Source organism: Halanaerobium salsuginis (genome assembly GCF_900114545.1).
Lineage (GTDB): Bacteria > Bacillota > Halanaerobiia > Halanaerobiales > Halanaerobiaceae > Halanaerobium > Halanaerobium salsuginis.
On sequence record NZ_FOTI01000018.1, the window covers coordinates 1 to 56,143 of the forward strand.

Consider the following 56,143-nt stretch of genomic DNA (forward strand, 5'->3'; position numbering starts at 1 on the left):
TCATTGCTAAGTATTTAAGAGTAATTCAAAAAAACAAAGAGATAACATGATTCAAACGGTGCTATTTAGATTTCACAACATTTGTCAAAGAACCAATATTAAAAAATATTTTTTTTGAGGAATTTATATTAAAGGGGAGTTAAGCTAATGAAAAAAAATAATAATTATAATATTGATCGGCAAAAATCTTTCTGGGGATTAATTTTTGTTATTCCTTCTTTGCTTTTTTTTGCTATTTTTAGTTTTTATCCTATTTTAAATGCTATTTATATGAGTCTATTTAAAAAGAATTTACTGTCACTTAGAGCACCACAATTTGTTGGCCTTAAAAACTATTTATATTTATTTTCTTCGCGCCAATTTTTGCAGTCAGTTAAAAACAGTGCTATTTTTTCAATTAGTACATTTTTACTACTAGTTTTATTTAGCTTATTTTTTGCAGTTTTAATTTCTAACCTCAGCAAATTTCAAAAGTTTTTTCAGATGGTTTTTTATTCACCAGCTGTCTTATCTTCTGTAGTAGCAGCATTAATCTGGCTTTTTATCTTTGATCCTCGTGGTTTAGCTAATCAGGGTCTTAACTTTTTAGCCAGTACCAGAGGAGTTGATTATAAATGGCTTGCTTCAACTAATATGCTCAGGCTAGCTACAATACTTGTTTATTTCTGGAAATATGTTGGCTATTTTACTATTATTTTTATTGCTGGTATTGGTAGTATACCATCATCTTTATACGAAGCTTCTAAAATAGATGGAGCAACTCCGGTTCAGGAGTTTTTCTATATTACTTTACCACTTTTAAAACCAACCACACTTTTAGTTTCGATTATGGCTATGGTACGCTGTCTTAAAACTTTTAGCACCCAGTATCTCTTTACCACAGCTGGGGCACCTTCTAGACCAATTAATGTCATAACTTTAAATATTTATAATACTGCTATTCAGGATCACCGGATTGGCCTGGCAAGTGCGATGAGTATTTTGTTATTTATAGTGCTAATCTTTTTAGCCTGGGTACAGCTTAAAATATCAAAAAGTGATGAAGTAAGTTATCAATAATAGATGAGGTGTTAACAATGAAATCAAATAATCAAATATTGAGTATTAAAAGCAATAGTTTAGCTGAATTTTCCATCTGGAAACTTTTAATCTGGCTGATTTTAGTAATCTTTGCAGCCTTAATTATAGTACCCTTAATTTTTATGTTTACTGCTTCGATTATGCCAGCAACTGAAATTTTAAAAATGCCTTATCCCTGGTTTACTGGCAAAATTCACTGGCAAAATTATTGGAATGGAATTAAAGGCCCATATAATAGTTTTATTTATTTAAGAAATATTCTTAATTCACTTATAGTGGCTAGTTCGGTTACTTTTACTACAGTTATTTTATCAGCAATTACAGGTTATTCGTTGGCCAAATTTGATTTTAAAGGTAAAAATCTTGTCTTTATTTCAATTATGGCCACAATGATGGTTCCTTTTGAGGCAATTATGGTACCGCTTTATATGGTTGCTTTAAATTTAGGGATTAATGATAGCTATGCCGGTTTAATCTTACCATTTTTAACAAATGCTTTTGGAATTTTTATGATGCGGCAATATCTGTTAACTTTCCCTGATAATATGCTCGATTCAGCCAGAATTGATGGCGCAGGAGAACTAAAAATATTCTGGCAGATTGTGCTGCCAAATTGTAAACCTGTTATAGCAACTCTAGCAGTTTTGACTTTCAGAACTCAGTGGGATAATTTGCTCTGGCCGTTGATGGTTATTCAAAGTGAAGAAATGAAAACTATTCCTCTTTATATAACTAGATTTTTAGCAGAAACCAATACAGATGAAGGCATTATGATGGCAATTGCTGCTACAGCAAGTATTCCAATTTTTATTTTATTTTTCTCTATGTCTAAATATTTTATTAACTCCGGTGTACATTCAGGTTCAAAAAGCTAAAACTTTGTTAAAAGTAATTTTTAAAATTAAAGCAATTAATATATCTCTTAAATTTAAAATTTAATGGAGGGGAAGAATAAATTGATTAAATTTGGAACTGGGGGCTGGCGGGCCATAATAGCCGAGGATTTTACTTTTTATAATGTAAAATTATTAGGCTCAGCCATAGCAGCTTATATTAAAGAAAATAATTATCAAAAAAAAGTAGTAGTTGGTCATGATTACCGTTTTCTTTCAGGAAGATTTTCGCGGGCATTAGCAGAAAGTTTGGTTGAATCAGGTCTCAAAGTATTATTTATGGAAGAGGCAGCTCCAACTCCAATGGTTATGCTGGCAGTAGCAGAAAATAATTTAAATATAGGTGCAGCTGTAACTGCTTCTCACAATTCAGCAGAATATAATGGAGTCAAAATTTTTGTTGAAGGAGGCAGAGATGCTCCCCAAGAAGTTACTGATCGGCTGGAAGAATTATGCTTAGACCTAGAACCAATTAATTATCAAAGAGGTTCCTTTTTCGAGCTGATAGAAGAATCTGCAATTAGCTATTATAATAATAAAAATAATTATCTTGACTCTATATTTTCTCTGGTAGATCAAAAATTGATTAGGGAAAAACATTTTAAGATCCTCTTTAATCCCATGTATGGAGTTGCTAAAGACATTATGCTAATGTGTTTAGCTTCTTTGCGCTGTTATGTTGATACAATTAATGATTATCGGGATACGATGTTTGGCTTAAATATGCCAGCTCCAGATAAAGAACTGCTGGGGGATATGAAGTTTCAAATGAGACGGGGAAATTATGATTTTGGTCTTGCTACAGATGGTGATTCTGACAGAATGGCTTTAATTGATCGGGCAGGAAACTTTATTGATCCCAATAATTTACTTAAGTTACTATATTATTATTTAAAAGAGTACCGGCAGGAAAAAGGCGGTATTGTGCGCAACTTAACGACTACCCATATCCTGGATAGGATGGCTGCTCATTATGGAGAAATTTACCGGGAAGTTCCAGTTGGTTTTAAACATATATCTCAAGCTATGGAAACAGATGACCTTCTATTAGGTGGAGAAAGTAGTGGTGGCCTAAAAATAAGAGGTCATATTAATGGAAAAGATGGTATTTTAGCTGCTGTTTTAGCTGTTGAAATGATTGCTAAAACAGGTAAGACTATTCAAGAAATATTGGCCGAGATTGAGGCTAAGTTTGGTTATTTATATTTTTATAAAATAAATTTTAGCTATAATCAAACTGATAAAGCAAGATTAATTAAACTTCTTTTTGTAGATAAAATTCAATTTGATTTTGCAGCAGTTAAGAATTTATCTGGGAAAAAAATAAATAAAATTTCTTATCAAGATGGTCTTAAATATTATTTTACTGATCAAACCTGGCTGTCAATTCGTTTTTCCGGGACTGAACCTTTACTCAGAATTTACCTAGAAATGAAAACTGAAAGGGAAGCAAAACTTGTGGTAGATTTTATAAAAAAACAGCTCAAAATTTAAATTAAATAAATTTTTTGATCATTAATTTTAAACTAGACTCCCATCATTGTGATGGGAGTTTAGCTTTTTTTATCAGTTAAAATATTGATAATAAAAATAATTTTGCAAAAATTTATTGACAAAAAATTATGATAAGTATATAATAAATGATATTAGAAAAAACGTTTTTGTTGAGGTGGTAAAATTATGAAAAAGAGAGTTACAATTAAAGATATTGCTAAAAAAGCTGACGTGTCAATTAGTACAGTTCATTTTGCCTTAAATAATAAGCCGGGTGTAAGTGAAGCAACCAGAGCCCGAATAAAAAAAATCGCAGCTGAATGTGGTTATCGTCCTAACTTGATTGCTTCTTCTTTGAAAAGACAAACTATTCGTGTAGCAGCGGCCTTTCCGATCCCAACTGAAGATAACCGATTCTATTTCACTAGAATCTGGGAAGGAGTTCGGAAATATATGCAAAAAATGAGTGATTTTAATGTAGAACTATGTGAAATAAAGTATTATGATGACCCCAAAACTCAAGCTGATAGAATAAATAATTTGCTAGAGAAAAATAAAATCGATGGTCTTTTAACAGTTGGACATATGGTTAATTATGGTGCAATGTCAATTGAAAAATTTATTAAAAAAGAAATACCAGTTGTATTAATTAATACTGATTTACCAGAAAGTAATCGCCTCTGTTGTATTCAGCCTGATTACAAAATTATTGGACGTACTCTGGCAGAATTAGTTACTGATCAAATTTCTGCTCAACAAAAAATATTACTTTGTGCTGGTGATAAAAAAATTCCTGCACATTATTTAATTACCCAGGGGTTTGACAGCTATATTGCTGAGAAAGATCTGCAGACTCCTGTCCTGAAAGTTTACGATACTGAACAAAAGGAGGTGCTGTATCAGGAAATTTTGAGTAAAATTGCCAGCTCTGATGTAGCGGCATGTTGTTCTGTTAGTGCACGTAATAGTGTTCTCTTAGGAAAAGCAATTATTGCAACTAAAAGAAAAGGACAGATAACAGCAGTAGGTAGTGATTTATTTGAAGAAAATTTTCAATATTTACGCGAAGGTGTCTTTACACAGCTGCTTTACAAAAAACCTTACTTACAAGCTTATCTGGCAGCTAAGTATTTGCTGGAGTACATTATGCAAAATTCTGTGCCCCCCAGAGATACTATTTATGTTAATAGTGAAGTTGTTTTTCAAAGCAGTATGGCAATGTACGAAGAAGAAACCTATAAACTGTTACTGTAATAAAAAGGGGAGGAATTATTTAAATGAAAAAAATTATTTCTTTAGTATTAATCAGTTTAATCTTTGTTGGCTTATGTTCAGTCGCTGTTTTTGCTCAGGATAAACCTGAATATACTTTTCGTTATGCAGAATTAAATCCTAAAGGCCATATTATGAGTGAAGCGGGTGAATATTTTGCCCAACAGGTTGCTGAAATGTCTAATGGAAGAATTCAAATTAAGGTTTTTCCAGCTGGACAATTGGGAGATGAAAAAACTGTTTACCAGACCCTGCAGATGGGTGGAGTAGTTGACATGGCTCGTGGTAATACAAACTCTTTAGGAGATTTTGGTGCCAAGAAACTTACTTTATTTGGTTTACCCTTTATTTTCCGTGATCGTGAACATCTCTGGAATGTATTAAATAGTGAAATTGGTAACGAATTTTTAAGTGAACCTCAAGAAATTGGTACTGGTATGGTAGGACTTTTCTATCTTGATGAAGGCAGCCGTCACTTTTTTACTAAAGAAGATATAGTTATTAACAGTGTTGAAGATTTCAATGGTCTTAAATTACGGGTACCAACTACAGAGTTAATGACTGAAACTGTTAGTGCACTTGGGGTGCAATCAACTCCAATTAGTTTTTCAGAACTATATTCTGCTCTACAGACTGGTGTAGTTGATGGAGCTGAACAGCCTTTCTCAGGTTATTATTCAAACAAATTTTACGAAGTAGCTCCTAATTATATTTTGACTGGTCATACTTATAGTCCTTCGATTGTTTTAATGAGTGAAGCTTCCTGGGACAAATTAGATCAAGAAGACCAGGTTTTAATTATGGCAGCAGGTAAAGCAACTGAAAAATGGAATCGGAAAAACATTGAACAGCTTGACCAGGAATTACTTGAAAAAATTAAGGCAGCTGGAGTTAATGTTGTAGAAGTACCAGATAAAACTCCCTATATTGAAGCTACTAAAGATGTTGTAATGAAATATATTGCAGGATATGAAGATTATTATAATGCTATCCTGGCAAAATAATATTTAAGTAAGTAATTTTTAGCAGTAGGGACAGTTTAGCTTAATTCCCTACTGCTAATTAAAAATTTTAATAATGGGGGGATAATATGAAATGGGTTACGAAATTTTTTGATGGAGTCTATTTCTTTTTTATGACATCATGTAAATTAGCTTTTATAGCTATGGTAATCATTACTAGTTATGTTGTATTTAATCGTTTTGTAATTAAAAACAGTTTAGTCTGGGGAGAGCCAGTAGTATTAATGTGTATGGTCTACATGTCATTAGTTAGTGCTGCACTTGCAATTCGAAATGATACTCATATCAGAATGTCAGTGATTGATTTTATTGCACCCGAAAAAGTTCTTGCCATAATGAGTGCAGTTGCCCATATTTTTATTTTTGCTTTTGGTTTATTTATGATTGTGTATGGCTGGCAGTTTTCTTTGTTGGCAGGACGAAATATTATCACTGGCGTAGGAATTAGATCAATGTGGCTTTATTTGACCTGTCCATTTGCCGGCATAGCAATTTGCTTAATGGAAATTGAGCGCTGTATAAACTTTTTTGATCGTCTGCATAGAGGAGTTAAACTACATAAGATTACAGTAGCAGATGAAGCAGAAATGCTGGTCGAAGATGCTGAAAAACAAAATGCTGGAATGGAGGAAAAGTAATTATGGATCCCAACACAATCGCAATAATAATTTTAATAGGTTCTTTTTTTATAATGCTTGTTTGTAGATTCCCTATCGCATTTGCTATTGGTATCTCCAGTCTTTTTACTACAATGTATTTAGGTTTACCATTAATGCAGATTGCACAACTGATGGTAAAAGGAGTTAACGTTTTTACTCTAATGGCAGTTCCCTTTTTTATTATAGCAGGAGAATTAATGGGAGCAGGAGGTATTTCCAATCGACTAATTAATTTGGCTAATGCTTTAGTTGGCTGGCTGCGGGGTGGGCTTGCTATGGTTAATATTGTTGCTTCCATGTTTTTTGGAGGTATTTCTGGGTCTTCAACTGCAGATACTGCCTCACTTGGTACTATCCTTATTCCAATGATGAGAGGGCAGGGTTATGATGATGAATTTTCAACTAATGTTACTATGGCTAGTTCAGTTCAGGGGTTGTTAATTCCCCCAAGCCACAATATGGTTATGTATGCTATGGTAGCAGGAAGTGTATCAGTGGGGAGATTATTTTTAGCTGGTATAGTTCCTGGTATAATTCTTGGTATTGCTTTAATGATCTATAGTTATTATATTTCTGTAAAACGAAATTACCCCAAAGGAGATCCTTTTAATCTTAAAAATGTTTTTACAACTTTACTTGATTCTATCTGGGGATTAATAACTGTTTTAATTGTAGTTTTTGGAGTAATTAGTGGAGTATTTACTGCAACAGAATCAGCGGCTATAGCTGTGGTCTGGGCCATTTTTGTTGGTTTTTTTATTTATAAGGAATTGACTATCAAAAAGATGTGGAAAGTTATTGAACGTTCACTTGGTACGTTGGCTATTGTTATGATTTTAATTTCTACTTCACAAGTTTTTGGGTGGCTATTAACTTATCTAGAAATGCCTAAATTAGTCGCAGGAGCTATCACTAGTTTAACAGATAATCGCTATATAATTATGTTTATTTTGAACATAACAATGCTGTTATTAGGTACAATTATGGATATGTCAGCTATTATTCTGGTTACTACACCTATTTTGCTACCAATTGCTATGAACATTGGTCTGGATCCTGTTCATTTTGGTACAATTATGATTCTAAATCTAGGCATTGGTTTAATAACACCTCCTGTAGGAGGAACACTCTTTGTTGGTTCAGCAGTTTCGGGAGTGCCAATTGGCAATTTAATTAAAACATTACTACCTTTTTTTGTTGTAATGATTATAGTTTTGATTATGATTACTTATTTCCCGGCAGTTGTAATGACAATTCCTAATTTAGTTATGCCAGTAATGGGAAGGTAAAGGAGGGTAATTTAGTGAATTCTAGTTTGAATACGGATACAGCTCCTTTATATTTATCTTATCCAGCCCTTGCTGAGCCAGCTGGATTTATAGTGATTTGTCCAGGAGGTGGTTATGAATTTTTATCACCCCGGGAGAGTACCCCAGTAGCAGAAGCTTTTTGGGCAGCTGGCTGGCAGCCTTTTGTGCTGCAGTATACAACCGGCCAGCAGCTTGGCAATAAACCGCTGCTCGAACTGGCAGCTGCAGTGAGACAAATTAGAAAGCAGGCCCAGTTAGCCGGGCAGTCAGATAAGCCTATTTTTGTCTGTGGATTTTCAGCAGGTGGTCATGTTGCTGCAAGTCTTGGTGTACATTGGAATGATTTAAAGCTTTTCTCAGCTGAGGCTGAGTTAGATTTACATAAACCAACTGGATTAATTCTCTGTTACCCAGTCATCTCAGCTGGCAAATATGCTCATCAGGCAAGTATAGCAGCTCTAGCTGGACAAGAAGATACGAGTTATTTTTCCTTAGAGAATTACATAAATACTGCTACACCGCCAACTTTTTTATGGCATACTATGACAGACGAAACAGTGCCTGTTCAGAATACTATGCTGTTTGCATCTGGTCTGATAAAATTTAATATCCCGACTGAAGTGCATATTTATCCAGCTGGACCTCATGGTTTGTCTTTAGCCACTGAAGCTGTAGCTGAACCAGAAAAAGGTAGATTTGCTGATCCACATGTTGCTGGCTGGTTTAGAGAATGTCTAGAATGGCTAGCTAATTTTAAAATAAAGGAGTAATGATAATGGCAGAATGGAAAAATGAAACCGAAATGTTTAGCCTGATGAAAGCAAAGCTTTATACCCCAGTAGTAGGTGATATTTTAGATGCTATGGGCTATACTCATCAATTTATGCCGCCCTATATTCGCCCTTTAAAAGATGAAATGAAACTGGCTGGTAAAGCCTGTCCAGTTTTAGAACATGATGTTTTTGGAGTGCAGGAAAAACCATTTGGGCTTTTGACAGAAGCACTTGATCAATTAGAAAAAAATGAAATATATGTTGCAACAGGTGCTCACAACAGTGCTCTCTGGGGAGAAATCTTAACGGCAACTGCTAAAAGTAGAGGCAGTGTTGGCGCGGTAGTAGATGGCTGGCATCGTGATACTCCCCAGGTTCTGAGCCAGAACTGGCCTGTTTTTAGTCAAGGCTGTTGGGCCCAGGATTCCAGTATTAGAACTAATGTAGTTGACTTTAGATGTCCGATTGAAATTGGTCAGGTTACAATTGAAAATGGGGATATTATCTTTGGTGATATAGATGGAGTTTTAGTAATTCCCGGACAAGTTGCAGAGGAAGTGATCGAAAAGGCACTCGCTAAAGCAGCTGGTGAGAAAGTTGTTCGAAAGGCAATTGAAGCTGGAATGAGTGCTACTGCTGCTTTCGAAAAATATGGTATTTTATAAGAAGGGAGATACTGCAGGATGAAGCAACAGGTCGCATTTCAGATTGATCAAAATGATAATGTAGCTACTGCTTTAATGGAGCTAACAGCAGCTTCTGTTAAGCTGAGAGGAGATGCTAAACAAAAGTATATTTTAGCTAGCGAAAATATTCCGCAAGGGCATAAAATTGCTTTAAAAGATATTAAGTCAGGTCAGCAGATTATTAAATATGGGATAGTTATTGGCCAGGCTACTCAAGATATTAAGCAAGGTCAGTGGGTTCATCTGCACTGTATGGCCAGTCTATATGATGAACGTTCTAGTCAGCTTGATGTTAAAACAGGAGTACCTCAGGATATTAAATATGAATAAAAGGGGGGAACAAAAATGCAGTGGCAGGGATTTTTACGTAAAGATGATAAACTTGGAATTAGGAATCGTGTTCTGGTTATTTATACAGTCGAATGTTCGGCTTTCGTAGCTCGGGAAATTACTCGTCTTAGTGCCAGTCTTGATGTTGAGTGTATTGGCTTTGCTGGCTGTACTGATAATGAATATGCAGTTAGATTATTAATTTCATTAATTCGTCATCCTAATATAGGGGGAGTACTTGTAGTTGGGCTGGGTTGTGAATATATTCAACCAGAATGGCTGGCTAATATTGCAGCTGAAGCTGGTAAAGAAAATGCCTGGCTTTTTATTCAACAAGAAGGTGGTACTGCTGCAACTATTAAGCGGGGAACTGTTCTAGTAAAAGATATGCTGGCTGAGTTACAGCAGACCAGACGTGCCTCCATGCAGTTAGCTGATTTAGTAATTGGTGCTGAGTGTGGTGGTAGTGATTATACAAGTGGACTGGCAGGTAATGTTGTTGTCGGTAGATTTTTTGATAATTTAGTTGAAGCTGGTGGAACAGCTATTTTTGAAGAAATTGTTGAAGCAATTGGGTTACTTAATTTACTTAAAGAACGTGCTCTCAATCCAGAAGTTGAAGCTAAATTAGTTTATACATATCAGAAAGCACTTGCTTACTGTAAATCAGTTAGGCAGTATTCAGTGAGTCCAGGCAATTTTGCAGGTGGGCTTAGCACAATTGAGGAAAAAAGTATGGGAGCTTTTATTAAAAGTGGTACAAAAGCAATCAAAGGTGTCTTAAAAGTAGCTGAAAAACCACCTGAAGCAGGTCTCTGGCTGCTTGATTCTACTCCTGATCCTCACTGGATGCAGTTTGGAATCACTAACCCTAATGATAGTGAAGGCTTAATCGACTTAATTTCAGCTGGCTGTCATCTGGTATTTTTAGTTACTGGAAGAGGGAGTGTAGTTGGTAGTGCAGTTGCTCCCTGTTTAAAAATAACAGGAAATAGTGATACTTATCAAAAATTGATTGATGACATGGATTTCAATGCAGGTAAAGTTTTAACAGGAGAGTGTACTTTGGCTGAATCAGCAGCAGAACTAAGCAAAATGGTAGCTGCTGTTGCTGCAGGCAGCTTAACTAAAAGTGAAGAACTGGGCCATAAAGAATATTTTATTCCTTATAAGTATCAGGAAAAAACTCTTACTTTACCACCAAAATGTAAATTATAATAAAATTAAATCAGGAGGTTTTAAAATGTCAATTAATTCTACAGATTTTAAAATAAATGATGCTTATTCCCTGCAGGGAAAAACTGCTATTGTTACTGGAGGATCAACAGGTTTAGGACTTGCTATTACTAGATGTTTGGTTAGTGCAGGAGCTAAAGTAGTTGTAGTCAGCTTTGAAACTGAAGCCCAGGCTGAATCTAGTCTGGCCGAATTTGGCAGTCAGGCTGTTTTTTATCAATTTGATATTACTAAAACAGATCAGGCTGGACAATTAGTAAATAAAATAATTGCTGAACAGGGTCAAATTAGTATTTTGATTAATAATGCTGGCAATCACTGCAAAAAATTTATCTGGGATATGTCAGTAGCAGATTATAGTCGAGTTCTAGAAGTACATTTAATAGGTGCATTTGCATTAACTAAAGCTCTAGTACCACATTTGAAAACATTCCGGGAAGGTAGTATTGTTTTTATGGCAAGTATGACAAGCTATATTGGTCAGCCGCAAGTAAGCGGTTATTCGACAGCTAAAGCAGGTTATCTTGGTTTAGTCCATACTTTAACTGCTGAGCTAGCCGAATTTGGAATACGAGTCAATGCAATTGCACCGGGCTGGATTGATACTCCAATGTTTCGGCAGGCAACAGATAATGATTCAGAACGGCTTGCAAAAATTATGGGAAGAATACCTGCCAAAAAAGTTGGGAATCCAATGGATGTTGGCATGTGTGCTGCTTTTCTATGCAGTGAGGCAGCAAGCTATATCAATGGAGCCTGTATTCCAGTTGATGGCGGCGCCCTGATTGGATTTTAGGGTGGTCAGATGAATAATAAATTTTCGGAAGATCTCTACTTGACCAATCAAACTGGGCAGCAGCTTTATCACAAGATTGCTAAAAAAATGCCAATTATTGATTATCACTGTCATTTACAGCCCCGGGAAATTTGGGAGAATAAAAGATTTTCAGATTTAGGAGAGATGTGGTTGGCAGGTGATCACTATAAATGGCGTGCCATGCGTACTTTTGGGATTGCTGAAAAATATATAACTGGTTCAGCAAGCTATTACGAAAAATATCTGGCTTTCGCTAAAATAATGCCGCAGTTAATTGGCAATCCGCTTTATATTTGGTCTGCTTTAGAATTGAAAAGATTCTTTGGAATTGAAGAACCATTATCAGCAGAAAATGCTGATCAAATATATTTTGAAACTAAAAAAATTATCAAGCAGCAAAATTTGACTCCCCGACGCTGTATGGAGCTGTCAAATGTAGAGTTGGTCAGTACTACAGAAGATCCAATTGATTCATTAGAATATCATCAAAAGCTAAAACAGGATCATTCCTGTCAGATTAAAGTATTATCTGCTTTTCGACCTGATCAGGCAATGTTTTGTGAGTCTTCTAATTTTGCTAACTATATTATGCAGCTTGCTAAAGCCGCTGCTACAGATATTACTGATTTTAAAAGTTTACTGCTAGCTTTAGAAAAGAGATTAAAATATTTTAAAAAAATTGGAACTACTATCAGTGATAATGGGATTCCTTATTTTAATTGGGCAAATTATCGATCAACTGAAATTGATAATATTTTTAGACGAGCTGTTGTTGGTGATAATTTGACAAAAAAAGAGATTGATCAATATCGCTCGGCTTTTTTAATTGAAATGGCTCGTATGTATAATAGAAATGATTATGTAATGCAGCTGCATATTGGGACTTATCTTAATGCAAATACAGCTAAAGTAGCTCAAATTGGTCAGTCAACTGGTTTTGACTGTACAGATGATAGTACAAATATAAAAAGTGTTGGTCAGCTGCTTGATAAATTAACTTCTCTTGGAGAACTTCCCAAAACTATTCTTTATCCATTAGATAGTAATCAAATCGAAAATTTTGCAATTCTGGCAGCAGCTTTTTGTGAAAGTGGAGTTCGAGCTAAAGTGCAGCTGGGAGCACCCTGGTGGTTTAATGATCAAGTTTATGGAATTAAGCGTCAATTGGCTGCTGCTGCCAATCTTTATCCAATTAGCCTTTCTGTCGGTATGCTGACTGATAGTCGTAGTTTTTTAAGTTATCCTAGACATGAACTTTATCGGCGAGTTTTATGTAATTATTTAGGAGAATTAATTGAACGGGGTGAATATTTTTCCAATCAGGCAGATCTAAAAAAAGTGATTGAAAATATTTGTTATTATAATGTTAAAAATTTTTTTGATTTTTAAAAAGAGGTGCTGGCATGAAAATAGTAAAATTTGAGACCTGGTGGGTTAAAAGAGATCAATGCTTTTTTGATCAGAAAAGACAAGGGGGCAGTAAAATGCCCTGGGATGTTGTTGTTATAAAAATTAGTACAGATACTGGTATAACAGGACTTTCTACTGCTTTAGCTGCTAGATCTGGTGCAGTTACAGAAGGCTATCTGCAGGATAATATCGGACCAGTTCTACTTGGAAGAGATCCTTATCAAAGAGAAGCTATCTGGCATGATCTCTGGAATTTGGATCGTCATCTTTGTTTCTTTCCAGTATTTTTACCCGGGCCAGTTGATGTTGCTTTATGGGATATTGCTGCTCAGGCAGCAAATTTGCCTCTATATAAATATTTAGGAGCTTACCGTAATAAATTACCTGTTTATGCAAGTGGACTTTTTCATAATAAAATAAATGATTATGTAGAAGAAGCTTTATATTATAAGGCTCAGGGTATCAAAGCTTATAAAGCTCATCCTTCTGGCCCGATAAAAAAAGATCTGGCGATTCATCAGGCAATTAGGGAAGCTGTTGGAGATGACTATATTCTAATGAGTGATCCAGTGGCAGAATATACCTTGCCAGAAGCTATTAAAATAGCTCGTCAACTAGAACAGCTAAACTATCTCTGGCTGGAAGAACCTTTTCGTGATTTTGAGTTATACAAGTACAGTCAGTTATGTCAGACAGTTGATTTGCCAATTGCAGCAACTGAAACTACGCGAGGATGTCACTGGGGAGTAGCTCAGTCAATTGCTCAACAGGCAGCTGATATTGTACGGGCAGATGTTTCCTGGAAAAATGGGGTAACAGGAACTTTAAAGATAGCTCATTTAGCCGAAGCTTTTGGTTTGAATTGTGAAATACATACTACAACTATGAATTATCTTGATTTAGTTAATTTACATGTTTCCTGTGCAATCAGAAATTGTTCTTATTTTGAATATTTTGTCCCAGAAAGTAATTTTCAATTTCCAATGTTAGGACAGCTGCCAATCGATCAGGATGGTATGATTACAGTACCTGAAAAACCAGGCATTGGAGGAGAGCTTGATTGGGATTTAATCAAAAAGCAAACTATATCATATAAAAAAATAGAATTATAAATTTGGTGATCTATTTAATTATGAAAGGATTTTAAAATGACTCAAATTAAAGATATAAAAATTTATCAAGCAACTTCAAAAATATCACAAAAAATTTCAGATGCAACTCATGATATTTCAAATATTTCATTTTATATTGTCGAATTGATTACTGAGCAAAATATAGTTGGTCAAGGATATTTACTATCTTTTCATTATTCTCCAGCAGCAATTAAAGGAGCACTAGCTGATTTAAAAGACTTTATTTTAGCAGGAAATTACCATATTTATGAAACTATAAAAATGAAGCAGGAATATGAACTTGAGACAGAATATTTCGGCAGTAATGGTTTGCAAAAATGGGCTCAGGCAGTTTTTAATCTTGCAATGTGGGATGCCTGGGGACATCAGCTTAAACAACCTGTCTGGAAATTACTAGGTGGTAGCGCTAGTAAAATACCAGTTTATGGTAGTGGGGGCTGGCTATCATATACTGATCAGGAATTATTAGAAGAAGTTCTAGCTTATCAAAAACGAGGATTTTCAGCAGTGAAAATAAAAGTTGGCTCGTCAGCTATCGAACGAGATGTTCAGCGAATTACTAAGGTACGAGAAGCTGTTGGTACAGAAATTAAAATTATGATTGATGCCAATCAGGGATTAGATGTTCCGGCAGCGATTAAACTAGCTCAGCTGGCTGCTAAGTTGGATATTCATTGGTTTGAAGAACCAATTCTTCGGACTGACTTTGCCGGCTATCAAACGATTCGCCAGAAATCATCAATTTCACTTGCTATGGGAGAAAGAGAATATGACTGTACAACCTTAAAAGAATTAATTAGACGTAATGCTCTAGATTTATGGCAGCCAGATATTATTAGAATTGGTGGTGTAGAAGGCTGGCGTAGCTCAGCTGCATTAGCTGCTTTAAATAATATTCCCATATTACCGCATTACTATAAAGATTATGATGTTCCTCTTCTGAATACAGTAACTAATGCGTATGGAGCTGAATCTTTTGACTGGATTGATGATTTAATTGATAATAAAATGTTAGTTAAAGCTGGATATGCCTATCCGAGATCAGGTAGTGGTTGGGGTTTTAGTTTTAAAAAAGAACTTTTAAAAGAGGTGCAGTAGTGAATATAGAAATTGAAAAGACTTTAGCAGAATTATTTTCACTGGCAGGGCGAGTTGGAATTGTAACAGGAGCTTCTGGAGGCATTGGAGCTGGTATTGCAGAAGTTTTAGTTAAAGTAGGGGCTAAAGTTTATGATTTTAGTCGGAGTGGTCAAGGAAAATTTAATCATCCTAATCTAACTCATTTGGCGGTTGATATTACAGATAGGAAAAAAGTTGAACAGCTGATTCAAGAAATAGGAGAGGCAGAAGGATTAGATTTCTTAGTTAATAATGCAGGAATAACTAAACGACAGCGAGCAGAAGAAATTGAGCAGGAATTCTGGGCAAAAATTAATCAGGTTAATCTAACAGCTGTTTTTCATTTAAGTCAGGCTGCCTATCCTTATTTAAAGAAATCTCAATATATCGGCAGAATTGTTAATATTTCTTCTATGGCAGCTCAACTAGGTTTTGCAGAAGTTGTTCCCTACTGTGCCACTAAAGCTGGTGTAGCAGGCTTAACAAGAGGGCTATCAGTTGAATGGGTAGCAGATAATATTTTAGTAAATTCGGTTGCTCCTGGCTGGATTCCTTCTCAGATGAGTATCCAGGTTATGGACGAAGATCGCAAAGCAAAGATTTTAGACCGGATGAGTATGCACAAATTTGGTGAAGCCCGGGATATCGGAACAATGGTACTCTATTTAATTAGCAATGCCGGCAAATATATAACCGGACAAGAAATTGCAGTTGATGGTGGGGCTTTAAGTTATGGTTATTAATTAAATTAAATCTCCTGTTTTAAATTTAGTTCATCTGCAAAAGTTTTTTTAAGTTGAATTAATAGATATCCTTTTAGATCACGGTTGCCATTTTCATAGGCAAGCAGTAATTTATTGACAAGATAATAAAAATCATTTTCTGCTTTAGTTAAATCCTGATAGTGATTATTGATTACCTGCAAAAAGGCTTGTTCAGCTTGAGCAGGTTTTTCTATTTTTTGGACAGCTGCTGTTAGTATTTCAACAGCATTTTTATAAACTGGTCCTTTTCCATATTTAAGCCAATTTTCATTAATAGTAAATCTTTCAGCTAGAATCGTTAGTAAGTGATTTGATGGCTGATTAGTACCACTTTCTATTGCTGCAATAGTCGACTGACCAACTTCTAATAAATCTGAAAATTCTTGCTGGGTAAGATTTAAATCTAGCCGAATAGTTTTGATTCTTTTATTTAATTCAGGTTTTTTAGCAGACATAAAGACCACCTCTTATTATTTTATGATTAAAAATAACTTTTTTGCACTTGACAAAATCTTATTATGATAATATAATAGCAATAAGTTAAAAAATACATTAGTTCACTAAAAACAGGCACAAAAATTCCCTGGTTTGGGTCTGAAAAAAGGAGGGAATTATGACATTAATTCAGGGCAGCAAAAACAGTGGGGACTGTTTTACTTAAATTATATCACAGCAAAATTTGCAAGTAAATTTTAAACTTATGTTTTCAATTTAAAAAAAGACTGAATCTTTATAACTATTTTATTTATCTTTAAATTAAAGAAGTTATTATTCTGGGGCCCAGGGCCGGGAAATTTAAATTTCCTGGCCCTATTTTTATGCTTATTTAGAAACGATTATTATTTTATAATAATTTAGGAGGTAATTAAATGTTAAAAAAGCTTAATTTAATCACTATCTTAATTTTAATTGTATTTTTGGGTTCAGGAAATATCTTAGCTGCAACTACTATTGAAATTTGGCATAGAGGAGATATGGCTTATAATGAAGCTTATCAGGAAATTGGCGAACGTTTTTCTAAAAAATATCCTGAGCTAAAAGTAAATTTTGTTTTATACCCTAAATTAGAGGATAAATTGATAACTGCTGGGATGAGCGACAGCTTACCTGATGCCTGGATTCTTGATAATGTAACAACTGGCAAATGGGTTAGTAAAGGGTTTGTAAGTAAAGTTGATCGTAGTGAATTTTCTGATCAAATTATGAATGTTGCCTGGCAAACTGCTCTTGCAAATGATGGTAACTATTATGCAATTCCCTGGTCAGTACAGGGGATGGCAATGTATTATCGTAAAGATTGGTTTAAAAACTTAGATTTGCAATTTCCTAAAACATGGGACCAGCTTGAAGAAGCAGCAGAACAGCTTACTTATAATGATCCTGATCAGGATGGTAAAAATAACACCTATGGAATTGCATTATATGGAGCAAGTACCCGGGGCTATGGATATTGGACTTTACAAAATTTTCTCTGGCAGGCAGGTGGGAGTCTAGTCAAAAAAACAGCTTCTGGCAAATATAAAGCTAATCTTGACACTGAAGCTACCAAAAAAGCTTTAAAATTTTTACATGATTTAGTTTATCAAGATAAAGTGGTTCCACCTGGAGTGAGTGCAGCTCAATCAACTGAAGTATATTCTTCTTTTCAGAATGGCTTAGTGGGAATGGTTTTTCATGCTAATTATAAAAATAGTGCTTATGTTACTTCTTTAGGGAGAGCAAATGTCGGTTCTGCAATAATGCCTGCTGGACCTGCTGGTAGTTTCTCTTTAGGGGAAGGTGAAAATATTTATATTAATAGTGACAGCAAAAAATATGAGGCAGTTATTAAATTAGCTAAGTTTATGACATCTACTGATATTCAAAAATTTGGGATGCAGATTACGCCTTCTAATCCCGTTAGACTTTCTGTTAGAAAAGATATTGATATCACAAAAGTAACAAATAATTTACTGGATAAGCCATTTCAAGCAGCCTTCTTAAATAATAAAGTTAAGTATCCAGAAGGAATTCCCGATTATTATCCAGTTAAAATAATTGCAGCAGAATTAATGCAGGAAGTATTTTTATCTCAGAGTAAACCTGACTATGAAAAGCTTATTAGTAAATATAACGAACAGATTAACCAGGAATTGTCTAAACAGGGTATACTGGCCCAATAATTAACTATGTTTTTTAATTATTTACTTATATCTAAAGTAGGAGCGAGCTCCTACTTTAGATAAAAATTTATAATAAGGTGATATTAATGGAAAAAATCAAAAATACTTTTCTCGAACACAAAACACCGCTAATGTTTGTTTTACCAGCAGTTATTTTTTTTACTTTATTTAAGATATTTCCCATTTTAAATTTATTTTGGTTAAGTATACATCAAGTTGATAAAGATATCGGTGACTTTATTGGCTTTAAAAATTATCTTAAATTAATCCATGATCAAGTTTTCTGGTTATCTTTAAAAAATACAACTATTATTGTTATTTTGGTAGTATTTTTTGGAACTATTTTTGGTTATCTAGCAGCATTATTATTGACTGAGGATTTTAAAGGTCAAAAACTTTTCAGGATTTTAATTTTTATCCCGGTAGTAACAACTGTATCTATAATTGCAGTAGTCTGGAAAATGATGTATTACCCTGCTAATTCAGGGATGCTTAATTCTCTTTTAGCTTATTTTAATATTCCTGCTCAGCAATGGTTAGCTGATCCTAAATTGGCTTTATATGCTTTAACAGTTCCTTTAATCTGGCGAATAATAGGTTATAATATGATGATTTTTATTGCAGCTTTAAAAGGAGTTGATAAAAATCAGCTAGAGGCAGCTCAGGTTGAAGGAGCAAATTGGTGGCAGAAGCTTATTTATATAATTATACCAGCCACTAAATATGCAATTAATATGGTCTTAATATTGGCAGTTTTAAGAACATATAAAGTTTTTGTGCCAGCTTATGTAATGACATCAGGTGATCCACAGCATAAAACAGAAACTATTGCAACCTGGATTTATAAACAATCTTTTCGTTACTGGGATATGAGTTATGGTGCTGCTCTAGCAGTTGTATTATTTTTAATTATAATGGTTTTAACAATTTTCCAGAAAAAATTCCAGAGTGAATAAATATAATAGGAGGCTAAGAAATTGCTATCTTTAGAATCAAAAAAAGAGACGATAACAATAAAAGTTCTGAAATATTTTTGTTTAATTATAATTTCTATTTTTATGATTTTACCATTTTTATGGATGATTAGTGCTTCTTTTAAATCACCAGGAGAAATAAATTTACTTCATTATTCTTTAATTCCTAAAAATTTTACTTTTAGTAATTATTTATATGCATTTTTTAAACTTAATATCTGGAAATACTTTTTTAATAGTGTAGTAGTTGCATTTTTTGGTGTAATACTACAGACAATAGTTTGTTCTCTAGCAGCATATGCTCTGGCTAGATTTGAGTTTCCAGGTTCAGTATTTTTAATTACTATTTTTATTGGAACAATGATGCTGCCTGACGCAGCATTAATGGTACCTCTGTTTAGAATACTAAGAACTTTTGGCTTAATCAATAATTATGCAGGAATGATTTTACCGATAGTTCCCTGGGGATTTAGTGTTTTTATGTTAAGTGAATTTTTCAAAGAAATTCCAGCAGAATTGGAAGAATCTGCTCGTATAGACGGAGCTTCTGCTTTGACTATTTTTACTAAAATTATTTTGCCATTATCTAAACCAGTTTTTGGGGCTGTTTTTATTTTTTCTTTCATTATGGTCTGGGATCAATTTATAATTCCGTTATTAGTGGCAAATTCACAATCAATAATGACATTACCTTTATGGTTAGCTAATTTATCGAGCGAAACTTCTAGTAATAGAACTATAGTTGCAGCAGCTACTACTTTAGCAACTATACCATCAATAATAATCTTTCTTTTATTTCAAAGAAATTTTATTCAGGGACTTACTTCAGGTGCTGTTAAAGGATAAATTATTAAATATATAACTTATAATTAATTTGAAGAAAGGAAGATGATTTTGGCGAAGAAATGGCAGGCCCACTGGATAGTTGATCCCGTATTTTATGGCTTAAGTCCAAGAAATATTTTCAGGCAGGAATTAGCTAATGACAACAACCATCAGCACCGGCAAGAATTAAAAAACAGACATACATTAATTAGAAAAACATTTTATATAAATGAAGAAATTAAGTCAGCTCACCTAGATATTTCAGCTGATGATTATTATAAATTGAAAATAAATGGTCATGCAATTGGACAGGGTCCTGCACCTGGTTATTTTTTTCATTATTATTATAATAAATATCAAGTTGAACAATATCTAAAAAAAGGCAAAAATGTAGTAACAGTTCACTTATATTATCAGGGTTTAATTAATCGTGTTTGGAATAGCGGTGATTATCGGCAGGGAATGATTGCAGAACTTTTTATTAATAATAAGCTGAAAATTAAAACTGACCAAAGCTGGTTATATAAGAATATTTTAGCCTATAAATCTGGCGGTATCACAGGTTATCAAACTCAGTTTCTGGAGAATATAGATTTAAACTACTATCCTACAGGCTGGAATAAAATCAATTATAATGATCAGATCTGGCAGCAGTCTGCTATTAAATATAGTGATGACCATAAACTTTTTTTGCAGCCAACTCCCAAGCTTAGTTTTTATCTTAAAAATCCTCAAAAAATAAAAGAATTAGGTTCAGGTCATTACCTAGTTGATTTTGGTCAAATAATTGTCGGTTATTTTAAGTTTTCAGCTGTTGGTAAAAAAGGAGAAATAATTGAAATTAGACATGGAGAAGAACTGCTTGCCGGCAAGCAAGTTCGTTATCAATTGCGTTCTAATTGTAAGTATCAGGAATTTATAACTTTATCAGGTAAGCTTGATCGACCAGAGTTTTATGATTATAAAGTTTTTCGTTATGTGGAAGTGATTGCTCACGATAAGCTTTCTAAATCATTAAAACCAGAATCTTTTAAAGCGTTAATCAGACATTATAAATTTATTGATCAAAACACAACATTTAATTCTTCTGATCAAAGATTAAACAGCATCTGGAGTATCTGTAAAGCGGCTGTTAAGTATGGAGTTCAATCTGCTTATTTAGATTGTCCCGGGCGAGAAAAAGGCCAGTATTTGGGAGATGCTGTTATAACCAGTTTATCGCATTATTATTTAACCGGAGATCTGCGTTTATATAAAAAAGCAATTAAAGATTTTGCCTTATCAAGCTATATTTCAGCCGGGTTAATGGCAGTTGCACCGGGCAGTTTGATGCAGGAAATAGCTGATTATTCTTTACAGTGGCCGCTGCTTTTATTACACTATTACGAATTTAGTGGTGACAAATATTTTTTAAAAGAGATGTATCCTGTTGCAGAAAAGCTGCTTAATTATTTCAAAAAATTTCAACGTTCAGATGGTCTTTTAACAGATGTTAACGAAAAATGGAATCTGGTCGACTGGCCTGTGATAATGAGAGATAATTATGCAGTAAATTTGAAACAGCTTTCAGAAAACCCAGAATATGGCTGTCATAATGTAATTAATGCATTTTTTCTTGGTATGGTAAAAACAATTAATAAAATTAGGGATATTTTAGATATAAGCTATGATAATAATTTTAGTAAATTAGAAAAATCTTTTCTGGCAGCTTTTTATGATAAAAAGCAAAAACTTTTTACTGACACAGAAAAGAAAAATCATTCAGCAATTCATTCAAACATATTGCCTTTGTTTTTTGGCTTTGCACCTTTAGAGGCAGAAGCGGCTATTGTTAATTTAGTTAAAACTAAAGGCTTAAAATGTGGAGTTTATATGGCATATTATTTATTAAAAGCACTGGCTAGAGTTGGTGAATATAAGCTAGTTTATCAGTTAATTATCAATAAATCCAAAAATTCCTGGTTTAATATGTTAACTGAAGGAGCAACAACTTGTTGGGAAGTCTGGTCAAAAACTCAAAAAGAAAATGCTAGTCTTTTACATCCCTGGGCCAGCACCCCTATTATAGTTATTATAGAAGACTTACTGGAAATTGACCTGAGAGTTAGTAATCAAGCTAAAGCGCTAACAGACAATCCGAAATTGTTTAATTATATAGAACAAGTTGAATTTTCTTTGCAAAATAAATTTGTCAATATAGAGATAAATAAGTTGTTAAACAAAAATAAAATAACTAAACATTTTTAAGCCAAAAATATAATTAGGAGGAAGTAAAATGACTATTGAAATTACTGTTGGTCAATTGAATAAATTTGATCGAGAAACTATGATTTTTGCTAAACAGCTGGGCATAAGTAGTGTTCACTTTAATACTCCCCAACTGCCAGGAGAAAAGTACTGGTCTTTAGAAGCTATTCAGGATCTTAAAGCAGAGTGTGCAGCATATAATTTGAAAATAGCTGCTATTGAAAATATACCTTTGAAATTTTATGACAAAATTATGCTTGGCTTGCCAGGTAAAGAAGAACAGATAAAGTATTTGCAAAAGACAGTATTTAATTTAGGTCAGGCGGGTATTCCGATTTTAGGTTATCATTTTGAACCAACTTTTGTCTGGCGAACTTCCTATGCAGAAATTCGGGGTCAGGCTAGAGTTACTGCTTTTAAGCAGGCAGAGGCAGTCAATGGTAAAAACATCGTAAAAGGAGGAGTAAAGGATGCTGAGCCAATTAGTGAAGCAGAAATGTGGGGAAATTATAGTTATTTAATGGAAAATCTTGTTCCTGCTGCAGAAGAAGCAGGCATAAAATTAGCCCTGCATCCTTCCGATCCTCCACTTGCTTCTCTGGGAGGAGTGCCTAGATTATTTAGAAACTTAGCAAGTTTCAAAAGAGCAATGGAAATAGCAGATAGTGATTGCTGGGGGCTTGATCTCTGTCTGGGAACATTTTCTGAAATGCCCGGTGGAGCTAAAAATGTTATGGCAGCAATTGAATATTTTGTTCCCTTGCAAAAAGTTTTTTATATTCATTTTCGAGATGTTTCAGGTACAGTACCAAATTTTAAAGAAGCTTTTATTGGGGCGGGTAATTATGATCCTGCTGTTGTAATAAGACGTTTACAGGAGCTTAAATTTAATGGTTTTTTACTGGCAGACCATGTTCCAATAATGATCAATGACTCTAAACTTAGTCATCGTGCTAGAGCCCATGCAATTGGTTATATGCAGGGACTCTTACAGAGTATTAAGTAAGACAAATCTACATTTAATTTAATAAATAAATATAATTTTTGTAGTAAATTATATAAGGAGGTAGTTTATGCGTGCACTTGCTTTAACTAAAAATGGAAATCCTTTTGAGATTATCAATATTGATGAACCACAGATAACTAAGGCTAATCAGGTAAAAATAAAAATATATGGAACTGGAATTTGTGGTGGAGATCTTAGTGATTATTTAAATCCACCCACTTTAAATAGTAGTCAGCTAATTTTAGGACATGAATATTCGGGAGAAATTGTAGAACTTGGAGCTAAAGCAACTAATTTTAAAGTAGGAGATAAAGTTATTGCAGAAAGTTCAGCAGGTTGTGAAGAATGTTTTTATTGTAGAAACGGCTATACTAATCTCTGTCCTGATAGGAAAGGAATTAGTGGCAGTTTTACCGATTATATAGTAGTACCTGAACGTTATGTTTATCGCTTACCTGCTGAAACAAGTCTTGATTTAGCAATCTTATCTGAACCATTGGCCTGTGTACTAAATGGAATTGAAAAAACTCAGCTTAGAGCAGGCGATCTCACAGTTGTAGTTGGCCCGGGTCCACTTGGTATTTTAACTGCTTTTTTGGCAGACCTGAAAGGAGCAGCAGTCATTTTAGTAGGAAGAAGCTCGAGTCAAAAAAGACTCGAAATTGCTCACAATAAATTAAATTTAGAAGTGATAAATTCAGATCTTGTTGATCCTGGCAAATATATTAAAAAAATTAATAGTTATGGAGCTGATGTAGTTTTTGGTTGTGCAGGTAGTGAAAAAATAATTGATTTTGCTTTGAAAATATTAAAAAAAGGAGGATCTTACACCGAGCTGGGGCTTTTCCATGGTTCAAAGATTACAATTGATTTTGAAAAAATTGTCAAAAAAGAATTAAAAGTTACTGGTGCTGTTAGTCATCGTCCTGATTCGTGGAATCGTTTATTAAAGTTATATAAAAGGAATGATCTAAATGAGTTAAGCAAGATTATTAGCAGTAAATATGAACTTAAAAACTGGAAAACAGCTTTTGAAAATTTAAAGGAAAGAAAAGATTTAAAAGCTGTTTTATATTAAATTATGAAGGAGGAATTAGTTAAAAATGAAATTTCTTGGTCAAAATTACTTATTAGAGAATTCTACTGCTAAAGAATTATATCAATCAATTGCATCACTACCAATTGTTGATGCTCATAACCATAGTGATTTAAAGGAGATACTGGCTAACGAAAATTGGCATGATATCTGGCAATTAGAAGCAGCAAGTGATCATTATGTCTGGGAGTTAATGCGCAAAAGAGGTATTCCTGAGTCAAAAATAACTGGTAGTGCATCTAATAAAGAAAAGTGGTTTGCTTTAGCAGAAATATTTCCAGAACTAGCAGGTAATCCAACCTATGAGTGGATACATCTTGACTTGAAAAGACAGCTTGGTATTGAAGAAAATATTTCTGCTGAAACAGCTAATTATATTTGGCAGGTAAGTAAACAAAAATTAGCTAAAACTGAATTTAAACCACAAAAAATATTAAAAAAAATGCAGGTAGAAGTTATGTGTACAACTGATGATGTTTTTTCTTTGCTTAAGGATCATCAGAGACTCCACAAAGAAATTAATAGTCCGCAAATTTTACCGACCTGGCGAACTGATAAAATTATGAATATTGAACAGCCTGAATGGCTGGAGTCTGTTGAAAAATTGGCCAGGAATTATCAGCAGGATGTAGCTGATTTAACTGGGTTTTTAAAAGCACTCCAGAAATCACATGACCATTTTAATAAATTAGGCTGTGTGTCTGGGGATCATGGCATTGCAGCTCCTGTTTCTTATCCGGTAACTTTTAGTCAGGCAGAAACAGTCTATAAGTCTGCTTTGCTGGGTAAAAAGCTTGCTCAGTCTGAAATAAATGATTTTAAATCATTTATTTTAATTGAATTTGGCAAAATGAATCAGCTAACTAATTGGGTTACCCAATTGCATATTGGAACTTTAAGAAACTATCGAGATAGTTTAACTACAAAGTATAATTTAACTGAAGGGATGGATATCTCTAATTATCAAGTTGAGATTGCCAGTAATTTAAGATATTTTTTCAATTATTTTGATAATAAATTACCAATAGTTATTTATACAATGGAACCAGCGCATTGGTTTACAGCTTCTACAATTTCTCGAGCCTTTCCAAATGTGTATTTGGGAGCGGCCTGGTGGTATGCCGACAGTCCTTATGGTATGGAAAAACAGTTAGAGCAGGTTTCGACTGTAGATTTATTTTATAATTTAGCTGGTATGGTTACTGATTCTAGAAAAATATTATCTTACTCTTCCCGGACAGAAATGTTTCGGCGTAGTTTAGCTAATGTAGTTGCTAATCAGGTTGAAAAGGGTAAAATACCAAATGATGTTGCTATTGATCTAGTTAGCTGGCTAAGCTATTTTGGTCCGAAAAAGTTATTTTTTAGTTAAACTAAAACTAAATATGTATTCAGAAACCTGTTCCATTAGCTAGATCTTTTCTGTTTTCTAGCCAGGAACAGGTTTTTGTAGCCTAAATTAGCTACTGTGTTAGCCAACACAGAAAAGAAATTATTTAAATATTATAATAATGATAACTGTATATTTATCTAAAAATAACAAGAAGGGAGTAGAGGAATGATTAGATTAATAGGAGTTTTAATCATTATTATTGGCTTTATTTTTAAATTAGATATAATTGCTGTAGTTTTAACTGCAGGAATTATAACTGGTTTGGTTGGGGGATTAAGTTTAAATGAAATTTTAAAAACTTTAGGAGAAGCATTTATTACTAATCGGTATATGTCATTATTTTTAGTGACTCTACCAGTAATAGGGATTTTAGAGCGTTATGGCTTAAAAGAAAGAGCAGCAGCATTAATTAAAAATATTAAAGCTGCTACACCAGGTAAAGTTTTGACTACTTATACTTTAATTAGAGAGCTAGCAGCAGCTTTTTCACTGCGGCTGGGTGGTCATGTACAGTTTATTAGACCGCTTGTTTTTCCGATGGCAGAAGGAGCTGCAAAAGTTTCTTATCGCGATCTAGATGAACATAGTATTGAACAATTAAAGGGTTATGCAGCTTCTGCTGAGAATTTTGCCAATTTTTTTGGCCAAAATGTTTTTATTGCAGCCGGAGGTGTTTTATTAATCGTTGGGACTTTAAGTGAGTTAGGAGTAGAAGTTACTCCCCTACAAGTTTCAAAAGCATCACTGCCAATTGCAATTATTGCCTTTGTCCTGGCAGCAGTTTATTATAACATTCTGGATAGAAGGCTTGCCCACCGATTGGGTAAAATTTCTCAAGGAGGTAAGCAGTAACTATGAAAACAATCTTATTAGAAATCTTATACATAATGGCTGGCCTAGTTGCACTTTTTACAGCTTATCTGGCACTTCAGGATAAAAAACACCCAACCAGGCTTGGATCTACTATTTTCTGGGCTCTACTTGCTTTTGCTTTTATTTTCGGTAAGTATGTGCCAGCCCAGTTAGTAGCAGTAATTTTAATTGTGATGGGAGTATTAACTGCTTTAAACAAAGTTCAATTTGGCAGTCAGAAAAATTCTAGTCCAGAATTCAGACAGGAAAAATCAAATAATTTTAAAAACAAACTTTTTATTCCTGCTTTGAGTATTGCAGTTTTTGCTTTTGGAATTGCTCAATTTACTAGTCTTGGAGGTTTAGTTGGACTGGGGATTGGAGCTTTTGTTGCTACTATAATCGCTCTTGTAATGACAGGGGCTGAAGCTAGCTATGTTGCTTACGATGGCAGTCGTTTATTGCAGCAGGTTGGTTCTGCCAGTATTCTGCCGCAGCTTTTAGCAGCTCTGGGCTCTCTTTTTGCTGCAGCTGGAGTTGGCGATGTAATTGCCAGCAGTATTTCTGGAGTTATACCACAGGGTAATATTTTGTTGGGAGTTATTGCTTATTGTCTTGGCATGGCTTTATTTACAATAATTATGGGAAATGCTTTTGCTGCTTTTGCAGTTATTACAGCAGGAATTGGCATGCCTTTTGTTTATAGTCAAGGGGCAGATCCAGCGGTTGCTGGTGCATTAGCTTTAACAGCTGGCTACTGTGGAACTTTAATGACACCTATGGCAGCTAATTTTAATATTGTACCAGCTGCAATTCTTGAAACTAATAATCAGAATCGAGTTATTATTTCTCAATTTGCTTTTGCACTGGTTATGTTATTTATCCATATAATTTTAATGTATTGGCTGGCTTTTTAATAACTAAAATAAAAATTTGAGGTGAATTTAATGAAAGTTTTAGTAACAGGTTTTGATCCTTTTGACCAGGAAAAAATCAATCCTGCCTATGAAGCAGTTAAAAAATTGCCGAATGAAATTGCGGGGGCAAGACTAGTTAAACGCGAAATTCCAACAGTTTTTAATAAATCATTTATTTTGTTAAAGGAAATAGTTGCAGCTGAACAACCAGATATTACAATTTGTGTAGGACAGGCTGGTGGTAGATACAAAATTTCTGTAGAAAGGGTTGCAATTAATATTGATGATGCTCGTATTCCAGACAATGAAGATCAGCAGCCAGTAGATAAGCAAATTGTTGTTAATGGACCAGCTGCTTATTTTGCTAATTTACCAATTAAGAAAATGACAGCAGCAATGCAGGATCAAAAGATTCCGGCTCAGATTTCCAATACAGCTGGTACTTTTGTCTGTAACCATATTATGTATAACCTGCTTCATTTAATAGCAGAACAATATCCTGCTATGCAGGGAGGATTTATTCATGTTCCGTTTATTCCACAACAGGTACTTGATAAAAAAGATCAGGCAAGTATGTCTCTAATAGATATTAGTCGGGGACTCAAATTTGCAATTAAAGCTGCAGTAAATAATTTTGCGGTTTAAGGAGATTGATTGTTAGCTGAATAAACTACAATTAATATTGACAGAAAGTCTATTTTTAATTTATAATTAGCTGCAAATAGTTAATAATTTTAGCTTATATAATTTAGACCATGAGTTTATAGTATAAATATAATTATCTAAAGAGAGGACTTGATAAAATGTATCAGGATTTATTTGATCAGCAGCAGCAAGAATTAATGCGGTCTTTTTTTGAGAATTTATCAAAAAAAGGTAAAGTTAAAAAAATTGCTCGAGCAGAACAAGTAAATCTTGTGAATAAAGAAAATTTTGCTATTGTGGTTTCTGGTCAATTAAAACAGTCACTTTATAGTAAAGCAGGTTCTAAAAAATCACTATATTTGCTGCGGCGGGGAGAAATTTTTGGTGAAATGCATTATTTTAGCTGTGGGCAGAGTAATTTAATAACTGAGGCCAGAGAAGATTCAATTATATCAATAGTTGCCAGTCAGCTGCTGGAAAAAGAACTGGCAGTGGATTCTGGTCTTTATCGTTATTTTATTCATAGTATAACCAGGAAATTTAGAATTGTTATGCTGCAGATGGCAGATCTTGTTTTTAATGATTCAGCGGGTAAATTAGCTGGAATTTTAATTCGACTTGCTGCTCAGGAAGGGAAAAAAACTGCAGCAGGAATAATGATTGATTCGAATTTAACTCATCAAGAGTTGGCTTATTTAATTGGTTGTTCTCGAGCCACAGTGACAAGAGGATTAAATAACTTTAAACAAGCTGGTTTAATTACCTTAAGTTCTGATAAAAAAATTATTATTTTAAGTTCTGCTGCTTTGGCAAAATATGCAGATTCAAGTTTAGTTTGATTGTCTTGATAAGATTATACTTAAAGGTGTTTTTTATTTGATAGTTAGAAAAGAAAATATTTGCAGCAAAAAACTGAGCAGTTAATTTCTGCTCAGTTTTTTAATTATTTGGGAAATTTTCTTTTCTAATTAGTTTAATCATTTTATAACAAAAATCAATACTTTGTTTATCTAGCTTTTTTAGTTCATTTAGTATTTTAGACAATTCAGGATTAAAATCATCTTCCATTGTTAATGTATTTTCTCTAATTAATTCAGAATTATCAGAAGTTGTTATACCCAGGAGAGCATCCAGACTGCATTCTAATACAGCAGTAAGTTCTTTTAAAACGTTAAAAGATGGTTCCTGACCTTTGCTTTCATAACCAGCTATTGTGGATCTTTTTAGTCCAACTTTTTCAGCTAATTCTTTTTGAGTTAAGCCTTTACTCTGACGGGCTTTTTTTAAATTTTTAGCAAAAGTCATTTTAAATTCCTCCTAATTAATTTAAGTAGCAAAAAAAAGTAAAAAAAACTTGACAAAGTTCTAAAATGTAACTATAATATAATCAAGGTACAAAAAGTTATGTAATAGAACAAAATTAAACTCATTTTAATTTATTTAATTTTAAAAGGGGGTAATATGTTCAATTTTATAGATAAAAACTAATAAATTACTTCTTTCAATGACTAAATTCTATCCAAATAATTATATCATATTAAATTCCGAGTGTAAATTTAGTTAGTTTTAACTTAAAAAAACAGAAATTTTTCTTAATTGCGAAATTAATTATTTCAAAGGGAGGAATTCCTGGTGAGTGAAAAGAAAGATTTGTATCAGCAAGAGTTAAGTCAGTATAGGCCAGGAGATAAGATTTATAAACTATTAGATCATTCAAAAGCAGTAGTTAAAGGACAAAGAGAAAATTATTTAATTAAAGTTAAGAAAATTTAATATTAATAATATTTTAGCCAGGGCAAATCCCTGGTTTTTTATTATCTCAAAAATGAGCTTTAATTATTAATTATCTGACTTTTACTTTACAAATACCCTCTGCTTATGAGATAATTTTTAACTGTGGGGGTAGATAAAAATATGAATATTTTAGTTAAGATAAGTCAGGCAATTAGTAATTTTGTCTGGGGTCCATTTATGTTAATCCTATTAGTTGGTACAGGTGTCTATCTTACTGTAGGATTAAAAGGGATTACTATTCGTAAAATTCCAGATGCATTTAAGATGTTGTTAAAAGGAAGAGATAAAGAAAAGCTGGAAGGTGCTGGTGATATTACACCTTTTCAGGCTTTAATGACATCATTGGCCGCCACAGTTGGAACTGGCAATATTGCTGGTGTAGCGACAGCTATTGTGATGGGTGGCCCGGGAGCAATTTTCTGGATGTGGGTAACAGCAATCTTTGGTATGGCAACTAAATTTAGTGAAGCAGTTTTAGCTGTTAAGTACCGCGAACAGAAGGATACTGGCGATTTTGCTGGTGGTCCGATGTACTACATAAAAAATGGTATGGGAGAAAAGTGGAATTGGTTAGGATGGGCTTTTGCTCTTTTTACAGCATTAGCTGCTTTTGGAATTGGGAACACAGTTCAGTCTAATTCTGTTGCTCGAGCTGCAGAACAGTCACTTGGTTTACCATATTGGGCAACTGGTTTAATCTTAATGTTTTTTACCTATATTGTGGTCATTGGAGGAATCAAAAGAATTGCAGAAGTAACAGAGAAATTGGTTCCTTTTATGGCGGTAGTTTATATTTTAGGTGCTCTTTTTATTATTATTTTAAATATCGGTGAATTAGCCGGAGCTTTTGCACTTATTTTTAAAAGTGCTTTTAATGGGCATGCAGCAGTAGGAGGCTTTTCGGGAGCAATGATGGCCCAGGCGATTCGTTTTGGTGTTTCCCGCGGAGTTTTTTCTAATGAAGCTGGTCTGGGAAGTGCCGCAATTGCTCATGCTGCAACTACAACTAAGCAGCCAGTTAAACAGGGAACTATTGGAATGCTGGGTGGTTTTATTGACACAATTATTATCTGTACTCTAACTGCTTTAGTAATTATTATGAGTGGTGTCTGGACTAATGGTCAGACAGGAGCTGAACTTACTACAATGGCTTTTACTAAATCTTTACCTGGTCCAGGTGGATTAATAGTAGCTTTTGGCTTAATCTTTTTTGCTTTTTCTACAATTCTTACCTGGAGTTATTATGGAGAAAAGGCAGTTGAATATATTTTTGGTTCTCGTTTAATTAAAGCTTATCGCTATTTATGGGTAATCATGATTTTTATTGGGGCAGTTGGTAATTTAAAAGTTGTCTGGGCGATGGCAGATGCAATGAATGGTTTAATGACTATCCCTAACTTAATTGCTTTACTGGTCTTAAGCCCTGTTATTTTCCGAGAAAGTAAGGCTTATTTTAGTGCTTATCCGGAGAAAAATAAATAGTTTTGGAGCATATTATTTTATATTTAGCTTAACTTTAAATAAATCCTGCTTTTAAAAGCAGGATTTATTTTTCCGTTAAAAATTTTTATATTTTCTAGAATATGACTATTAACTTAATTATAGAAAGGAAAGAGAATTAAAATGATAAAAAAGCAGAATTTATGGCAGTTATATCGATCTAAACCATTAGTCTTCAGGATTGGGATTGCATTTATTTTAGGTTCAATAGCTGGTTTAATATTTGGAGAAAAAATTAATTTTATTGCACCACTGGGCAGCTTATTTATTAAATTATTAAAGATGATTATCATTCCTATAGTTTTTTTGACTTTAGTTGGAGCTATGAGAAGATTAACTCCCTCCAAATTAGGATTAGTGGGAATTCAGACAGTGGCTCTTTATTTAATTACAACAGCAATAGCAATTATAATTGGTTTAATAACTGCTAATTTAATTTCACCTGGGATTGGTCTTGAATTACCGCTTTCAGCAGAAATAATGAGTAAAGATGCTCCATCTTTGACCAATGTATTATTGGGCATAGTTCCTCAAAATCCTGTTCAGGCTCTGGCTGAAGGGAATGTATTACAGACTATTTTTGTAGCAATAGTTTTTGGCCTGGCGTTAGCTGTTCTTCAAGAAACAGCTGCTGGAGATATTAAAGCTGGGATTAGTTCCATTTTTAATATTGTTGAAGCAGGAACAGAAGCTATGTTCAAGATTGTCTGGGGAGTTATGGAATTTGGAGTACTGGGAGTTTTTGCATTGATGGCTTCTGTTTTTGCTGAAACTGGTTTGCAAGCTTTACTTCCTTTTGCTAAGTTAATATTTAGTCTTTTACTGGCTGTTATTATTCAAATAAGTATAACTTATTTGTTAGTAATAGTAGTTGGCTTTTTAAAACAACGCCCGCTTGCTTTTGTAAGTGGGGTTAAAGATGCTATGTTAACTGCTTTAAGTATTCGTTCAAGCAGTGGAACTTTACCTGTCTCAATGGCTAATGCCGAAGATAATTTGCAGATAGATGAAGAAATTTATAGCTTTACCCTACCTTTAGGTGCAACTATAAATATGGATGGAACAGCTATGTATCAAGGGGTAGCAGCAGTATTTGCAGCCAATTTAATCGGTCAGACATTAACTTTAAGTCAGCAGCTAACAATTATTATAACAGCTGTACTGGCAAGTATAGGTACTGCTGGTGTGCCGGGCAGTGGTTTGATAATGTTAACTATGGTATTAACACAGCTTGGTTTACCACTTTCTGTAGTAGGCTTTGTAGCTGGAATTGATCCTATTCTAGATAGATTAAGAACAATTAATAATGTAACAGGAGATCTAGCAGTTACTGCTTTAGTTGCTAAATGGAATGATACTATCGACTTTACTAAGGGAAGCTGGTCGACCAGGAAAAAATAAGAAAAACTCGGGCCATTTGGCCCGAGTCTTTTTATTTAGATTAAACTTAACTTTTAATTATTTGATTTTATTTCAGATACTAACTTTTGTAGAGCATCTTTAAATGGCGTTACAGGGTGACCAAGTAATTTTTCAAAGTCATTACTTTTCACATCAAGTGCACCTTTGCGAATTGATTGTTGGATACCTGCAAACATAGCTGCCAGTGACTTTGACATACCACTTTCTGTTAGAATTTCCTCATACTCAGTATCACTAACTTGTTTAACTTCAATTTCTTTATCCAGAACTTCCTCCAGATCTGCCACTAGCTCAGCTTGAGTTCTTGGTTGTCCTGAGAGCTCATAAATTTTATTTTCATGACCTTCCCCTGCTAATACTACAGCTGCCGCTTCTGCATAATCTTTTTGTAATGCCCAACCAACTTTACCATCTTCAGCAGATGTTATCCAGGGCTCTGCATTCATTGCAGATTCAATACTACCTATTTCATTACGTAAATACCAATTATTGCGCAAAAAAGCATAAGGAATTCCACTTTCTTTAATTGCTTGCTCCGTAGATCTATGCACAGGCGCTAGATCTAAACTACTATTATCTGCATCAGCAATACTTGTGTAAGCAATAAAGCTGACTTCAGCTTTTTTAGCGGCTTGAACAGCATTTTTATGCTGTCTGATTCTAGTTTCATTATCATCTGTAGTAGATATTATTAATAGCTTATCTATGTTCTGAAAAGTATTAACAAGCTCTTCTGGTTGATCAAAATCACCCTGTCTGACTTCAACACCTTGTTTACTTAACTTATCGGCTTTAGCTGGATTACGAACACTTGCTGCCAGCTGTTCAGCTGGTAACTTAGCCAATAAAAAATCCATTACCTTAGATCCTAATTTACCAGTTGCACCAGTTACCATAATCTTCATTAAGAATTCCTCCTTTATAATATTAAAACTATTAATCACCCATCTAAATTAATTTAGATATTTTATTAATTTATAGTCACTAATATCCTCTATCTAATATCATAACAAAAAATTTAAAAGAGCAATGTAAGATTTTCACATCACATAAAAAAAGTTTCCTTACTAGAAAGTTAATACTCTCTAAATAAAGAAACTTTTTAAGCAGATATTTATAAGGTTAAATTATGTTTGAACTAGAATAACTTGTTAGTAAAAAGCTGTTATTTTTAATTTGACAAATAATTTAATTGAAATTTAATTCCATACTTTTTACATTGACTCCACTTATTGCCTGTAAGGCTGTTTTCAATTTAGCTACTTCTGATTGAGAGGCATTAAGATCTAGAATAATCATTCCTTCATCAGCACAAGTACTGCTTTCGTGCATTCCTAATCTAGTAGTGATTAGACAACCATAATCAGTTAAAATTTGCTGAACTTCAGGGGCTGCATCTGTCCGTTTGTCAATTAAAATGGCCATAATTGTTGAATGTTTCATTTAACCACTCCTTAGTTAATTAGTTATTTTATATATTATTTATTGCTAATAAAAATCCTTTTTTAAAATATGAGATAATTAGGAGATTAATCGTTAAATTAATTAAGAAACCTGACAGCTGCTGCAGTTAAGAGAAACAGTTGGCTGATAATCTTTTATTTTGAAGAGATAATTAGCGAATGAAAATATTTTGTTTTGTTTCTGATTAAATATAATTTGATTGTTTTCAAATTGGATTTCTATTGGAAAAGTTAATTTAATATCCAGATTAAAAATATGAGGTTGTTGAGTTGGTTTGATTAATTCAGATTTTAAAGTTTCTTTAGAAATGATTTTAAATTGATTGTGTTCAGTTTTAAGTCCGGCTAATTTCCCGGCTGAATTAAATTTTAAAGAGTTAGAATCGCCATTAATTCCAGCTGCTTGAGAATCAAAAACAGTAATTTTACCAAGTGGAGTTGTAATAACAGTAGGTTGAGCTGGCTCACAAGACTTCAATTTGCCATTTTCAAATAATTCAAATCCAATTCTACCTGTAAGTGGACCAACAGGAGTAGTTAAGTCAATTCTTTCTTGAGGCCAGAGAGTTATACTTTTAATCTTTCCATTTTTATAAAAACGAAGATTAATTATTTTATTATTTAAATCTACAAAACTTAATTTTAGTTTTAATTTAGTTGCTAATTTATATTCATCTTCTTCTGTCCAATACCCATTTATTTTACTATCCAGGGGAAAGATACATTTAATTTCACCGCTTTGATAAAATAAAATTCTTTCAGCTGGATAGATATTATCTTTGATTTTGAGTAGTGTCTGTTTAGCCAGTGAAATAGCTTTTAGATTTCCATTTTGATAAAAACTAAGTGCGCTTTTATCTTTACGTCGAGCTTGATCAGCACCAAAATATGGAGTTACTTTTAAATTATTTATTTTAATTTGATTAGCCACTTTTAATTTGCAATTTTTAATTTTACCATTACTATAGTATTCAGTAACATTACATTCCTGGAGAATCCCGTATTTGCTAGCTATTTTTCCCATAATAACCCCCTCTTGATTTGCTACAGTTTAATTATTAGTTGCTTTATGTTTTATTAAATCAAAGCTTTATTAGTAATTAATTTATTAAATTAATTATAACAAATAAAGTACTGTAGAAGTTATTATTATTTATGATAGAACATGGATACAATTATTTTAATAAACTTAAACAAAAATTAAAAAAATATTTTTATTTAAGCAGCTAAATCTGACATAAAATAAACTTCAATTTTGAATAAACTAAATATTTAAAGATAAAGATAGAGCAAATTACAATTGATTTTCTGAATAATTGAAATTGTTGAATGTTGATACTTTTTGTCTATAAGATTGAAAATCCCTGATTTATCAAGTATAATTAAACTAAGTAAGTTATCTATTACTCTAAAAATTATTAAATTTAAAATTAATTGATAATAAAGTTAATGATTTAAGACAGCTGAGTCTGAAATTATAATAAAGCAGGGTGAATTTTATGAAAACAAAAGAATTAATTATGAACTCCATTAGAATTATTGGAGATGTTTTTTTAGTTAATTTAGCTTTTTTTATTGCCTTTAATTTTCGTTTTGAAGGAGCAGTACCCAAATTAAACTATCTATCTTATTTAAAGCTTGCTCCATATATCTCTATCTTTTCAATTTTACTTTTTCAGATGTACAGTCTTTATAGTAACCAACTAAAAAAGAAAATTAGCGAAATTTTTTATGCTTTTATTCCAGCTACCTTTATTATAATTTTATTTACAGGAACTTTAGCTTATTTGACTCATTCACTGGCTTTTCCGAGACTAGTTTATTTAATTTCTCTGCCAGTTCTTTTTTTATTGCTAATTAGCTGGCGCTATTTAACTATTTTATTAGAAAGTTCTATTAGTAGTCAGGAAGATATTATAATTATTGGCCGGGGAGAAAATACAGCTAAATTAATTAAAAATATTATTTATTCAATGCATACTTGTTATAATATTAAAGATGTAATTATTGATGATGCTACCTATTTAAGTGAGCTTACTAATATTGACTTTAACATAATAACTGATTTTTCATCTTTAGAGATGAAATTGAGCGACTTAGATGCAGAAATAATCTTTATTGCTTCTAACTTAGCTGAACAGGAGAAAAAAGCTGCCTTTTATGTAGCGTTAGAAAAGGATTGGGAGGTTTCTCTAGTTCCAGAGTTTTATGAAATTATGCTTTCTGGAGCTAGACTAGAACAAGTTGGAGAAATGCCTGTTTTTGAAATTATTCCACCGAATAAAAGTTTTGGCTTTATTTTAAAAAGGCTCACTGATATTTGTTTATCCCTAATTGGGCTTATTTTAAGCTTACCCTTAACTATTCCAGCAGCCCTGGCTATTAAATTTGAAAGTAAAGGCTCCTTATTTTTTGTCCAGCAGAGAGTTAGCAGGGGCGAAAAAATATTTCCCGTTTATAAGTTTAGAACAATGGTAGTTGATGCAGAGAAAAATACTGGTCCAGTTCTAGCCTGTAAAAATGACAGTCGAGTTACTAGAGTTGGACGATTTTTGCGTAAGACAAGAATTGATGAAATACCACAGCTTTTTAATGTACTTAAAGGTGATATGAGTATTGTAGGGCCACGGCCAGAGAGACCACATTTTGTTGATCAATTTGAGCAGGAACTGCCGCATTATAAGTTTCGTCATTATATTAAAACTGGAATTACTGGAATGGCTCAAGTTAGAGGATTTTATGGCACAGATCCTGAGGATAAATTACGTATGGATTTGCTTTATGCTAATAGACGATCTTTTATTTTTGATCTTAAAATATTATTAGAAACATTGAAAGTTATTTTTATGGGACACAAAGCTAATTAATAGGAGTGATAAATTTAAATGGAGATTTTAGTTACTGGTGGGGCAGGTTTTATTGGTTCAAATATTGTTGATGCTTTAATTAAAGCTGGCCATCAGGTAATTATAGTTGATAATTTAAGTTCAGGTAAGAAAAAAAATATAAACAAGCTAGCAAAATTTTATCAGATTGATCTCTGTCAGAATGATTTAGCCAGAGTTTTTCAAGAAAATAAAATTACGCACGTGATTCATCATGCAGCTCAAATTGATGTGCAAGCATCGATTGAAAACCCTCTTTTTGATGCCAGAAATAATATTTTAGGTACACTTAATTTATTAGAAAATTGTCGGGAATTTGCAGTTGAAAAAGTTATTTATGCTTCTTCAGCTGCTGTTTATGGCGAACCAGATTATCTACCAGTCGATGAAAAACATCCACTTAAAATCATGTCAGGTTATGGAATAAGCAAACATACTCCAGAACATTATTTAAAGGTATACCAGGAACTTTATGGGATAAATTATACAATATTTCGTTATGCTAATGTTTATGGACCTCGTCAGGACCCAGCTGGTGAAGGAGGGGTAGTCTCAATTTTTGTTGACCAGATGTTGGCTGGTAAAAGACCAGTTATTTTTGGAGATGGCAGTCAAAGCAGAGATTTTATTCATGTTTACGATATTGTAAAAGCTAATTTGCTGGCTCTTAGTAAAGGCAATAATCTTTTAATTAATCTGAGTACTGAATCAAGATCCAGTATCAAAGAGCTGGTAAAATATTTAAATAAAATTCTGGCTTTTAATTTAAAACCGATTTATAAACCTGCTCGCTCTGGAGATATTTTACATTCTGTATTGGCAAATTCACAGGCCAGGCAAATCTTAGGCTGGCAGCCAGAATATGATCTTTTATCTGGTCTGGAGCAGACAATTAATTATTATAAAAAATTAAACTAAAAATGATTTAAACTCTCGTTTTTGATCAATTTTCTTTTGATATTTTTGAGGAGAAATTCCAATTTCTTTTTTAAAAGCTCGATAAAAACTTGAATAATTACCAAAATTTAAAATACTAGCTACCTCACCACAGCTTTTTTCTGTCAATAATAATTCTTTTGCTTTCATTATTTTTTTATAATGAATATACTGCAGAACAGAAAATCCGGTATTTTCTTTAAAAATATGAGCCAGATATGATTTATTTAAATAAAATTCGGCCGCAAGACTATTTAAAGATAATTCAGCTTCTAAATTTTGATTAATAAACTTAATTATTTTAAGAATTCGGCTATTATAGGTGCTCATTTCCTGAATGTTTTTTTGCTGGTTTTGCTTAAATAGCTGATTAATTAATACCAACAATTGAATAAAATAAGTTTCAATCATTATTTCTGCTTCAGCAGGTTTAGTATTTATATATTCAGCTATCTTTTTTAAATAGCTGAATATTTTTTTGTTTTGATCAATAATTTTATTATTATCTGCTGTTGATCTATTTTCAAAACAGCATAAAAGATCAAAATCAAGATAATTATATTTTTTTATTTCCCAGGGATAAAAATGGATTACAATTCTTTCATATGGAATAGCAGAATTGAGAACTGGTTTATGGAGTTCCCGATTATTAATTAAAAGCAGATTGTTTTTAGCTAGCTGATAAGCTCGTCCTTCAATATAATAAGTAACATCTCCATTTAGAAAATAATATATTTCATAAAAATCATGCAGATGGGGTTTGAAATTTTCTTCAGTTCCAATAGTTTTAGAATTAGTATAAGTAATTTCTAAAAGTCTATTTTTAAAAAAATAACTATCATTTGCCAATTAAGACTTCCTCCTTAAAGTTAATTAATTTAATTATACCTAAAGATTTGCAATATTTAAAGCAGGAATAGCAAAGATATAGTTTGATAATTGAGATATAATTAACATATAAGCTGAAATATTCAGAAAATGAGGGGGAGAAAAATTGTATTACACAGGTTTTGCAGATGAAGCAGCTGCTTCTATTGATCAACAAATTGCTGTAACTAAAGAGTTAGGCTGGCACTATATTGAGGCCCGAGAAATTGATGGAGTTAATTTAACTGACTTAAGTGAGGCCAAATTTGCAGAGATAGCAGAAAAATTAGCTAAAGCAGGAGTTGAAATTAATTGTTTTGGTAGTGCAGTTGCCAATTGGGGTAAAGATCCTCGCTTCGAAGATTCATTTAAAAGAAGTTTAGCTGAGTTAGCAAGAGCAATTCCCCGGATGAAACAGCTTGGGACTAAAATGATTAGAGGTATGAGTTATGGGATTCCCCGTGATCTAGGACCACAGAATCCGGAATTAGAAGCAAAAATTATTGCAAGTTTAAAAAAAATGGTTAAATTATGTGCAGAAGCTGATTTGATCTATGTTCATGAGAATTGTATGAATTATTTTTCCCAATCTTATCAGCACATGGAACAGTTAACTAGGTCTATTAATTCTGATAATTTTAAGATCGTTTTTGATACAGGTAATCCATTGATGGCTGATAATAGAATGGGAGCAGAACCATATTCAAAACAGACAAGTTGGGGAGCTTATCAGCAGTTAAAAGATCATATTTATTATGTGCATATTAAAGATGGGAATTTTGTTAAAGAAACAGCTGGCATTTTTCCGGAAATGAATTACACTTATCCTGGTGAAGGCAATGCTGAAGTGAAAAAGATTTTAGTTGATTTATTAAAAAATGGCTATGATGGTGGACTTTCTATTGAACCTCATATGGGGGCTGTTTATCATGAAACAGAAAATCTAACCGAAGCAGAAGCAAAATATAATACTTATCTTGAGTATGGAAAAAGATTTATGAGTTTGATGACAGAAATTAAAGCTGAAGCTGTTTCATAATTGGAGGGGGATTAAGTAATGGCAGAATTGAAAGTTGGTATAATTGGTATTGGCAATATGGGAACTGCTCATGCTAAAAATTTAGCAGCTGGCCAGGTTAAAGGGGCTGAATTAGTAGCTGTATGTGATATTAATCAGCAGCGTCTGGACTGGGCAGCTGAAAATTTAGCTCAGCAAGTTAAACTTTATTCTGAGGCAGCAGAATTATTAAATTATGCAGAGTTAGAGGCAGTAATTATTGCAACTCCTCACTATGACCACCCTCCCCTAGCTATAGCTGCTTTTAAAAAGGGCCTGCATGTTTTAACTGAAAAGCCAGCTGGAGTTTATACTAAGGCTGTACGAGAAATGAATAAGGCTGCTCTGGCTGCTGGAAAAACTTTTGCTATTATGTATAATCAGCGAACCAGACCTATTTACCAAAAAGTTAAGGATTTAGTTAGTAGCGGTGAACTTGGCGACTTAAAAAGAATTAACTGGATTATTGATTGGTATCGACCGCAAAGTTATTATGATAATGGAGGCTGGCGTGCTACCTGGCAGGGAGAAGGTGGAGGAGTTCTGCTTAATCAAGATCCCCACCAACTTGATCTCTGGCAGTGGATATGTGGTATGCCAATTAGAATTAGAGCTTTTGCTGCGGAAGGTAAATATCATCAAATTGAAGTAGAAGATGATGTTACAGCTTATTTTGAATATGAAAATGGAGCGACTGGTGTTTTAGTTACTTCAACTGGTATTGCTCCAGAAACAAATCGGCTCGAAATAACTGGCACTAAAGGAAAGATAATTGTTGAAGCAGAAAAATTAATTTTTAAACGGCTCCGAATTTCGGAACCTGAATTCAATAATACTTTTAAAGGTGGATTTGGTAAGCCAGAATGCTGGCAGATTGAAATACCGACCACAGATACTGGGGCTGAACACCTCAAAATATTAAATAATTGGGTAGCTGCTATTCAGCAGGGAACAAAATTAATTGCTCCTGGAGAAGAAGGTATTAAAGGTTTAACTATCTCTAATGCGATTCATCTTTCTGCCTGGAATGATGACTGGGTAGAAATTCCTTACTCAGAAGATTTATTTTACCAAAAATTGCAGACTAAAATAGCCAACTCTAGTTTTGAGAAAAAAACTACAGAGAGTAGAACTTTTTCTGTGGAAGGAACTTTTTAGCTGCTTTTTTGATCTGAAAGATAAATTTATGATTACTAGAGAAAGGGTTAGATAAGCCATGCAGAAATTAAAAACAGCAATTATTGGCTGTGGAAATATTTTTCCAGTCCATGCTGATGTATTAAAAAACTTAGCAGATGTAGAATTAACATATGTAGTCGACAATCAAAAATCAAGAGCTAAAGCTGCTGCCAGTAAATATAATTGCAGTTATTTAACAGATTATCGCAAGCTATTTAATCTCCAGCTTGATGTAGTTCATGTTTGTACTCCACATTATTTGCATTTACCAATGACAGCTGATCTTTTAGAACATAATTTAAATGTTTTGTTAGAAAAGCCATTAACTCTTAACTATCAGACTGGTTGCCAACTTGCCCAACTGGCTGCTGGAAGCAGCAGTAAATTAGGAGTAGTTTTTCAGAATAGATTTAATCCCAATAACCAAAAAGCTAAACAGCTGCTTAGTCGGGGTGAACTAGGCAAAATTAAGGGTATTAAAGGCTTTGTAACCTGGCATCGCGATAAAAATTATTATCTTCAGGACAGCTGGCGAGGTAGTTATCAAACTGAAGGGGGAGGTGTCTTAATTAATCAGGCTATTCATACTCTAGATTTAATGCATTGGTTTGTGGGTGATGTTGCAGAACTTAAAGCTTCAATTGATACCAGGCTGCTGCAAAATATAATTGAAGTTGAAGATACAGCTGAGGCAACTCTATATTTTGCGAATGGAGCAGTTGGTATTTTTTATGCAACAAATACATTTACTTCGAATAGCCCTGTTGAAATTGTGATTGATTGTGAAAAAGCTAGCTTACAGCTGGTTGGAAAGCGCTTGCTAAAAATAGAATCTGGCATAGTTGAAGAACTGCAGATACAGGCTGAAAAGGAACCTGCTAATTATAAATCTTATTGGGGAAATAGTCATCAAAAAATTATTAGTGGTTTTTACAAGGATATTAAGCTTGGAACAGAGAAGTATATAATTAATGCAGAATCTGCGGTAAAATCACTGCAGATAATAGATGCTATTTATCAATCTGCTCATCAGAATAGGCGGATTGTTTTAAAATAAATTTAAATAGGGGGTGAAAGAGAGGAAGTCGAGTTTTTTAGTGAAATAGGTCAGTAGCTGTTAAATTTTTAGAAAATAAAAAAAGATATTTATAATCAGAATAAATTCAAAATTTAATCAAGTAACAATTAATCAAACAAAAATAAATAAAAGCAAAAGCAGGAGGGATTTAAGTAATGAAAAAGAGTATTCTAGTTATTTTAATGATTTTTATTTTGACAGCAAGTTTTTCTTCAGCAGTTTTAGCAGAAAAAATAACTTTGCGGATGGCCTGGTGGGGTTCACAGAATAGGCATATTAGAACTTTACAGGTAATCAAAATGTATGAGAAGCTTCATCCTGAAATTGATATTGAGCCTCAATATACTGGTTGGACTGGCTATTGGGAAAAAATGGCTGCTCAGGCTGCCGGGAATAGATTACCTGATATAATGCAGCATGATCGCAAATATATTGTTCAATACGCAAATAATAATCAACTTTTAAATTTGAATCCTTATGTTGATTCAGGGCTGCTTGATCTAAGCAATGTAGATATGCCACTGGGGGTAATTGATGATAATCTTTATGGAATTACTCTTGGGGTAAATGCAGTTGGAATCGCTGCTGATCCCAGCCTTTTTGAGGCTGCAGGTGTAGAAATGCCAGCTGCTAATTGGGATTGGGATCAATATATTGCAGCTGGTAAACAAATTAAAGATAAATTAGGAATTTATGCAGATCGAACTATGCCTCATTCCTGGGCCGGAATTTTTGACTTAAGAATTTGGTTAAGACAGCATGGCAAATCACTTTATAATGAAGCTGGTACAGCTTTAGGATATGAAGATGATCAATTATTTGCCGATCTTTATACAAGAATGAAAGAATTAGTTGATAGTGGTTTTTATGCACCACCCTCTTTGATGAAAGAAGTGGGAACTAATGTAGAAGAAGAGCTTGTTACTAATCAACAGGCTGCGATGGCTGGTGTATGGAGCAATCAGATTGTAGCTATATCTTCTGCAGCTGGCAAAAAACTTGAATTACTAACTGTACCAGAAGTTAAGAATCAAGTTAAGGAAGGTATGTTTATTAAACAGGGCCAGTATTTAACAGTAACTAAAAATAGTGAACATCCTGCAGAAGCGGTTAAATTTCTTAATTATTTTTTAAATAATATTGAAGCTAATAAAGTTTTAATGGCTGAAAGAGGTGTACCGGCAGCTAAACCAGTGCGGGATGCTTTAATGCCTCTTCTTGATGATATTAACAAAGAACAGTTTGAATATATTGAAACAGCAGCAGCTAATTCAAGTGATATTTTCCCTCCGCCTCCTAGTGGACATATGGAAATTGTTGACTTAAAACAGCGCTTGATGATGTCTGTTATGTATGGCACTATGGAGCCCCTGGCAGCTGCGCAGGAGTTTAGAAAACAGGCAACTATTATTTTGAATAAAAACAACTAAATCTAATAACTGGAGCTGCAGTTAATTACAGTTCCAGTTTTCAAAAAAGGAGGAATTAATTTGAGAAATTATGTTAATGAAAGAACAACTCTAGCTGGCTATATTTTTATTAGCCCCTGGTTGTTTGGGTTTCTGGCCTTTATGTTGGTACCAGTTATTATGTCTTTATATTACTCTTTTACTAGCTATAATCTGGTTAGTAGTTCAGTTTTTGTAGGCTTAGAAAATTATAAAGAAATTATTATGGATGATCCGCGTTTTTTGAATTCATTAAAAGTTACTTTTATTTATACTTTTACGGCTTTACCATTAAGATTAGGTTTTGCACTTTTACTGGCAGTATTGTTTAATCAGGGGCGCCGCTTTGTAGGATTATATAGAACACTTTTTTATGTACCTTCTTTAATAGGTGGGAGTGTAGCGATTTCCGTAGTCTGGAGACAGCTCTTTGGTTATAGTGGAGCAATGAATGATATTCTTGTTGGTCTTGGTATCTTAAAAGCTCCAATTGGTTTTATCGGGAATCCTAAAACATCACTCTGGACCCTTGTTTTATTAGCAGCCTGGCAGTTTGGATCACCAATGTTAATTTTTTTAGCTGGTTTAAAGCAAATTCCGATTAGGCTTTATGAGTCAGCAGCAATTGATGGAGCAAACTGGTGGCAGAAATTTTTCCGGATAACAATTCCCATGCTAACACCTGTTATCTTTTTTAATGTGGTAATGCAGACAATTCGCCTTTTTATGATGTTTACTCAGGCTTATATTATTACTGAAGGTGGGCCAATTGATTCAACAATGGTTTATGTACTTTATCTATTCAAACAAGCTTTTCAGTATAGTTCAATGGGCTATGCCAGTTCGTTAGCCTGGATTTTACTTATTATTTTGAGTGTAATTACTTTACTTATTTTTAAAAGTTCTAAATACTGGGTATTTTATGAGGCGGAAGGAGAGAATTGATAATGAAAATGTCAGACAATAAGCATTTAAAAAGTGTTATTTATCATATCTGTATTTTAACTCTTGGCTTAATGATGTTTTATCCTGTACTCTGGATGATAGCAAGTTCTTTTAAAGGGCATGCTAATGCACTAAGTCCTAGCTTAATTCCAGATCAATTTTTAATACAAAATTATTTTCAGGGCTGGCAGGGATTTGGAGATTTAACTTTTGCTACTTTTTTTAAAAACTCATTTATTATTGCTACTACTGCAACTATTGGTCAGGTAATTTTATCTGCAATGACTGCCTATGGTTTTGGCAGGATCCAATTTAAGGGCCGCAATTTTTGGTTTTCAGTTATGATTATCACACTATTATTTCCCCAACAGGTGGTAATGATACCACAGTACTTAATGTTTAATCAGTTGGGATGGATTGATACTTTTAAACCATTAATTTTACCTAAATTTACGCCATTACCATTCTTTGTCTTTTTAATGGTCCAATTTGTGCGAGGACTGCCTAGAGAACTTGATGAAGCAGCCCGGATTGATGGCTGTGGAGTTTACATGATTTTCTTTAAGATTATTTTGCCGAATATAAAACCAGCTTTAATAACCGCTGCTATTTTTTCATTTTACTGGACCTGGCAGGACTTTTTTACTCCTCTGCTCTATATTCAGTCAACAGAGCTTTATCCTGTTTCACTGGCTCTTTCTTTATTTGCTGATCCCCAGGCAGTTACCAATTGGGGGGCAATGTTTGCTATGGCAACACTTTCCTTACTGCCAATCTTTTTGATTTTTATTTTCTTCCAGCGTTATCTAGTTGAAGGAATTGCTACTTCGGGTTTAAAAGGATAAATTAATGAGAAATTTAAATTAAATAATGGCAGGAGCCCTTCTGATTTTCAGGAGGGTTTTTTAAGCTATATCAAATAGTAGTCTAAGCTGGTTGTCCTTTCTCTGACTATATAATATAATTAAGTCAGCAGGAGCTGAAAAAATGAGAAAAAAATATTTTTTAGAAAAAGAAGTTAATAAAACTGTTTTAAATAACGCACTTAAATATTATCAACAGGGTAATATTTTGCAGTATAGAGTTAAACAATTAGCAGCTGATCTTTATTTAGTTAAAGCTACAGTTTCCGAAGTTGCTAAGTATCAAGTTCAGCTCAACTTTAAGCTAGCCAGTTCTGAATTTGAAATTAAACAGCATAATTGTAATTGTAAGGAACAGGAACTAGAATTTTGCCAGCATCAAGTTGCTGTTATTTATAAATTTTTAACTGAAGATTATAAATCTCAGAAATTGAGAGATAATATAGTTTTAACTGGTCAGAATAATGCACTGCCTGCTGATCAGATTGTTCGTCAAAAAATAAAACAGAAAAGTTTTGCCAGGCTGTTGAGGTTAAAAGAAAATCTGCAGCCAGAACAAAAACAAAAATTATCTTATAAAGTAAAAGGACTTAGTAGCCCGGGGCTGAAAAATTTTAGTTTACAATTTGACTCTGAGCAAATTAGTTCTCATGAAATAGAAGAAGTTGTTGATAGTCTTAATAGTGATCAACCTGGCTACTATGAGCAAAGTTTGCTGGCTAATCTTTTTGCAGGGCGTGAACTAGAATTATTGAAAAAATTAGCCAGTTTAGTTAAACGTAAAGGCAGAAGTCAGAACTCTCTTTTACTGACTAAAAATGAAAATAGTCTTGATTTTTTGCTTGAATTAGCAGCCGGGTTAAAAGTTTTGCTGCATGAAAATAAAAAACAGCTGCAGATTGGTAAACAGATTAAGGCTGACTTTCAATTGACTGGAGATTTAAATAAAGTTAAGTTTGAATTAGCAGATAATGACTTAGAAATTTATTGGGGAGAAAATAAAGATTGCTGCTGGACTTTGATCGATAATTGTCTCCATAAAGTTAAAGTTCCAATTTTACAGGAAATACCAGCTCAGTTCTGGATTCCCCCTTCCAATCAGGGAGAATTTTTGTTTGAAGTTTTACCTGCTCTGCAGGAAAATAATCAGCTTACCATAGCTTCTAATTTAACAGATTATAATTTGATTACAGAAGAACCGGCAGTTAAATTATCACTTGATTATCAGGCAGATGAGATTAGCTGTCAATTAGCGGTTGCTTTTGCTGAACAAAAATATTTTAATACTGAATTACTCAGTCTGGATACAGATCATAATTTATATCAGCAGGATCTAGAAGATCCTAAAACTTGGTATAGTAGAGATAATCAAGCTTTAGCAACTATACTTAATTTTTTAGATGAATATAATTTTAAAGTTAGACCTGGTGAATTTGTAATTAAAGCAAGTGATGATATCCAGGAATTTATTACAGATGGCTACCCACATATTCCGGAAGAATGGGAAGTTGAAGTTAGTAATAGTTTTGATAAACTTGAAATTAAAACAGTTAAGTTAGAACCAATTATTGAATTTGATGATAGTGATGGTATTAATTGGTTTGATTTTAACATTAGTTATAATTTAGGAGGGATAAGCTACAGCCGTCAGAAAATTATGGACTTAATTTCTTATAATCGGAAAGGAGAAGCTTATCTTAAATTTGCTAATCAGTATTATATTTTAGAGAATAGTCGTCAAGAAGAAAAATTAAGCCAGGTTTTAGAAAATAGTCAAGCCCAGGCAGATAGCTATCGTGCTCCTTACTATAGTCTGCTTTATTATCGAAAGCTAATTGGAGAATTGGGAATAGAATTTCGTGAGCAGAAAGTGTTTAACCAGTTAGCTGAAGATATTACTTCTCAAAAAGTGGTTGAACGATCAGAAGTACCGTCAGCAGTTAAAAATATACTGCGTGATTATCAGGTAAGTGGTTTTAACTGGCTCAATTTTTTAGTTAAATACAATTTTGGAGGAATTTTAGCTGATGAAATGGGACTTGGTAAAACTTTGCAGGTATTAACCTTAATTAAAAATCTAACTCTACAAAATCCGGCTCTTGTACTCTGCCCACGGACTTTAATCTATAACTGGCAGGAGGAAGCAGAAAAGTTTTTCCCAGATTTAAAAACATTAGTTTATTATGGGCAGCCAGAGGAAAGGCAAGTTCAACAGCAGCAATTTAAAGATTTTGATTTAATTATTTCTTCTTATGCAACTATCAGTCGAGATGTTAAGCAATTAAATCAGGCAAAAATTTCTTTTGCTCTCTTAATTTTAGATGAAGCCCAACATATAAAAAATCATCGGACTAAACGCGCTGCTGCAGTAAAAAAAATCTCTGCTCAACATCGTCTTGCTTTAACTGGAACTCCTTTAGAAAATTCTCTGGCTGAACTGTGGTCTATATTTGATTTTTTAATGCCTGGTTATTTAGGCAATTTTAATTATTTTAGAAAAAAATACTTACTGCCAATTAAAAATAATCAAGCTGATAAAATCCTTTTAGAACTAAAAGAAAGAATTGCTCCTTTTATTTTAAGGCGCAGCAAGAAAGATGTGCTGCAGGAACTACCAGAAAAAGTTATTAATTTACATCCAGTTAGTATGACTCAATTACAGGAAGATAGTTACAAAACTGTGCTGGAGGAAGTTAAAGGAGAACTATATCAGCAGGTTTCCCAGCAGGGATTTAATAATTCGCGGTTAAATGTTTTAGCAGCTTTGACAAAATTGCGGCAGATCTGTGATCATCCTTATTTAGTCTTAGGAGAAAAGGGTAAAAATCATAAATCAGGTAAGTTAGAAGCCCTCAAAGAATTAATTATGGATGCTGTTCAATCAGGTCATAAACTAATAGTTTTTAGCCAGTTTGTAAAGATGCTTAAATTAATTAGACAAGAACTGAAGAAAGTTAAAATCAAGTATCAATATCTAGATGGAGCTACTAGAAATAGAATGGCAAGAGTAAAGAGTTTTAATCAGGATCCTGAGATTTCAGTTTTCTTAATTAGTTTAAAGGCAGGTGGAGAGGGCCTCAATTTAACTGCTGCTGATATTGTAATTCATGTTGATCCCTGGTGGAATCCTATGGTAGAAAATCAGGCTACTGATCGTGCTCACAGATTAGGACAGCAGAATAAGGTTATGGTATATAAATTAATTGCCCGGGGAACAGTAGAAGAAAAAATGGTTAAATTGAAAAATAAAAAACAGCTATTATTTGATAATATAATTGAAAATAATATTAATCCTATTGATGCAGTAAGCTGGGAAGATATTCAACAACTATTTAGCTATTAAATAGTGTGTCTATTATTTAATAGCTTTTAATAACTATCTAGAAAATAGTTTAACTATTAAGCTTGAGATTTAAGGCTATTATTCAGGGAGATGAGGTAATGACCAGAAAAATAATTATTGACACCGATCCAGGAATTGATGATGCAGCTGCACTGGCAGTTGCTCTCAATGATCCCCAGCTAGATGTTTTAATGCTAAGTACTGTAGCCGGGAATGTTAATCTTAGTTATACTACTGAAAATGCTAAAAAAATACTTGATTTTTTTGCTAAAGATATTCCAATTGCACAGGGTAATAGAGCCCCGCTCTTAGTTGAATACGAAGATGCCAGTGAAATTCATGGAGAAACCGGTTTAAATGGCTATCAATTTCCTGTTAGTAAACGTGTGGTTTTAAGAGAACATGCTGTAATAGCTATGAAAAATAAAATTTTACAGTCAGCAGAAAAAGTAACCTTAGTTGCGATTGGTCCGCTAACTAATTTAGCACTACTGTTAAATATGTACCCTGAAGTTAAAACCAAAATAGCGGAATTGATAATTATGGGAGGCTCTACAGCAGGAGGTAATACTAATTCAGCTGCTGAATTCAATTTTAAAGTTGACCCACATGCTGCCCAAATTGTTCTGCAGTCTGGTGTTCCGCTAACTATCTTTGGACTTAATGTTACCAGCCGGGCCAGACTTAAACTGCAGGATATCAATCAAATCAAAACATTTGGCAGAACGGGAGCTATGCTTTATGACCTGTTTTCTCATTATCGGGGGGGAGATTTTGCTGCAGGACTGATGATACATGATCTATGTACAATTGTTTATTTACTGCAACCTGAATTATTTACTTTACAATATACTCATGTAGAGGTTGCTACTACTGGTCCAGCAGCCGGAACATTAATTGCTGATCTGCAGAATCGTTACTGTAAATCAGCTAATGCAAATCTCGCTGTAGATATTGCAGCAGCAGAATTTGCAGATTGGGTTAAAGCTAAATTTAGTGAATTAACTTAGAAAATCATTTTTAATAATCTTTAGTTAATTACTTTAATTTAAAAGCAGGAAATTTTAAGCTTAACTTTAATAATATATATTAGAGTCTTTTAATAAGGAGTGATTATAAATGATTCCAACAAGAAAATTGAAAACAGGTAGTGAAATTCCAGCAATTGGTTTTGGCACCTGGGATATTAGTCAGAAAAATGTAGCTGAAAAGGTAAAACTAGCATTAGAAGCAGGATATAATCATATTGATACTGCTGAAGGCTATAAAAATGAAGCTGGAATTGGAGATGTTCTAACCGGTCAGAGCAGAGATGATTTGTTTATAACTTCTAAAGTCTTACCTTCTAATCTTAATTATGAAAGTGTACTTAAAGCTTGTCAGCGTTCTTTAGAAAAACTAGGTACTAATTATTTAGATCTCTATTTAATTCACTGGCCTAATCCAGCAATTTCTCTGCGGGAAACTTTATCTGCTATGAAAACTCTAGTTGATCAGGGTCTAGTCAAGAATGTTGGAGTTAGTAATTTTTCTGTTTATCAGCTCAATGTTGCTTTAAAGATTTCTCCAGTTCCAATAGCTGTTAATCAGGTAGAATTTCACCCCTGGTTATATCAGCAAGAATTATTAGAGCTCTGCAATCAAAATGATGTTGTAATTGGAGCTTCTGCTCCGCTGGCCCGGACAGAAGTTCTGCAGGATGAAACTATTATTGAACTGGCAGCTAAGTATGACAAATCACCAGCTCAAATTGTTCTAAATTGGGAAGTTATTAAAGGCATAGTTCCTCTGCCCAAGTCAAAAAGCGCTGCTCATATTAAGGAAAACTTAGCTATTTTTGACTGGGAGCTATCGGGGGATGATGTAGCTAAGATTGACCAGATTACTAAAGAAAAAAGAGTTTACATGATTTCTCTTGATGATGAAACTTATGGAATTCGTTCTTAAATAAATTTAATTATAAAGTAGAAAAAACCAGGCTTTAAAGCCTGGTTTTTTGCTTTTCTTCTATACTAACTAAACTTTCATGAATTCTAAAAATAATTATTATACCTTCACAGGTAATTCGCCAGAGTAAATTACCAAAAACGAGTGCACTTAATCCTTCCAGAGGTTGGTTTCTAGTCATCATTACAACTCCACTAACTGTCAAGCTGAGAAAGCCTAAAAAATAAATTACTTTAATTAAGACTGGACTAACCATGCTTTTGAAATTAAAATAATCTCCCACTAGAATCACTCCTTTTAAATAATTATTGACTTTGATTTACAAAAGTTTACTTAAGCCAGGTTGCTTGTAAAAAAAGTTAGTTTTACTGTTTGCTTTTATTTTGCAGTCGATCTAGTAAACTGCTAACTCTTTTTTCAGCAGAATTTTTTTCAGCAGCAGCCTGCTCAAATTTAAGTTTAAGAATACTGCCTTCAATAACTTTTTCTGGTAATTCTTGAACTGGAATAGTAAAACTTTCTTTTTCTGCTGGTCTAATTAATAATTTAGCAATCCCTTTTTCTATTTTATCTACAGTAACTAGCATAAAAACCTCCTTTATTTATTAAATTTTTTATTTGATAGTTATTCTATTTTTCCAGTGAGCGAACTTAACTTCACTAATTCCTTTAACATTTTTAATAGCAGAAATAGCTTGAAAAGGTCCATGTTTTTTGCGATAGGCAATTATTTTTTTAGCTGTTGCTGGTCCAACTCCCCAGAGTGATGTTAATTCAGCAGCTGAAGCATGATTGATATTAATTTTTTTGTTTTTATAGTTAGATGCACTATTAGCTTTAGTCTGCTGCTGATTAGCATTAATTTTTTCCTGATGGCCAGTTAAAAGCTGCTTTTCACTTGCTGTTTTCAGTACTTTAACTGCTAAAGCTGTTCCATTTGAGTTAACAACTATATCTCCATTAAGATCATTGCGGTAAATTTTGCTGCCTATTTGATGGTAACGATTAATTATTTTTTGTTCAGGATGACCATAATTATTATCTTTACCAACCTGAAATACTGCTATCTCAGGCTGGACAGCTTTAACAAAGGCAGCTGTGCTTGAACTATCACTGCCGTGGTGGGGTACTTTAATTAAATTAGCCTTTAAATCAAAATTATTCTGGAGCAGTTTGTTTTCAATTTCTTTTTCCATATCACCAGTAAATAAAAACTTTTGTTTTTTATAACTTAGCATAAAAACTAGTGAAGCATTATTAAGTGAATAATCATTAACATTTTTATCTGGATTTAAAAATAATAAACTGAGCTGTCCAATTTTAATTTTATCACCAGTTCTGGGGAGCTTAAAATTAATCTGCTTGGCTTCAATTGTCTGCAGATAATTTTCGTAAGTCTGAGAAGTATGAATGCGACCGCTATCTAGAACATTATCTACCGGAAAATTATTTAAAACAGCAGCTAAGTTACCAATATGATCTGAATGAGGATGAGTACTAATTATATAATCCAATTTTTTAACATCTTTATTATTTAGATAGTTGATTATATGTTCTGCTGTTTGATCATCACTATCTCCACCATCAACCAAAATATTACTACCATCTGGTCCCTGGATCAGGATACAATCTCCCTGCCCGACATCAATAAAATTAAGCTTTAAATTATGAGCAGCTGAATTAAGGCTAAAAATTAAAATAAGAATTATACATAAAAAAACATAAAAATATTTATTCTTAAAAAATTTAGGCAATATTTTCATTTCCTTTCTTAAAATTTATTTAAAATTTTAGTAAAATTATTTAAATAAGATACTCTATCTTTACAATATTTATTTCTGGGAAAAAAAGCAGAATCCTTTTAATTAAAGTAAGATAAATTTATTCTCTAGTTAAAATTAAGTAGTAATTATCTTGCTAAGTGCTCTAATGTTAATTTTTTGTTAATAAATAACTTTTAAACTTTTATTCTATCTGATATAATTAAAAAAAATTTACTTAAGGCTTAGGAGGAATATTTATTGTCAATTTCAAAAAACAGACTGAGATTAACTAGATTAGCTAATTTAGTTTTTTTAGCTTTTCTGATTAAATATAATTATTTAATGTTGGAAATTTTTTATGCCCCATCGATTCCAGCTCTACTTTTAAGAAATTTATTGTTTATTGTAATTTATCTTAAATTTATTGAACCTCTGCTTATTTACAGAAAGATAAGACAGAGGTTATTCTTTCTTTTAGCAGTGTTTACTTTATTTTTTCTGAGTAATTACTGGTATAATAGTTATTTTGGTAATTTTATTGGGATTAATGATATTTTTTCAGGTGAAGGAACCAGTCAATTTTCTATGTTTAAGGTGCTTTTGCTGCAGATTATTAGATTCAGAGATGTGTTTTTTATTTTTGATTTAGTCTGTCTGGCAGCTTTTGGTTTTCTTGATTTAACTCAGAAAAGCTTTGCACCTATTTCTGATTTTATTTCTTTACAAAATAAACTTAATCTATCTAATCTGAAAGTTTATTTGCTTTTAGTATTTTTGCTTTTAACTCAGTTTACAGTGGGAGCAGTTCAGTTACGATCAGCTAGTCCAGTTAACTTATATAAATCAGGTACCCCATACCTAGCTTCAGTTTATGGAATTTCATCAGTTTATACTATTGAAGCTTATAGCTATTTTCATCGTGAAGCAGATAAACCTGCTCCTGAATTAAATGATATACCATATTATAGCAGTCAACAGCAGCTTAGTGGCAAAAAAACTTTGCCAGCTAAAACTAATGTAATTTTAATTCAAATTGAATCTTTAGATGCAAAAATTATTGATTATAAGCAGCAAAATAAATTAGTAACTCCTTTTTTAAATAGTTTAAAAAAAGAGAGCATGTACTTTGATAATTTTTATGCTCAAAAAGTGAATGGTAGTTTTGATGCTGATCTGTCTGTGCTTACTTCCTTATATCCAGTAAATCGTAGTTATGTTTTTCGAGATTTAGACTTAAGTAAGTTTAAATCACTCCCTCTTCTGCTTAAAAAGCAGGGTTATCAAACACTTGCTTTTCATAATAATAATCGTGACTATTTTAATCGGGCTGCAGCCTATCCAGATCTTGGATTTGATCGCTTTTACAGTAAGCGTGATTTTAAAGAAGATATTTACCCAATTCCTGAGGAAGAGGGGCTGGGAATTAATGATTATGACTATTTTAATCAAGCAGCTGAAACAATTAAACAGGCGGCTAAGCAGGAGAAGCCATTTCTGGCTTATTTAATTTCGTTAACCAGTCACACTCCTTTTGATTTTTATCCTGAAAGTGCTGCAGAAGATTTTCCTGAAGTTAATAATATGTTGGTCAAAAATTATTTTAAATCAATTAACTTTACTGATCAAGCTTTAAAAAATTTTTTTGCTAAATTAAATCAGGCGGGGATACTGAATAATACATTAATTGTTATCTATGCTGATCATGAATCAGAGATTAAAACACTGGAATATAATTCAAGCCGAGAATTTACTTTGTGGAAGAAGGTTAAAATACCATACCATATTCCATTATTTATCAAGTATCCAGGATTAGAAGCTGGTATATCAGAACGGGAGGGTACTACAACAGATATTACTCCCACTATTCTTGATTTGCTCGGTTTTAAAGAATTACCTGAACAATTTGTGGGCAGTTCGCTTTTATTAGCTGATGATGAACCAATTTTATTTTTACATGAAACACCAGAGCTTTTATATAAAGATCAGCTATTTATTAAGGAACTTGCTAAGTTAACGAAAGTAGGCTTTGTTAAGGATCGGGAACAAGATGTTAATATTTCCGAGCATAAACTAGCTGAACTGCAGGAAATTATAGATTATATGCGTGATATCTTTATGATTAACGAAGGAGAAATATTTAAGGAGGTGGAATAATTAAGCTTTTATTAATAGCTGTAATTCTTGTCTTAATTGTTGCTTTTATTTATTTTGAGCTTTATTATTTACTGAGGCCTTCTAAACTTGGTAAAAAAATAATTGCTGATTTTAAATTTGACTATCCAATTTTGGTTGCACACCGAGGTGCCTCTTATCAAGCGCCTGAATCAAGTAGAGCTGCTATTGAGCTAGCTATTGCAAGTGGGATTGATTATATAGAACTTGATGTGCAGAGAACTGTTGATAATAAACTAATTATTTTTCATGATGACAATTTAAAACGCTTAACTAATGCAGAACAAGTCTTTCCAGAACGAAAAAACTATCAGCTGCATAATTTTACTTTGGCTGAATTAAAAAAGCTTGATTATGGTTCCTGGTTTAACGAAAAATATCCTGAACGAGCTAGTAAAAATTATCGTAATTTAGAAATTATGACTCTAGCAGAAGTAGTATCATTAATTAAAAATGCTCCGGCGAAAGTTGGTCTGGCTCTGGAACTCAAAAATCCTTATTTATATAAAAATATTGAAGCAGAGCTGGTTGAAGTATTAGAACAGAATCAATTGCAAGAAGAAAAAGATAAAAAAGCCCGAGTTATTTTTCTTTCTTTTTCACCACTTAGTCTGGAAAGGCTTTCTGAACTCAGACCACAATCACCGAGGTTATTGTTAACTAAAAGTAACTTTGCGAGTAGAAAACGCTGGCATGGTTGGCTTGATATCACCGCAGAAGTTGCCGATGGTATAGCACCTAAGGGACATGTTAGTTTTCCCTGGTATATTGGTGCTGCCCATAAAAGAGGTTTATTTGTACTGCCATATGTAATTAATCGTTCCTGGCAGTGGCAATTTCTTTCCTGGTTTAGTGCTGATGGTTATATTACCGATAGACCCGGCTTACTGAGTAAAATTTATCATAGAGCCCAGGAGTTAGAAGAAAAAGCTGCTGAATTAAAAGAAGATGTATTTCAGGATTAATTTCTTAATTTAATAGCATTTTACTTCTGCTCTATGTTATAATCTAAGAGATATCAATTAAATGAAGTTTAATTTTATGGTTCTTTGACAAATGTTGTGAAATCTAAATAGCACCGTTTGAATCATGTTATCTCTTTGTTTTTTTGAATTACTCTTAAATACTTAGCAATGATAAAAATACTCGGCGTTTTAAGTTTTCAACTTTGGGAACACCGTAGCCAATTCTTTTGATTAATTTGATTTTGTTGTTTAATCCTTCAGCAAATCCGTTGGTTATTCTAGTTTTAAAATAGTTAATAATGTGTTGTTCCCAGCGTTTTACTGTTCCTTTAGCTCTATAGAAAAGATTTAATTTAGACTGACTAACATTTTCATACCAGTTATTTAAAGCTTGAATAGAC

General features: G+C 33.2%; 53 protein-coding genes. 43 read left to right on the plus strand and 10 right to left on the minus strand.

Annotated elements, in window-relative coordinates:
- The first annotated feature begins 147 nt into the window (after positions 1–147).
- The 16 genes from BMZ74_RS07180 to BMZ74_RS07255 all read left to right on the plus strand — a co-directional run bounded on the left by BMZ74_RS07180 (position 148) and on the right by BMZ74_RS07255 (position 15,977).
- Positions 148–1,059, plus strand: a complete 912-nt coding sequence (locus BMZ74_RS07180) for a carbohydrate ABC transporter permease (protein WP_089861500.1) — start codon at positions 148–150, stop codon at positions 1,057–1,059.
- Between the two features lie 17 nt (positions 1,060–1,076).
- The gene (locus BMZ74_RS07185) at positions 1,077–1,955 is read left to right on the plus strand and encodes a carbohydrate ABC transporter permease (protein WP_089861502.1); all 879 of its coding nucleotides are present in this window, start codon (positions 1,077–1,079) and stop codon (positions 1,953–1,955) included.
- Between the two features lie 81 nt (positions 1,956–2,036).
- On the plus strand, positions 2,037–3,467 hold the full coding sequence (locus BMZ74_RS07190; protein ID WP_089861504.1) for a phosphohexomutase domain-containing protein: 1,431 nt from the start codon (positions 2,037–2,039) through the stop codon (positions 3,465–3,467).
- 186 nt (positions 3,468–3,653) lie between these two features.
- Entirely contained in the window at positions 3,654–4,721 is a 1,068-nt protein-coding gene (locus BMZ74_RS07195; RefSeq protein WP_089861506.1) for a LacI family DNA-binding transcriptional regulator, read from the plus strand.
- Between the two features lie 23 nt (positions 4,722–4,744).
- Positions 4,745–5,743: a TRAP transporter substrate-binding protein gene (locus tag BMZ74_RS07200; protein ID WP_089861507.1), complete on the plus strand. Its 999-nt coding sequence runs from the start codon at positions 4,745–4,747 to the stop codon at positions 5,741–5,743.
- Positions 5,744–5,829: 86 nt separating this feature from the next.
- A complete protein-coding gene (locus BMZ74_RS07205) occupies positions 5,830–6,399 on the plus strand; it encodes a TRAP transporter small permease (protein WP_089861509.1) in 570 nt (189 codons plus the stop codon).
- Positions 6,400–6,401: 2 nt separating this feature from the next.
- Positions 6,402–7,709 (plus strand): TRAP transporter large permease, encoded by a 1,308-nt coding sequence (locus BMZ74_RS07210; protein WP_089861511.1) that lies wholly within the window; start codon positions 6,402–6,404, stop codon positions 7,707–7,709.
- 14 nt (positions 7,710–7,723) lie between these two features.
- Entirely contained in the window at positions 7,724–8,500 is a 777-nt protein-coding gene (locus tag BMZ74_RS07215) for an alpha/beta hydrolase (protein ID WP_218142057.1), read from the plus strand.
- Between the two features lie 5 nt (positions 8,501–8,505).
- The gene (locus BMZ74_RS07220) at positions 8,506–9,168 is read left to right on the plus strand and encodes an RraA family protein (protein ID WP_089861513.1); all 663 of its coding nucleotides are present in this window, start codon (positions 8,506–8,508) and stop codon (positions 9,166–9,168) included.
- Positions 9,169–9,186: 18 nt separating this feature from the next.
- Entirely contained in the window at positions 9,187–9,519 is a 333-nt protein-coding gene (locus BMZ74_RS07225; RefSeq protein WP_089861515.1) for a UxaA family hydrolase, read from the plus strand.
- Between the two features lie 15 nt (positions 9,520–9,534).
- Complete coding sequence (locus BMZ74_RS07230; protein WP_089861517.1) at positions 9,535–10,737, plus strand: UxaA family hydrolase; 1,203 nt, start codon at positions 9,535–9,537, stop codon at positions 10,735–10,737.
- 25 nt (positions 10,738–10,762) lie between these two features.
- Complete coding sequence (locus BMZ74_RS07235) at positions 10,763–11,551, plus strand: SDR family NAD(P)-dependent oxidoreductase (protein ID WP_089861519.1); 789 nt, start codon at positions 10,763–10,765, stop codon at positions 11,549–11,551.
- 9 nt (positions 11,552–11,560) lie between these two features.
- Entirely contained in the window at positions 11,561–12,961 is a 1,401-nt protein-coding gene (gene uxaC, locus BMZ74_RS07240; protein ID WP_089861521.1) for a glucuronate isomerase, read from the plus strand.
- 14 nt (positions 12,962–12,975) lie between these two features.
- Entirely contained in the window at positions 12,976–14,094 is a 1,119-nt protein-coding gene (locus BMZ74_RS07245; protein WP_089861523.1) for an enolase C-terminal domain-like protein, read from the plus strand.
- A 36-nt stretch (positions 14,095–14,130) separates the two neighbouring features.
- Entirely contained in the window at positions 14,131–15,213 is a 1,083-nt protein-coding gene (locus BMZ74_RS07250; RefSeq protein WP_089861525.1) for a mandelate racemase/muconate lactonizing enzyme family protein, read from the plus strand.
- A complete protein-coding gene (locus tag BMZ74_RS07255) occupies positions 15,213–15,977 on the plus strand; it encodes an SDR family NAD(P)-dependent oxidoreductase (protein ID WP_218142058.1) in 765 nt (254 codons plus the stop codon). The genes BMZ74_RS07250 and BMZ74_RS07255 overlap by 1 nt, the downstream gene beginning before the upstream one ends.
- 5 nt (positions 15,978–15,982) lie before the next feature.
- Here BMZ74_RS07255 and BMZ74_RS07260 read toward each other — a convergent pair whose 3' ends face one another.
- On the minus strand, positions 15,983–16,453 hold the full coding sequence (locus tag BMZ74_RS07260) for a helix-turn-helix domain-containing protein (RefSeq protein WP_089861527.1): 471 nt from the start codon (positions 16,451–16,453) through the stop codon (positions 15,983–15,985).
- 414 nt (positions 16,454–16,867) lie between these two features.
- Here BMZ74_RS07260 and BMZ74_RS07265 point away from each other — a divergent pair, with 414 nt between their 5' ends.
- The 11 genes from BMZ74_RS07265 to BMZ74_RS07315 all read left to right on the plus strand — a co-directional run bounded on the left by BMZ74_RS07265 (position 16,868) and on the right by BMZ74_RS07315 (position 28,954).
- Positions 16,868–18,160 (plus strand): ABC transporter substrate-binding protein, encoded by a 1,293-nt coding sequence (locus tag BMZ74_RS07265; protein WP_089861529.1) that lies wholly within the window; start codon positions 16,868–16,870, stop codon positions 18,158–18,160.
- Positions 18,161–18,246: 86 nt separating this feature from the next.
- The gene (locus tag BMZ74_RS07270; RefSeq protein WP_089861531.1) at positions 18,247–19,116 is read left to right on the plus strand and encodes a carbohydrate ABC transporter permease; all 870 of its coding nucleotides are present in this window, start codon (positions 18,247–18,249) and stop codon (positions 19,114–19,116) included.
- Positions 19,117–19,137: 21 nt separating this feature from the next.
- Entirely contained in the window at positions 19,138–19,980 is an 843-nt protein-coding gene (locus BMZ74_RS07275; protein WP_089861533.1) for a carbohydrate ABC transporter permease, read from the plus strand.
- A gap of 48 nt (positions 19,981–20,028) precedes the next feature.
- A complete protein-coding gene (locus BMZ74_RS07280; protein WP_177181389.1) occupies positions 20,029–22,206 on the plus strand; it encodes a family 78 glycoside hydrolase catalytic domain in 2,178 nt (725 codons plus the stop codon).
- A gap of 28 nt (positions 22,207–22,234) precedes the next feature.
- Positions 22,235–23,212, plus strand: a complete 978-nt coding sequence (locus tag BMZ74_RS07285; protein WP_089861537.1) for a mannonate dehydratase — start codon at positions 22,235–22,237, stop codon at positions 23,210–23,212.
- Positions 23,213–23,279: 67 nt separating this feature from the next.
- The gene (locus BMZ74_RS07290) at positions 23,280–24,290 is read left to right on the plus strand and encodes a zinc-dependent alcohol dehydrogenase (protein ID WP_089861539.1); all 1,011 of its coding nucleotides are present in this window, start codon (positions 23,280–23,282) and stop codon (positions 24,288–24,290) included.
- Between the two features lie 25 nt (positions 24,291–24,315).
- Positions 24,316–25,680, plus strand: coding sequence for a glucuronate isomerase (gene uxaC, locus BMZ74_RS07295; protein WP_089861541.1), 1,365 nt, complete (start codon positions 24,316–24,318; stop codon positions 25,678–25,680).
- 186 nt (positions 25,681–25,866) lie between these two features.
- A complete protein-coding gene (locus BMZ74_RS07300; RefSeq protein WP_089861543.1) occupies positions 25,867–26,553 on the plus strand; it encodes a DUF969 domain-containing protein in 687 nt (228 codons plus the stop codon).
- Between the two features lie 2 nt (positions 26,554–26,555).
- Positions 26,556–27,470 (plus strand): DUF979 domain-containing protein, encoded by a 915-nt coding sequence (locus tag BMZ74_RS07305; protein WP_089861545.1) that lies wholly within the window; start codon positions 26,556–26,558, stop codon positions 27,468–27,470.
- Between the two features lie 30 nt (positions 27,471–27,500).
- Positions 27,501–28,115 (plus strand): pyroglutamyl-peptidase I, encoded by a 615-nt coding sequence (pcp, locus tag BMZ74_RS07310; RefSeq protein WP_089861547.1) that lies wholly within the window; start codon positions 27,501–27,503, stop codon positions 28,113–28,115.
- A gap of 158 nt (positions 28,116–28,273) precedes the next feature.
- Positions 28,274–28,954: a Crp/Fnr family transcriptional regulator gene (locus BMZ74_RS07315; protein ID WP_089861549.1), complete on the plus strand. Its 681-nt coding sequence runs from the start codon at positions 28,274–28,276 to the stop codon at positions 28,952–28,954.
- A 100-nt stretch (positions 28,955–29,054) separates the two neighbouring features.
- On the opposite strand, the gene BMZ74_RS07320 is transcribed toward BMZ74_RS07315, so the two are convergent.
- A complete protein-coding gene (locus BMZ74_RS07320) occupies positions 29,055–29,420 on the minus strand; it encodes a helix-turn-helix domain-containing protein (protein WP_089861551.1) in 366 nt (121 codons plus the stop codon).
- A gap of 327 nt (positions 29,421–29,747) precedes the next feature.
- Here BMZ74_RS07320 and BMZ74_RS14485 point away from each other — a divergent pair, with 327 nt between their 5' ends.
- From BMZ74_RS14485 to BMZ74_RS07330, 3 genes are all read left to right on the plus strand, one after another.
- The gene (locus BMZ74_RS14485) at positions 29,748–29,888 is read left to right on the plus strand and encodes a hypothetical protein (protein ID WP_177181390.1); all 141 of its coding nucleotides are present in this window, start codon (positions 29,748–29,750) and stop codon (positions 29,886–29,888) included.
- Between the two features lie 141 nt (positions 29,889–30,029).
- The gene (locus tag BMZ74_RS07325) at positions 30,030–31,391 is read left to right on the plus strand and encodes an alanine/glycine:cation symporter family protein (protein ID WP_089861553.1); all 1,362 of its coding nucleotides are present in this window, start codon (positions 30,030–30,032) and stop codon (positions 31,389–31,391) included.
- Between the two features lie 141 nt (positions 31,392–31,532).
- The gene (locus BMZ74_RS07330) at positions 31,533–32,810 is read left to right on the plus strand and encodes a dicarboxylate/amino acid:cation symporter (RefSeq protein WP_089861555.1); all 1,278 of its coding nucleotides are present in this window, start codon (positions 31,533–31,535) and stop codon (positions 32,808–32,810) included.
- Between the two features lie 53 nt (positions 32,811–32,863).
- Here the strand turns inward: BMZ74_RS07330 and BMZ74_RS07335 are convergent, their stop codons facing one another.
- The 3 genes from BMZ74_RS07335 to BMZ74_RS07345 form a co-directional block, all read right to left on the minus strand.
- The gene (locus BMZ74_RS07335; protein WP_089861557.1) at positions 32,864–33,736 is read right to left on the minus strand and encodes an SDR family oxidoreductase; all 873 of its coding nucleotides are present in this window, start codon (positions 33,734–33,736) and stop codon (positions 32,864–32,866) included.
- Between the two features lie 283 nt (positions 33,737–34,019).
- Positions 34,020–34,274 carry a CPF_0552 family protein gene (locus tag BMZ74_RS07340; protein WP_089861559.1) on the minus strand — a complete coding sequence of 85 codons (255 nt, stop codon included), beginning with the start codon at positions 34,272–34,274 and terminating at the stop codon, positions 34,020–34,022.
- 102 nt (positions 34,275–34,376) lie between these two features.
- The gene (locus BMZ74_RS07345; RefSeq protein WP_089861561.1) at positions 34,377–35,318 is read right to left on the minus strand and encodes a hypothetical protein; all 942 of its coding nucleotides are present in this window, start codon (positions 35,316–35,318) and stop codon (positions 34,377–34,379) included.
- 475 nt (positions 35,319–35,793) lie between these two features.
- Here BMZ74_RS07345 and BMZ74_RS07350 point away from each other — a divergent pair, with 475 nt between their 5' ends.
- Together BMZ74_RS07350 and BMZ74_RS07355 are read left to right on the plus strand one after the other, a co-directional pair.
- Complete coding sequence (locus tag BMZ74_RS07350; protein ID WP_089861563.1) at positions 35,794–37,161, plus strand: sugar transferase; 1,368 nt, start codon at positions 35,794–35,796, stop codon at positions 37,159–37,161.
- Positions 37,162–37,179: 18 nt separating this feature from the next.
- Positions 37,180–38,097, plus strand: coding sequence for an NAD-dependent epimerase/dehydratase family protein (locus BMZ74_RS07355; protein WP_089861564.1), 918 nt, complete (start codon positions 37,180–37,182; stop codon positions 38,095–38,097).
- Here BMZ74_RS07355 and BMZ74_RS07360 read toward each other — a convergent pair.
- Positions 38,089–38,964 (minus strand): AraC family transcriptional regulator, encoded by an 876-nt coding sequence (locus tag BMZ74_RS07360; RefSeq protein ID WP_089861568.1) that lies wholly within the window; start codon positions 38,962–38,964, stop codon positions 38,089–38,091. The genes BMZ74_RS07355 and BMZ74_RS07360 overlap by 9 nt on opposite strands.
- A gap of 145 nt (positions 38,965–39,109) precedes the next feature.
- On the opposite strand from BMZ74_RS07360, the gene BMZ74_RS07365 reads away from it, so the two are divergent.
- The 9 genes from BMZ74_RS07365 to BMZ74_RS07405 all read left to right on the plus strand — a co-directional run bounded on the left by BMZ74_RS07365 (position 39,110) and on the right by BMZ74_RS07405 (position 50,842).
- On the plus strand, positions 39,110–40,021 hold the full coding sequence (locus tag BMZ74_RS07365) for a sugar phosphate isomerase/epimerase family protein (protein ID WP_089861570.1): 912 nt from the start codon (positions 39,110–39,112) through the stop codon (positions 40,019–40,021).
- Between the two features lie 18 nt (positions 40,022–40,039).
- Complete coding sequence (locus BMZ74_RS07370) at positions 40,040–41,197, plus strand: Gfo/Idh/MocA family protein (protein WP_089861572.1); 1,158 nt, start codon at positions 40,040–40,042, stop codon at positions 41,195–41,197.
- A gap of 58 nt (positions 41,198–41,255) precedes the next feature.
- Complete coding sequence (locus BMZ74_RS07375) at positions 41,256–42,275, plus strand: Gfo/Idh/MocA family protein (protein ID WP_089861574.1); 1,020 nt, start codon at positions 41,256–41,258, stop codon at positions 42,273–42,275.
- A gap of 176 nt (positions 42,276–42,451) precedes the next feature.
- Entirely contained in the window at positions 42,452–43,726 is a 1,275-nt protein-coding gene (locus BMZ74_RS07380) for an ABC transporter substrate-binding protein (protein ID WP_089861576.1), read from the plus strand.
- A 60-nt stretch (positions 43,727–43,786) separates the two neighbouring features.
- On the plus strand, positions 43,787–44,689 hold the full coding sequence (locus BMZ74_RS07385; protein ID WP_218142059.1) for a carbohydrate ABC transporter permease: 903 nt from the start codon (positions 43,787–43,789) through the stop codon (positions 44,687–44,689).
- Between the two features lie 2 nt (positions 44,690–44,691).
- Positions 44,692–45,534 (plus strand): carbohydrate ABC transporter permease, encoded by an 843-nt coding sequence (locus BMZ74_RS07390; protein WP_218142060.1) that lies wholly within the window; start codon positions 44,692–44,694, stop codon positions 45,532–45,534.
- 142 nt (positions 45,535–45,676) lie between these two features.
- Positions 45,677–48,895: an SNF2-related protein gene (locus tag BMZ74_RS07395; RefSeq protein ID WP_089861578.1), complete on the plus strand. Its 3,219-nt coding sequence runs from the start codon at positions 45,677–45,679 to the stop codon at positions 48,893–48,895.
- Between the two features lie 98 nt (positions 48,896–48,993).
- Positions 48,994–49,905 (plus strand): ribonucleoside hydrolase RihC, encoded by a 912-nt coding sequence (gene rihC, locus BMZ74_RS07400; RefSeq protein ID WP_089861579.1) that lies wholly within the window; start codon positions 48,994–48,996, stop codon positions 49,903–49,905.
- Positions 49,906–50,014: 109 nt separating this feature from the next.
- Entirely contained in the window at positions 50,015–50,842 is an 828-nt protein-coding gene (locus BMZ74_RS07405) for an aldo/keto reductase (RefSeq protein WP_089861581.1), read from the plus strand.
- A gap of 34 nt (positions 50,843–50,876) precedes the next feature.
- Here BMZ74_RS07405 and BMZ74_RS07410 read toward each other — a convergent pair whose 3' ends face one another.
- From BMZ74_RS07410 to BMZ74_RS07420, 3 genes are all read right to left on the minus strand, one after another.
- Entirely contained in the window at positions 50,877–51,125 is a 249-nt protein-coding gene (locus tag BMZ74_RS07410) for a DUF4282 domain-containing protein (RefSeq protein ID WP_089861582.1), read from the minus strand.
- An 82-nt stretch (positions 51,126–51,207) separates the two neighbouring features.
- Complete coding sequence (locus BMZ74_RS07415; protein ID WP_089861584.1) at positions 51,208–51,429, minus strand: DUF3006 domain-containing protein; 222 nt, start codon at positions 51,427–51,429, stop codon at positions 51,208–51,210.
- 27 nt (positions 51,430–51,456) lie between these two features.
- Positions 51,457–52,596 carry an MBL fold metallo-hydrolase gene (locus BMZ74_RS07420; RefSeq protein ID WP_245750846.1) on the minus strand — a complete coding sequence of 380 codons (1,140 nt, stop codon included), beginning with the start codon at positions 52,594–52,596 and terminating at the stop codon, positions 51,457–51,459.
- A gap of 267 nt (positions 52,597–52,863) precedes the next feature.
- On the opposite strand from BMZ74_RS07420, the gene BMZ74_RS07425 reads away from it, so the two are divergent.
- Positions 52,864–54,759, plus strand: a complete 1,896-nt coding sequence (locus BMZ74_RS07425) for an LTA synthase family protein (protein ID WP_245750847.1) — start codon at positions 52,864–52,866, stop codon at positions 54,757–54,759.
- Between the two features lie 131 nt (positions 54,760–54,890).
- Complete coding sequence (locus BMZ74_RS07430; protein WP_245750848.1) at positions 54,891–55,742, plus strand: glycerophosphodiester phosphodiesterase family protein; 852 nt, start codon at positions 54,891–54,893, stop codon at positions 55,740–55,742.
- 154 nt (positions 55,743–55,896) lie between these two features.
- On the opposite strand, the gene BMZ74_RS07435 is transcribed toward BMZ74_RS07430, so the two are convergent.
- Positions 55,897–56,143, minus strand: a 247-nt coding sequence (locus BMZ74_RS07435; RefSeq protein ID WP_143070141.1) for a transposase, incomplete at its 5' end; no start/stop codon positions are given.

Coding starts and splice junctions, on each gene's coding strand:
- BMZ74_RS07200 (WP_089861507.1), top strand. CDS start 4,745: ATGAAAAAAATTATTTCTTTAGTATTAATCAGTTTAATCTTTGTTGGC.
- BMZ74_RS07315 (WP_089861549.1), top strand. CDS start 28,274: ATGTATCAGGATTTATTTGATCAGCAGCAGCAAGAATTAATGCGGTCT.
- BMZ74_RS07415 (WP_089861584.1), bottom strand. CDS start 51,429: ATGCTAGTTACTGTAGATAAAATAGAAAAAGGGATTGCTAAATTATTA.
- BMZ74_RS07335 (WP_089861557.1), bottom strand. CDS start 33,736: ATGAAGATTATGGTAACTGGTGCAACTGGTAAATTAGGATCTAAGGTA.
- BMZ74_RS07290 (WP_089861539.1), top strand. CDS start 23,280: ATGCGTGCACTTGCTTTAACTAAAAATGGAAATCCTTTTGAGATTATC.
- BMZ74_RS07350 (WP_089861563.1), top strand. CDS start 35,794: ATGAAAACAAAAGAATTAATTATGAACTCCATTAGAATTATTGGAGAT.
- BMZ74_RS07225 (WP_089861515.1), top strand. CDS start 9,187: ATGAAGCAACAGGTCGCATTTCAGATTGATCAAAATGATAATGTAGCT.
- BMZ74_RS07325 (WP_089861553.1), top strand. CDS start 30,030: ATGAATATTTTAGTTAAGATAAGTCAGGCAATTAGTAATTTTGTCTGG.
- BMZ74_RS07205 (WP_089861509.1), top strand. CDS start 5,830: ATGAAATGGGTTACGAAATTTTTTGATGGAGTCTATTTCTTTTTTATG.
- BMZ74_RS07245 (WP_089861523.1), top strand. CDS start 12,976: ATGAAAATAGTAAAATTTGAGACCTGGTGGGTTAAAAGAGATCAATGC.
- BMZ74_RS07330 (WP_089861555.1), top strand. CDS start 31,533: ATGATAAAAAAGCAGAATTTATGGCAGTTATATCGATCTAAACCATTA.
- BMZ74_RS07270 (WP_089861531.1), top strand. CDS start 18,247: ATGGAAAAAATCAAAAATACTTTTCTCGAACACAAAACACCGCTAATG.
- BMZ74_RS07210 (WP_089861511.1), top strand. CDS start 6,402: ATGGATCCCAACACAATCGCAATAATAATTTTAATAGGTTCTTTTTTT.
- BMZ74_RS07395 (WP_089861578.1), top strand. CDS start 45,677: ATGAGAAAAAAATATTTTTTAGAAAAAGAAGTTAATAAAACTGTTTTA.
- pcp (WP_089861547.1), top strand. CDS start 27,501: ATGAAAGTTTTAGTAACAGGTTTTGATCCTTTTGACCAGGAAAAAATC.
- rihC (WP_089861579.1), top strand. CDS start 48,994: ATGACCAGAAAAATAATTATTGACACCGATCCAGGAATTGATGATGCA.
- BMZ74_RS07230 (WP_089861517.1), top strand. CDS start 9,535: ATGCAGTGGCAGGGATTTTTACGTAAAGATGATAAACTTGGAATTAGG.
- BMZ74_RS07405 (WP_089861581.1), top strand. CDS start 50,015: ATGATTCCAACAAGAAAATTGAAAACAGGTAGTGAAATTCCAGCAATT.
- BMZ74_RS07320 (WP_089861551.1), bottom strand. CDS start 29,420: ATGACTTTTGCTAAAAATTTAAAAAAAGCCCGTCAGAGTAAAGGCTTA.
- BMZ74_RS07340 (WP_089861559.1), bottom strand. CDS start 34,274: ATGAAACATTCAACAATTATGGCCATTTTAATTGACAAACGGACAGAT.
- BMZ74_RS07195 (WP_089861506.1), top strand. CDS start 3,654: ATGAAAAAGAGAGTTACAATTAAAGATATTGCTAAAAAAGCTGACGTG.
- uxaC (WP_089861541.1), top strand. CDS start 24,316: ATGAAATTTCTTGGTCAAAATTACTTATTAGAGAATTCTACTGCTAAA.
- BMZ74_RS07235 (WP_089861519.1), top strand. CDS start 10,763: ATGTCAATTAATTCTACAGATTTTAAAATAAATGATGCTTATTCCCTG.
- BMZ74_RS07185 (WP_089861502.1), top strand. CDS start 1,077: ATGAAATCAAATAATCAAATATTGAGTATTAAAAGCAATAGTTTAGCT.
- BMZ74_RS07300 (WP_089861543.1), top strand. CDS start 25,867: ATGATTAGATTAATAGGAGTTTTAATCATTATTATTGGCTTTATTTTT.
- BMZ74_RS07220 (WP_089861513.1), top strand. CDS start 8,506: ATGGCAGAATGGAAAAATGAAACCGAAATGTTTAGCCTGATGAAAGCA.
- BMZ74_RS07380 (WP_089861576.1), top strand. CDS start 42,452: ATGAAAAAGAGTATTCTAGTTATTTTAATGATTTTTATTTTGACAGCA.
- uxaC (WP_089861521.1), top strand. CDS start 11,561: ATGAATAATAAATTTTCGGAAGATCTCTACTTGACCAATCAAACTGGG.
- BMZ74_RS07390 (WP_218142060.1), top strand. CDS start 44,692: ATGAAAATGTCAGACAATAAGCATTTAAAAAGTGTTATTTATCATATC.
- BMZ74_RS07260 (WP_089861527.1), bottom strand. CDS start 16,453: ATGTCTGCTAAAAAACCTGAATTAAATAAAAGAATCAAAACTATTCGG.
- BMZ74_RS07180 (WP_089861500.1), top strand. CDS start 148: ATGAAAAAAAATAATAATTATAATATTGATCGGCAAAAATCTTTCTGG.
- BMZ74_RS07285 (WP_089861537.1), top strand. CDS start 22,235: ATGACTATTGAAATTACTGTTGGTCAATTGAATAAATTTGATCGAGAA.
- BMZ74_RS07265 (WP_089861529.1), top strand. CDS start 16,868: ATGTTAAAAAAGCTTAATTTAATCACTATCTTAATTTTAATTGTATTT.
- BMZ74_RS07355 (WP_089861564.1), top strand. CDS start 37,180: ATGGAGATTTTAGTTACTGGTGGGGCAGGTTTTATTGGTTCAAATATT.
- BMZ74_RS07345 (WP_089861561.1), bottom strand. CDS start 35,318: ATGGGAAAAATAGCTAGCAAATACGGGATTCTCCAGGAATGTAATGTT.
- BMZ74_RS07375 (WP_089861574.1), top strand. CDS start 41,256: ATGCAGAAATTAAAAACAGCAATTATTGGCTGTGGAAATATTTTTCCA.
- BMZ74_RS07305 (WP_089861545.1), top strand. CDS start 26,556: ATGAAAACAATCTTATTAGAAATCTTATACATAATGGCTGGCCTAGTT.
- BMZ74_RS07250 (WP_089861525.1), top strand. CDS start 14,131: ATGACTCAAATTAAAGATATAAAAATTTATCAAGCAACTTCAAAAATA.
- BMZ74_RS07370 (WP_089861572.1), top strand. CDS start 40,040: ATGGCAGAATTGAAAGTTGGTATAATTGGTATTGGCAATATGGGAACT.